This is a genomic window from Enterococcus mundtii, assembly GCF_003957375.1.
Lineage (GTDB): Bacteria > Bacillota > Bacilli > Lactobacillales > Enterococcaceae > Enterococcus_B > Enterococcus_B spodopteracolus.
The window spans coordinates 995,858-1,053,528 of record NZ_CP025473.1 but is presented as its reverse complement, the minus strand read 5'-3'; the positions used below and the strand labels follow the sequence as shown (position 1 = coordinate 1,053,528).

The 57,671-nt window shown below is 38.3% G+C and carries 46 protein-coding genes, 2 pseudogenes and 2 riboswitches (2 of these 50 running past the window's edge); of the genes and pseudogenes, 13 read left to right on the top strand and 35 right to left on the bottom strand.

Annotated elements, in window-relative coordinates; translation table 11 throughout:
• The 5 genes from rpsA to CYK55_RS05320 form a co-directional block, all read right to left on the bottom strand.
• On the bottom strand, positions 1-193 hold the beginning of the coding sequence (gene rpsA / locus CYK55_RS05340) for a 30S ribosomal protein S1 (protein WP_034688014.1). The gene continues 1,040 nt to the left of window position 1, outside the view; the window shows 193 of its 1,233 coding nt (coding positions 1-193); its start codon is at positions 191-193; the stop codon falls past the left edge of the window.
• 133 nt (positions 194-326) lie between these two features.
• Positions 327-1,007, bottom strand: a complete 681-nt coding sequence (gene cmk, locus CYK55_RS05335) for a (d)CMP kinase (protein WP_034688016.1) — start codon at positions 1,005-1,007, stop codon at positions 327-329.
• A gap of 126 nt (positions 1,008-1,133) precedes the next feature.
• Positions 1,134-1,769 (bottom strand): SAG1386/EF1546 family surface-associated protein, encoded by a 636-nt coding sequence (locus CYK55_RS05330; RefSeq protein WP_034688017.1) that lies wholly within the window; start codon positions 1,767-1,769, stop codon positions 1,134-1,136.
• A gap of 84 nt (positions 1,770-1,853) precedes the next feature.
• Positions 1,854-3,245, bottom strand: coding sequence for a RecQ family ATP-dependent DNA helicase (locus CYK55_RS05325; RefSeq protein WP_034688018.1), 1,392 nt, complete (start codon positions 3,243-3,245; stop codon positions 1,854-1,856).
• Positions 3,232-4,251, bottom strand: a complete 1,020-nt coding sequence (locus tag CYK55_RS05320) for a helix-turn-helix domain-containing protein (protein WP_034688020.1) — start codon at positions 4,249-4,251, stop codon at positions 3,232-3,234. The genes CYK55_RS05325 and CYK55_RS05320 overlap by 14 nt, the downstream gene beginning before the upstream one ends.
• 29 nt (positions 4,252-4,280) lie before the next feature.
• Between CYK55_RS05320 and CYK55_RS05315 the strand changes: the two genes are divergently transcribed.
• On the top strand, positions 4,281-4,502 hold the full coding sequence (locus tag CYK55_RS05315) for a ferredoxin (protein ID WP_010735774.1): 222 nt from the start codon (positions 4,281-4,283) through the stop codon (positions 4,500-4,502).
• Between the two features lie 260 nt (positions 4,503-4,762).
• Here the strand turns inward: CYK55_RS05315 and CYK55_RS05310 are convergent, their stop codons facing one another.
• The 3 genes from CYK55_RS05310 to CYK55_RS05300 form a co-directional block, all read right to left on the bottom strand.
• Positions 4,763-5,494: an alpha/beta hydrolase gene (locus CYK55_RS05310; RefSeq protein WP_200868954.1), complete on the bottom strand. Its 732-nt coding sequence runs from the start codon at positions 5,492-5,494 to the stop codon at positions 4,763-4,765.
• A 212-nt stretch (positions 5,495-5,706) separates the two neighbouring features.
• On the bottom strand, positions 5,707-7,047 hold the full coding sequence (locus tag CYK55_RS05305; RefSeq protein ID WP_034688024.1) for a M20 family metallopeptidase: 1,341 nt from the start codon (positions 7,045-7,047) through the stop codon (positions 5,707-5,709).
• Positions 7,048-7,421: 374 nt separating this feature from the next.
• On the bottom strand, positions 7,422-8,945 hold the full coding sequence (locus CYK55_RS05300; RefSeq protein ID WP_034688026.1) for a YfcC family protein: 1,524 nt from the start codon (positions 8,943-8,945) through the stop codon (positions 7,422-7,424).
• A 471-nt stretch (positions 8,946-9,416) separates the two neighbouring features.
• Between CYK55_RS05300 and CYK55_RS14065 the strand changes: the two are divergent.
• Positions 9,417-9,645 (top strand): annotated as a pseudogene (locus tag CYK55_RS14065) (transposase); the annotation flags it as partial.
• Between the two features lie 141 nt (positions 9,646-9,786).
• Here the strand turns inward: CYK55_RS14065 and CYK55_RS05290 are convergent.
• From CYK55_RS05290 to CYK55_RS05225, 14 genes are all read right to left on the bottom strand, one after another.
• Positions 9,787-10,398, bottom strand: a complete 612-nt coding sequence (locus tag CYK55_RS05290) for an ECF transporter S component (protein ID WP_034688030.1) — start codon at positions 10,396-10,398, stop codon at positions 9,787-9,789.
• Between the two features lie 127 nt (positions 10,399-10,525).
• A riboswitch (FMN riboswitch) is annotated at positions 10,526-10,648 on the bottom strand.
• An 84-nt stretch (positions 10,649-10,732) separates the two neighbouring features.
• Positions 10,733-11,449 carry a pseudouridine synthase gene (locus tag CYK55_RS05285; protein WP_010735779.1) on the bottom strand — a complete coding sequence of 239 codons (717 nt, stop codon included), beginning with the start codon at positions 11,447-11,449 and terminating at the stop codon, positions 10,733-10,735.
• The gene (scpB, locus tag CYK55_RS05280; RefSeq protein ID WP_034688032.1) at positions 11,449-12,024 is read right to left on the bottom strand and encodes an SMC-Scp complex subunit ScpB; all 576 of its coding nucleotides are present in this window, start codon (positions 12,022-12,024) and stop codon (positions 11,449-11,451) included. Before scpB ends, CYK55_RS05285 begins: the two co-directional genes overlap by 1 nt.
• Positions 12,008-12,778, bottom strand: a complete 771-nt coding sequence (locus CYK55_RS05275) for a segregation/condensation protein A (RefSeq protein ID WP_271525564.1) — start codon at positions 12,776-12,778, stop codon at positions 12,008-12,010. The genes scpB and CYK55_RS05275 overlap by 17 nt, the downstream gene beginning before the upstream one ends.
• Positions 12,775-13,143 carry a GNAT family N-acetyltransferase gene (locus CYK55_RS05270; RefSeq protein WP_034688034.1) on the bottom strand — a complete coding sequence of 123 codons (369 nt, stop codon included), beginning with the start codon at positions 13,141-13,143 and terminating at the stop codon, positions 12,775-12,777. The genes CYK55_RS05275 and CYK55_RS05270 overlap by 4 nt, the downstream gene beginning before the upstream one ends.
• Before the next feature lie 19 nt (positions 13,144-13,162).
• Entirely contained in the window at positions 13,163-14,050 is an 888-nt protein-coding gene (gene xerD, locus CYK55_RS05265) for a site-specific tyrosine recombinase XerD (protein ID WP_034688035.1), read from the bottom strand.
• A 96-nt stretch (positions 14,051-14,146) separates the two neighbouring features.
• Positions 14,147-14,620 (bottom strand): Fur family transcriptional regulator, encoded by a 474-nt coding sequence (locus tag CYK55_RS05260; protein WP_023519469.1) that lies wholly within the window; start codon positions 14,618-14,620, stop codon positions 14,147-14,149.
• A gap of 104 nt (positions 14,621-14,724) precedes the next feature.
• A complete protein-coding gene (locus CYK55_RS05255; RefSeq protein WP_034688119.1) occupies positions 14,725-15,588 on the bottom strand; it encodes a CvfB family protein in 864 nt (287 codons plus the stop codon).
• Between the two features lie 280 nt (positions 15,589-15,868).
• Positions 15,869-17,953: a cell division site-positioning protein MapZ family protein gene (locus tag CYK55_RS05250; protein ID WP_126134023.1), complete on the bottom strand. Its 2,085-nt coding sequence runs from the start codon at positions 17,951-17,953 to the stop codon at positions 15,869-15,871.
• 290 nt (positions 17,954-18,243) lie between these two features.
• Positions 18,244-19,353, bottom strand: coding sequence for an RNA polymerase sigma factor RpoD (rpoD, locus tag CYK55_RS05245; protein WP_010735787.1), 1,110 nt, complete (start codon positions 19,351-19,353; stop codon positions 18,244-18,246).
• A gap of 22 nt (positions 19,354-19,375) precedes the next feature.
• Complete coding sequence (gene dnaG / locus CYK55_RS05240) at positions 19,376-21,217, bottom strand: DNA primase (protein ID WP_034688039.1); 1,842 nt, start codon at positions 21,215-21,217, stop codon at positions 19,376-19,378.
• 168 nt (positions 21,218-21,385) lie between these two features.
• Positions 21,386-23,755 (bottom strand): cation-translocating P-type ATPase, encoded by a 2,370-nt coding sequence (locus CYK55_RS05235; RefSeq protein WP_200868956.1) that lies wholly within the window; start codon positions 23,753-23,755, stop codon positions 21,386-21,388.
• A 243-nt stretch (positions 23,756-23,998) separates the two neighbouring features.
• Entirely contained in the window at positions 23,999-24,835 is an 837-nt protein-coding gene (locus CYK55_RS05230; RefSeq protein WP_404830926.1) for a DUF368 domain-containing protein, read from the bottom strand.
• A gap of 114 nt (positions 24,836-24,949) precedes the next feature.
• Positions 24,950-25,579 carry a lysozyme family protein gene (locus tag CYK55_RS05225; protein ID WP_034688042.1) on the bottom strand — a complete coding sequence of 210 codons (630 nt, stop codon included), beginning with the start codon at positions 25,577-25,579 and terminating at the stop codon, positions 24,950-24,952.
• 209 nt (positions 25,580-25,788) lie between these two features.
• On the opposite strand from CYK55_RS05225, the gene CYK55_RS05220 reads away from it, so the two are divergent.
• Positions 25,789-26,505 carry an alpha/beta fold hydrolase gene (locus CYK55_RS05220; RefSeq protein ID WP_034688044.1) on the top strand — a complete coding sequence of 239 codons (717 nt, stop codon included), beginning with the start codon at positions 25,789-25,791 and terminating at the stop codon, positions 26,503-26,505.
• 23 nt (positions 26,506-26,528) lie between these two features.
• Entirely contained in the window at positions 26,529-29,114 is a 2,586-nt protein-coding gene (gene mprF, locus CYK55_RS05215) for a bifunctional lysylphosphatidylglycerol flippase/synthetase MprF (protein ID WP_034688046.1), read from the top strand.
• Between the two features lie 73 nt (positions 29,115-29,187).
• On the opposite strand, the pseudogene fic reads toward mprF, so the two are convergent.
• The 3 genes and pseudogenes from fic to CYK55_RS05200 all read right to left on the bottom strand — a co-directional run bounded on the left by fic (position 29,188) and on the right by CYK55_RS05200 (position 33,446).
• Positions 29,188-29,730: pseudogene (gene fic, locus CYK55_RS05210) on the bottom strand (protein adenylyltransferase Fic).
• A 327-nt stretch (positions 29,731-30,057) separates the two neighbouring features.
• Positions 30,058-31,245 (bottom strand): elongation factor Tu, encoded by a 1,188-nt coding sequence (gene tuf, locus CYK55_RS05205; RefSeq protein ID WP_034688048.1) that lies wholly within the window; start codon positions 31,243-31,245, stop codon positions 30,058-30,060.
• 317 nt (positions 31,246-31,562) lie between these two features.
• On the bottom strand, positions 31,563-33,446 hold the full coding sequence (locus CYK55_RS05200) for a glycosyltransferase family 2 protein (RefSeq protein WP_126134425.1): 1,884 nt from the start codon (positions 33,444-33,446) through the stop codon (positions 31,563-31,565).
• A 248-nt stretch (positions 33,447-33,694) separates the two neighbouring features.
• Here CYK55_RS05200 and CYK55_RS05195 point away from each other — a divergent pair, with 248 nt between their 5' ends.
• Entirely contained in the window at positions 33,695-34,051 is a 357-nt protein-coding gene (locus CYK55_RS05195; protein WP_200868957.1) for a YxeA family protein, read from the top strand.
• A gap of 151 nt (positions 34,052-34,202) precedes the next feature.
• Here CYK55_RS05195 and CYK55_RS05190 read toward each other — a convergent pair whose 3' ends face one another.
• Positions 34,203-35,207 carry a nucleoid-associated protein gene (locus CYK55_RS05190; protein ID WP_034688053.1) on the bottom strand — a complete coding sequence of 335 codons (1,005 nt, stop codon included), beginning with the start codon at positions 35,205-35,207 and terminating at the stop codon, positions 34,203-34,205.
• A gap of 159 nt (positions 35,208-35,366) precedes the next feature.
• On the opposite strand from CYK55_RS05190, the gene CYK55_RS05185 reads away from it, so the two are divergent.
• From CYK55_RS05185 to CYK55_RS05175, 3 genes are all read left to right on the top strand, one after another.
• Positions 35,367-36,218 carry an aldo/keto reductase gene (locus tag CYK55_RS05185; protein ID WP_034688055.1) on the top strand — a complete coding sequence of 284 codons (852 nt, stop codon included), beginning with the start codon at positions 35,367-35,369 and terminating at the stop codon, positions 36,216-36,218.
• A gap of 22 nt (positions 36,219-36,240) precedes the next feature.
• Positions 36,241-36,486 (top strand): hypothetical protein, encoded by a 246-nt coding sequence (locus tag CYK55_RS05180; protein WP_034688057.1) that lies wholly within the window; start codon positions 36,241-36,243, stop codon positions 36,484-36,486.
• 310 nt (positions 36,487-36,796) lie between these two features.
• Complete coding sequence (locus tag CYK55_RS05175; protein WP_034688058.1) at positions 36,797-37,537, top strand: hypothetical protein; 741 nt, start codon at positions 36,797-36,799, stop codon at positions 37,535-37,537.
• Between the two features lie 121 nt (positions 37,538-37,658).
• On the opposite strand, the gene CYK55_RS05170 is transcribed toward CYK55_RS05175, so the two are convergent.
• The 4 genes from CYK55_RS05170 to CYK55_RS05155 form a co-directional block, all read right to left on the bottom strand.
• Positions 37,659-39,260 (bottom strand): phosphatase PAP2/LCP family protein, encoded by a 1,602-nt coding sequence (locus tag CYK55_RS05170; protein ID WP_034688060.1) that lies wholly within the window; start codon positions 39,258-39,260, stop codon positions 37,659-37,661.
• Between the two features lie 20 nt (positions 39,261-39,280).
• A complete protein-coding gene (locus tag CYK55_RS05165) occupies positions 39,281-40,420 on the bottom strand; it encodes an FtsW/RodA/SpoVE family cell cycle protein (RefSeq protein ID WP_034688062.1) in 1,140 nt (379 codons plus the stop codon).
• A complete protein-coding gene (locus CYK55_RS05160; RefSeq protein ID WP_034688064.1) occupies positions 40,410-41,555 on the bottom strand; it encodes an FtsW/RodA/SpoVE family cell cycle protein in 1,146 nt (381 codons plus the stop codon). The genes CYK55_RS05165 and CYK55_RS05160 overlap by 11 nt, the downstream gene beginning before the upstream one ends.
• A gap of 84 nt (positions 41,556-41,639) precedes the next feature.
• Positions 41,640-41,807: riboswitch (M-box (ykoK) riboswitch) on the bottom strand.
• A 393-nt stretch (positions 41,808-42,200) separates the two neighbouring features.
• Positions 42,201-44,639 carry a hydroxymethylglutaryl-CoA reductase, degradative gene (locus CYK55_RS05155; protein ID WP_126134021.1) on the bottom strand — a complete coding sequence of 813 codons (2,439 nt, stop codon included), beginning with the start codon at positions 44,637-44,639 and terminating at the stop codon, positions 42,201-42,203.
• Between the two features lie 455 nt (positions 44,640-45,094).
• On the opposite strand from CYK55_RS05155, the gene CYK55_RS05150 reads away from it, so the two are divergent.
• Complete coding sequence (locus tag CYK55_RS05150; protein ID WP_034690124.1) at positions 45,095-46,252, top strand: hydroxymethylglutaryl-CoA synthase; 1,158 nt, start codon at positions 45,095-45,097, stop codon at positions 46,250-46,252.
• A gap of 30 nt (positions 46,253-46,282) precedes the next feature.
• On the opposite strand, the gene CYK55_RS05145 is transcribed toward CYK55_RS05150, so the two are convergent.
• Together CYK55_RS05145 and CYK55_RS05140 are read right to left on the bottom strand one after the other, a co-directional pair.
• Entirely contained in the window at positions 46,283-47,005 is a 723-nt protein-coding gene (locus CYK55_RS05145) for a class I SAM-dependent methyltransferase (protein ID WP_034690126.1), read from the bottom strand.
• A 202-nt stretch (positions 47,006-47,207) separates the two neighbouring features.
• Positions 47,208-49,874, bottom strand: a complete 2,667-nt coding sequence (locus tag CYK55_RS05140) for a cation-translocating P-type ATPase (protein ID WP_034690128.1) — start codon at positions 49,872-49,874, stop codon at positions 47,208-47,210.
• 336 nt (positions 49,875-50,210) lie between these two features.
• Here CYK55_RS05140 and cls point away from each other — a divergent pair, with 336 nt between their 5' ends.
• Positions 50,211-51,662 carry a cardiolipin synthase gene (gene cls, locus CYK55_RS05135; protein ID WP_034690130.1) on the top strand — a complete coding sequence of 484 codons (1,452 nt, stop codon included), beginning with the start codon at positions 50,211-50,213 and terminating at the stop codon, positions 51,660-51,662.
• Positions 51,663-51,775: 113 nt separating this feature from the next.
• Here cls and thiD read toward each other — a convergent pair whose 3' ends face one another.
• The 3 genes from thiD to CYK55_RS05120 form a co-directional block, all read right to left on the bottom strand.
• On the bottom strand, positions 51,776-52,591 hold the full coding sequence (gene thiD, locus CYK55_RS05130; protein ID WP_034690132.1) for a bifunctional hydroxymethylpyrimidine kinase/phosphomethylpyrimidine kinase: 816 nt from the start codon (positions 52,589-52,591) through the stop codon (positions 51,776-51,778).
• Positions 52,592-52,740: 149 nt separating this feature from the next.
• The gene (locus tag CYK55_RS05125) at positions 52,741-53,181 is read right to left on the bottom strand and encodes a universal stress protein (protein WP_034690134.1); all 441 of its coding nucleotides are present in this window, start codon (positions 53,179-53,181) and stop codon (positions 52,741-52,743) included.
• 195 nt (positions 53,182-53,376) lie between these two features.
• Positions 53,377-54,774, bottom strand: coding sequence for a glycoside hydrolase family 1 protein (locus tag CYK55_RS05120; RefSeq protein WP_034690136.1), 1,398 nt, complete (start codon positions 54,772-54,774; stop codon positions 53,377-53,379).
• 153 nt (positions 54,775-54,927) lie between these two features.
• Here CYK55_RS05120 and celB point away from each other — a divergent pair, with 153 nt between their 5' ends.
• From celB to CYK55_RS05105, 3 genes are all read left to right on the top strand, one after another.
• The gene (gene celB / locus CYK55_RS05115; protein ID WP_034690138.1) at positions 54,928-56,199 is read left to right on the top strand and encodes a PTS cellobiose transporter subunit IIC; all 1,272 of its coding nucleotides are present in this window, start codon (positions 54,928-54,930) and stop codon (positions 56,197-56,199) included.
• Positions 56,200-56,506: 307 nt separating this feature from the next.
• A complete protein-coding gene (locus CYK55_RS05110) occupies positions 56,507-57,229 on the top strand; it encodes a GntR family transcriptional regulator (protein ID WP_206437471.1) in 723 nt (240 codons plus the stop codon).
• A 251-nt stretch (positions 57,230-57,480) separates the two neighbouring features.
• A protein-coding gene (locus tag CYK55_RS05105) for a ring-cleaving dioxygenase (protein ID WP_034690139.1) crosses the window boundary here: on the top strand, positions 57,481-57,671 show its beginning. The gene runs 787 nt beyond the window's last position; only the first 191 of its 978 coding nucleotides appear in the window; its start codon is at positions 57,481-57,483; the stop codon falls past the right edge of the window.

Sequence of the window (57,671 nt, the reverse complement as noted above, 5' to 3'; positions counted from 1 at the left end):
GTAAAGTAGATAATTCTTTTGCAGGAACTACGCCTTCAACACCCGTTCCTTCGATTCCAACGATGGCTTGTTTGTCTTCAATGACTAAAACTTCTCCTTTGACGACATCGCCAACGCTCACTTCTTGAACGCTATTCATTGCATCTTCCATAGATTGGTTGTTATCTGTCTGATTTTGTTCAAATTCTGTCATAACACTTGTCCTCCTAACCAACATTCTGCCGTTAACTACGGTACTGCCTATAGTTTAATTGATTATTTAAAAAAAATAAAGCGATTTCGTTTGTTTTCCATTAAAATGGTCGGATTCTTCGCTTTTTTTCTATTTAGTCAAGAAAATATCCTTTTTGTTGAACCACATCTTTGATCGCTTGGACAACTTCTTGAATCGTTTTACCAGTTGTATCGATTCGTATCGCATCTTCTGCTTGCTTCAGGGGTGAAACTTTTCTAGTAGAGTCATATTCATCACGTGCTTGTATTTCTTTTGTCAATTCTTCTAAATCTGTCGGAATATTTTTCTCAAGGTTTTCTTTGTGTCGTCTTTGTGCCCGTTCAGACACGCTGGCTACCAAGAAAATCTTCACTTCGGCTTTTGGTAAAACAGCGGTACCGATATCTCGACCATCCATGACGACACCACCATCTTCACCGATTTTTTTCTGGATCGCAACAAGAGCTTCGCGTACTTTTGAATGCGCAGCTACTTCAGAAACCGCTCGTGTAACGTCTGGTTGTCGAATATCTGAAGTAACGTCTTGCCCAGCTACAAAGACATGTTGTCCATCCGCCATTTGCTCAAACGAAATAGGGTTTTTGTTGATCAAATTGACTAATTCTGTTTCATCTGAAAAAGCAATGTGATGTTTGATTGCTAAGTAAGTGACTGCACGATACATCGCGCCCGTATCTGTATAAATATAGTTCAATTCATTTGCGATGATTTTAGCTACCGTACTTTTGCCTGAAGAGGCAGGACCGTCAATTGCGATACTAATTCGTGTCATTTTTCATAAACTCCCTTTTCTCAAAAAAAAGGGGCTGTGGCTCAAGCCACTGCTCCTTATTTAATTACATTTTATGAAGATACTCTGAGGAAAAACAACTCTTCAGTATTATCTTTTTAACTCCATTTATTGGACTCTAAGTTCTTGTCCTGGATATAACATGTAGTTGTTTGGATCGATTCCGTTCAATTGGAACAATTGGTCGACTGTAATGCCTGCGCGTTCTGCTACTTGTCTAGGACCTTCACCCGCTTGAACGACTGTGGTTGAGCCTGAAACACCTGCGCCTGCCTCTGGTGTTGAAGTAGGTGTTGTTTCTTGTGGAGCCACACTACTTGGTGTTGTTTGTTCTGGCTCTGTTACTGTTGAAGATGGTGTTGTTTCTGGTGTCACAGCACTTGTGGGTGTTGTTTCTCCAGCAACTGATTGTGTATCAGAAGTTGGTTCACTAGAAACTGTCGTCGATTCTACAGTTGATTCTACAGTCGAACTTTCTACGATCGATGAAGTCGTAGAGGAAGAAGATGCAGCGGTAGCACTATTACTTGACCCGTTTCTGATCCAGAAGTAAGCTCCTGCCGGGATGGCAATACATAAAACTAATAAAATCAAAAATAGCGATAAGAACAGGGTGTTCCCTTTCTTTTGCTGTCTTTGCGTACTTCTTGAAGATGCTTCATCCTCTGTATCGTAAATCGGTTGTTCCCATGGTTCTTGTGTTTCGTTATTTTCTGATGATTGATGTCTATCTTTTCTACTCACCTTATTGACCTCCTAAATTCTTTCCTAGTTATTATACCATAGGATAATCTTGATTGTACGAAAAAAATACCTCGCACCATTTTTTTAAAATAAATTTAGTAAAATGGTTTGCCAGTCTGTTGCTTCTACGGTTGGACTAGTATGCCCTGTTTCAGAAAGAAATAAAGACGCACCATCTCGATCACAACATTTTTTGGGTTTTTCTTTGAGGGTTTCACCGAAATAATCCATCAGACGTTCTCGTCTACATGATGTTATATGAATATAAGCAAGCATCTGCTGTAGTTGCTTGATTTTCACATGTTCTTGTTTTTTTAATTGCAGAAGCCATGTATCAGGACTTTGCATTTCATTTACCAGCATCAGCCATTTTTGCTGGATCTCATCAAACTGGGACGCCTCTGTTTGCCCATCTAGCAGATGTTCTTCGAAAATATGGCGTTGTTCTTTAGATAATTGTTGGAAAAAGTAATGGATACCTTCATCTCCTGGCCGGTAAAGTAATACAGCGCTACTAGGTCGCTGATCTCGGCCTGCTCGACCAATTTCTTGCATATAATTTTCCAGGCTATCTGGTAGATCATAATGGATGACATACCGAATGTCTGCTTTGTCGATCCCCATACCAAACGCATTCGTCGCAATCAAAAATTGCAGTTGATTTTTACTGAATTGTTGTTGAAGTTGGCGTCGTTGTGAGGCATCTAGCCCCCCATGATAATACCCCACAGCATAGTCTTTGTGAAGCAGTTGATAAAGACGTTCGACTTCTTTTTTAGTCGCACAATAAATGATCATTGCTCCGTCTGCTCGTGCCATCAACTGACGTAATTGCTGGTCTTTTTCATCTGTATGAAAGACAAATAATGAGATGTTTTCTCGATTAACTGAATGTTTGACGAGGGCAGGTTTTGCGCGAAAGAGAATGTGTTCGATCTCTTCTTGTACCGGTCGCGTGGCTGTTGCCGTCAAAGCTAAGGTAGTTGGTGATCCTAATTCTTTTGCGACTCTTCCGAGAGATTGATACTCAGGTCGAAAATCAATGCCCCACTGTGACACGCAATGAGCTTCATCGACTACGTACAACGAAATTTTTTGTTGTTTCAGCGCATGAAGTACTTCCGGTTGCTGCAACATCTCGGGACTGACAAAGACAAATTTATATTCGGATAAATGAGCTAACACATACTGTTTCTCACTTCTAGTGAGTAAGCTATTATAGGCTACTACCCTTTTCTCTCCTCGTTTTTGCAATTGTCCTACTTGATCTTCCATCAAAGAGAGTAAAGGAGAAACAATCAATACCATCCCCTCTTGCAAATAGCCAGTCAACTGATAACATAAACTTTTACCATTACCAGTTGGCAGGATCGCTAAAACATCTTTCTGATTCAATAAGGTGGAAATAATCTCTTCCTGTCCTTGGCGAAAAGAGGAAAAACCAAAGTACTGTTTCAATGGATCAAGCAAATCCATTTTTATCCCCTCCTTTAAATGCCTCGATTTGTGCCAAGCGAAATTCTCCGTAATCGATCGTTTGTCCTTCAAGGTCTTTATATCTTAGCGTAAGAAGCGGTCGCTCCAACGAAGCTAAAGATCTTCTTGTCTCGGAGTGGATCAGTCGTTCAAAAGGAAAATCATCAAAAAAGATGGCCCACTCAATCAAATGGTCATTGATCGTACCTTTCTTCAATCCTCGTTTCACCATCACTTGCTCCACCGAATCACCAGATAAAATCAATGCTCTCGTCGTCAACATGCTTTGATTATAATTTTGTCTAAGCAATGGTGCAAGCAAATCGTATAATAAGAAATCTGAATGCTGTTCGATAATCGCTAATAAACGATGGATACACTGATCTTGGAATAACTGCTGAGCTGTGCCATCTTTCAGGGTAGTCAGTTGGTACGCGAGTAAGCCTATTTGCTTTTTACCAGAAAATTGGTTCGCTAAGAAGTTCGCTTGTTCGTCTGGCATCAGAGTAAAAATAGTAGAAAGTTCCTTTGATACTTGAGCAACTAGCTCCGTTTTGGTACACGTTGTTTCTTTCAACCATCTTTTAACTTGGTACCCATAAAAAGGACCCGTCTCTACTGGTAAATAAGCTGTTTCATTGGCGGATAAGTGAGAGACAACTTGTACAGAGAATTTCAGTAAACGCCAACTAGTAGTAGCTGTACGTCCATACTTATCATAGTGTAGTCCGATGAAGGATTCTTTTTTCCTTCGCATTCCCCCTTTTTTCGTCAGTTGCAACTCTCGGTCTTCCCACTTTAATAATCCCTCATCTATCATCTGTTGAATTTGCGTATCAAACGTTGCTTGTTCAAGTGAAGGAAAACAACCATGAACCACTAATAATCCCTGAAAAAAGCCAAAAAGTAGTACCGAGGATGTACGCTTGCCACTTAATAATTGATAGAGTGAGCTTGCTCGTAACTTGTCACTTGAAGAAAATAAAGATAAAATAAACTCAGTCATAGTAATCCCCTTACGTTAGGATGGTGAATATGTCATTATTATGTAAATTAGTTCCTGAACGCTGTATCGCATGTGGTCTATGTCAAATCGAGGCGCCTGATATCTTTGATTATGATGAAGAAGGAATCGTCTTATTTGCACAAGAACCAGAAGCACATCAACAATTCGTTCAGCCTTTAGAAGAAGCCAACGTAACCAAAGCTTATCAAAAATGTCCGGTTCGAGCAATCTTATTGGAAAAAGAAAATTGACCGCTCTCTTACAACTAACTTTTAGCAGCGCTGTCAGATGATCTACTTGTTTTTTTCTATCTCACAAAAAATAGATGAGGTAATCGTATTCCCCTCAAGTGATAAGGTGTCATCCACGAAAATGCTGCTTAAAAATTTTTGTGGATGACGCCTTATTTTTCTATGAGTTTCCTTTGAGACGTCTGTATCCGCCGATCAGCTTGTGAAATTTTCAATTATATACGGATCATTCCTTTTCGATGGTCCGAAAAGTGACGCTCTTACTTGATTTGATTCAGCCAATTCATCATGGTCGTGACGATTGCTGTTTGTTGGTCTTCATTACTGATCTTTGCTTCACCATCACCTTTTTGATGACCATAACTACCAAATCCGCCATGGTTCCCTCCAGAGATGGAAACAAATTCTGTTTGTTCTGGTAAATAAGCTTTTGCTTCATTAGCTGCTTCTTGATTCATGACTTTATCTTCACTTCCGGTGATACTGATGACCGGTAAATCAGTTTTTGCCAATGTCCCCTTTTCATCCGGATAACTTGCCATGAAATAAATACCTTTTAATCGTTCATCATCCAGATTTGCATTAGCATAACGACTTGCCATCACCCCACCTAAAGAATGTCCTCCAATCACAAAATCTTGATCTTTGAAATCCTCTCTGATTTTGTCTGCTTTGTTGCCACTCAGGATCGCCAGTTCAAAAGGCATTTTAGCAATGGCTACCGTATAGCCATTTGCTGCTAGTTGCTCCGCCCATATACTATAACTTTCTGGTTCGACGAGCGCACCAGGATAAAAAATCACCATTGGATGTTCCGCCGATTTTTCCGATTCGAATAATAAATAATCCTCTTTATCGATTCCTTGCTTAAATGATTGCTCTGCTTGAGTCGATGGTTCATACACACTTTGTTGCCAATAAAAATAACCCCCAATAGCTCCTAAGCCCAGTACGATCACTAATCCTATCAGGACTCTTTTGAATATTTTCAAAAACATCACCTTCCGTCTTTTTTCATTTGATACTCTTATACACTAAATAAAATACGGTAAAATTGCAAATGATTTTATGTAAGATGTTATTGTTGGATATCTTTGTAATGAGGAACAAGTGACAATAAAAATCCACCCCTATTTGACAAAGTTCCTCAAAATAGGGGTGGTTACTTTTATGACTCTTATTCGTTTCTTAACTAACTATTGGTTTACTTCCCACACAAGCGATAAACCGCTTCTGCGTAGATTTGCATCGCTTTGTACATGCTGCTTAATTCCCATCGTTCATTGGCTTGGTGCATGAAGTCTGGTGTATCAGGGAACATTGCACCGAAAGCGACACATTGGTTCATCGTACGGGCAAAGGTTGCTCCCCCAGAAACAAATGGCTCAGTCATATCCCCTGTGATATCACGGTACGTTCCTAATAAGTTTTGGATCAATTCGCTCTCCAAAGGAACGTATAATGAATCCAAGAAATCAAATTCTTCATATGATAAATCGTATGCTTTGATTTTTTCTGTCATTTTTTTGACAAGTTCATCTTTTTTGAAGGTGACAGGGATACGCATGTCCACCCCGATTTTTGTTTGCTCAGGTGTGATTTCTAGACTAGCGAAGTTCATCGTCAACTCCCCAGATTGTTCGTCAACAGTCTTTCCGACTACTTTTTCACCAGTCGCGTTTTCTTGGACTAATTCTCCTAAAAACTTGATTGGCGCAAAATCAAAAACTTCAGATAAAGCGATCGCTAAACGAGAAATCGCATTGACACCTTCTGCGGCATCCTTTGCGTGGATACTTTTTCCTAGCACTGTGATCGAGTCACCTTGATCGTTAAAATCGAAGTTGTGTTTCGTTAACGCTGTTTTTACTTCTGCCAATTTTTCGCCTGAATATGGTGCAGAATCCGGCACTACGTTTAGTGCCCCACCAGCATTTACAGAGAATTCATTTGTGCCAGGACCTGTCAAGTAAGCTTGTAACAAACCTTTTTCTGCATAGATCAAAGGAAATTCTGCATCTGGCGCAAAGCCTTGTGTGATTCCTTCTTCTTTTTCATTGTATTTATCTAAACAACGCCAAAGGTTTTCTTCGTCCGTTCCGAAGATGAAACGAATGCGAGTATTAAATTCTACCCCTGCATCCATCAATGCTTTCACTGCATACATCGCAGCAATCGAAGGTCCTTTATCGTCTTGAGAGCCACGGCCAACTAACCAGCCATCTTTGATTGTTGGCTCAAAAGGTTTAGATTCCCAGTTTTTTTCATCGCCTCCAGGGACAACGTCCATATGGCATAAGATACCAAATAACTCATCTCCTGAGCCTACTTCTGCATAACCATAGTAGCCTTCGGGATCTTTAAATGTTTTAAAACCTAATCCTTCACTAATTTCTAACACTTTATCTAAAGCTTCTACAACTTTTTTCCCAAAAGGATGTCCCTCTCCAGAATCAGATTCATCCAATACAGAAGGAATTCGGATCAACTCACTTAATGATTCTAATGCTTGTTCATGATGTTGTTCTGTTACAAATTGTTTCATCAACTTTGCCTCCTCATTATTTTAAAAAAAGATGGCGGCAGAAAATACTACTTTGATCCACATGTACATCTGCTCGAGTTAAATAGGCCACTCTTTACGAAATTTTCTGTGAAAAAGCCGACGCCTTTGGAAATAAGCGACAAAACCCAAAATCCAAGTTTCGGGTTTTGTCGCTTATTTCTTGGAGCTGGATTTTTCAGTCACCATTCCATCAACAGAGTAACTTGTTTTTCAAAGGTCTTGTTTCTACCGACGATCTCTTACATACAAGCGATACATCGTACATGGTGAATAAAGGATTCATGTCTCTTTATTCAGTCAATAGATATTGTTTCTTCATTTATCATAGAACTTTGGCTGTCATTTGTCTAGAATTAGAACATTGCTGCTACACCTAAGATCACACAGATAGCAACAAATAAGATGGCAATCAACTTCCCAATGAATTTCCACCAAACGGAAATATCAAAGCGAGCAATGGCGATTGCACCCATCACGATAGCAGAAGTTGGTGTGATCAAGTTCACTAATCCAGATGCTGATTGGTAAGCAGTGATTACTAGATCTTTACCGACACCAGCAAATTCTCCCATTGGTCCCATGATGCCCATTGTAGCAGCTGCTAAGCCAGAAGTTGATGGAATCAAGAATGACATAGGGATATAGAAGATAAATGTAAGGATCAAGAAGACACTTGATGATAATGAGCTTAATCCTTGTTCTCCCCAATGTAAGATCGTATCTGTGATCAAACCGTTGTTCATCACTACCTGGATCCCACGAGCAACAGCAACAACGATTGCTACACCAATCAAGTCTGAAGCACCTGCTAAGAATTCTTTGACAAAATCAGATTCTTTCATACCAAAAGTGATTGCCACAACGATTGACATAACTAAGAATAACATTGTGATTTCAGGGAAATACCAATCACCTAGAGGCAACATGTTTTTACCTAAAACAGTTCCAATTACTGGTAGGCCAGTTAACCAATTTGTCAATGACTCAAAAATAGTGAAGTTTTCATTTAATGTTGTCCATGGAATCAAGCTAATGATCATGATACCAAAAGTAAGGAAGAACAATACATTAACATGTTTTTGTTTTTTCGTGATCATTTCTTGACGATTGATTGCTTCGATATCAAAGTGTTTCATGTCTTCTTCGCGCTGATTATATACTAAAGATTTGGTTGGATCTTTTTCGATCTTCGACGCATAACGATACACATAAATAATAGAGATTGCTAGTAAGACAACGAACATAAAGAAACGTAACCCAATTCCTTCGCCCATTGAAATACCAACAGCTTGTGATGCAACTCCTGTCGCAAATGGGTTAACTGTTGATGCCAAACAACCCACTTGAGATCCGACCAACACGATGGCTACTGCTGTGACAGTATCAAAACCGACGGCCATCATGACAGGAATCAATAATGCGTAAAATGGAATCGTTTCTTCCGCCATTCCATAAGTTGAACCACCTAAAGCGAATAAAAGCATCAATACAGGGATCAACATTTTTTCTTTCCCTTTAAAGCGTTTCACAACAGTTGCGATTCCAGCATCTAATGCGCCAGTTTTATTGATGATTCCTAAGAAACCACCAACAATTAAGATAAAGAAGGAAATTGGAATTGCCGCAGGTGTTTCTTTCGTTAACTCACCCGCTGGTACACCCAACATCCCGTTGACTGGAGCCATAAAGATATCCCAAAGTCCTTGTGGATTTTGTTGGACTCTTTCGTAAGACCCTGCAATGATATTACCGGCTTCATCCACACTGTAGTGTCCTGCTGGGATGAACCATGTAAGTACAGCGATAATGGCAATAATAATGAATAAGACCGAGTACGCTGAAGGCATTTGAAATTTCTTCTTCGTTGTTTGTTCCATTTTCTTCTTCCTTTCTTGTTTCAAAAATCTTTGACACATCGGTATTTTATCAAAAAGATGATAAGAACAAAAATAATAACTAGTAAATTCGATAAATTTTATTCAAAACCCTCGTTTATTGCCCCTCCTTTGATTATTTAATTGAAATACTTTATTCATAATAATTGTAGCGTTTCCGTCGTCTATCATATCAGGTCCATCTAACAAACAAAAGGAGAAGAATTTCACATCAAAACGTATAAAATACATTTTTATACAAAAAGGCAAAAAATACTCAGACACAATTTATAAAACGCTTACACAGTGTTGGTTATTGAATTTTTTTTCATGACAAAATATTAAGTAAAACTTAAAAAAATAAACGTTAGCTATGTGAATCCCTATGATTGGTCATTTGTTATCCTCCTGAAAAACCTATCTAGGCTCTCTATTAATAACTGAAAATGCCCTTTTTAATTAAAAAAATACCAACGCCATACGGCGTTGAATAGAGAAATTTATACAAAGAGCAAACAAACCATTGAACGAATATTTGCAGATGCAAAAGAAAAGCATGGTAGGCGTTGGACAAAATATCGAGGTCTTTAAAAAAGTCGCCACGCACACGATGCTTATGTTTGCTGCCATGAATTTAAAAAAACTAGCCACATGGCTATGTAAAGCAAAAAAGCCTATGGCTTTTTATTTCAAATTTCTATAAAAAATAACAAAAAGGAGTTGCAATTAAGCCACTCCTTTTTGTCTACAGTCTGACTTGAAAGTAGAAACTACTACTTTCAAGTTTACTTGTATTTTTTGTATTATATGATATCGTTATCTTTTTTAACAGAATCGTTTACTTTTATTTTACAACGCTATGCCGTTTTTCTAACTGGTGTTGTTTTCTGCTCAACCAAGGTAGTAGTTTGGCGTGTAAGACAAGGAATGCCACACTAACGATAAATCCTTTGATCAAGTTAAAAGGTACAATACCAATCAGAATGTAATTTGCCAGTGGCATACCTAACATTTGGGTTGCGTTTAGGCCTAAAAATGTTAAATAAAGAGGTGTGACCACAAAATAGTTCGCAATGCTCATGAAAATGGTTAGTGCAAGTGTTCCACTAATCACGCCTAAAATTTGATTTTTTCCTTTTTGGTATTTGTTTCTTTTGAAGATGTAGAAAATCGGTAAAGTAAAGACCGCTGTTGAAAAGAAACTAGCGACGTCGCCAACTAGATTCTCTGGACTAAAACCGGTCATAATCAAATGTAAGATTGAACGTAAAAACGCGGTAACGATCCCCGCTAACGGGCCAAATAAAAACATGCTGATCAAAACTGGGATATCACTAAAATCGATTCTCAAAAAGCTAAATGTTGGCATGATTGGAAATGAGAAAAATTGCAAAACCAATCCGATTGCAGCAAATAATGCGACCGCAACCATTTTTTGTACTCGGGTGTTCTTCATGTTGAAATCCTCCTGTTGGGATTCCTCTTCAGCGAACTATTCAACCACGTAAACACAAACAAAAAAACTCTATTTTCGCAGGGGAAAATAGAGTTAGAGTCATTTGTACATACGTATGCCAAATAAGCTCTATCTTCTTTATCCAGACTTTACTGTCGGTATCGGAATTTCACCGATTCAGCTACTCGCAAAAGTAGGTCGTGGACTATAACCACCGGTCGGGAATTTCACCCTGCCCCTGAAGACGAACCATATCTAATTTTTGTTTACCATTTTATTATACTTATTTCATAACAAAAAAGCAAGGTATTTAACCTTACAAAAAGTAAGTTATTTATTTTGATTGATTCAATAACTGACTGATTTCTTTTTTATTCAGCTCACGATACTCACCAGGACGTAAACCTTGCAAGGTCAATTCGCCATATTTTTCTCGTTTTAATTTTTGCACAGGTAACCCGACGGCTTGTAGCATGTTTTTTACTTGGTGGTTACGGCCTTCATGAATCGTTAATTCTACGATACTATGATTCGTATGAGGATCAACAGATAAAATTGCATACTTTGCAGGTGACGTTTTCTTACCTTCAATTTTGATGCCTTTTGTCAATGGATTCAGCGCTGACTTAGTGGCGATCCCTTTGACTTTGGCAACATATACTTTATCAACTTCATGCTTTGGATGCGTCAATCGTTGCGCAAAATCACCATCATTCGTCAATAAAAGTATGCCAGAAGTATCATAATCTAGTCGTCCAACTGGATAGATACGCTCTTTGACCATTGGTAATAGGTCTGTCACTACTTTCCGGCCCTTGTCATCTGCTACAGCAGAAATGACCCCTTTTGGCTTATAAAGTAAATAGTAGCCATATTCTTCTTGATAGATCGGCACTTGGTCGACTTCCACTGTGTCGTGTTTGCCAACTTTTACGCCAAGTTCTTTGACGACTTGACCATTTACTTTTACTCGACCAGCCAAAATATATTCTTCGGCTTTACGTCGAGAGGTAATTCCTGCGTGAGCAATTACTTTTTGTAATCTTTCCATTATATGTTTTCTCCTTCATGCACGCCATCAAAAAATAAATCAAGGGGTGCGTCTTCTTCCAGTGAACGTTCGATATCTTGAATATCGGGTAACTCATTTAGCGATCTCAGACCAAAATAATCTAAAAAATGACTTGTGGTCCCGTAAAGGATCGGGCGACCTGGTCCCTCAACTCGCCCTTTTTCTTCGATCAGTTGATGTGCAGTCAAGCGTTGGATCGCGCCAGAAACTTGAACACCACGAATCAACTCGATCTCACTTCTAGTGATCGGTTGTTTATATGCAATGATTGCTAGTGTTTCGATTGCCGCTTGTGACAAGGTATTCGACGTCCCTTGCGCGTATCTTTTGACGATCGGCGCTAACTCTTTTTTGGTAGTCAGCACGATTTGTTTTTCTGTTTCAAAAAGATGTAACGCTGTGTTGGCATTTGCTTCATAACTAGCTGCCAACTCTGCTACTAAAGCAGTCGTTTCCTCTCGTGTATAGGTCAGTAAGGTACTCAATTCTTCGATTGTCGTTCCTTCTTCTCCTACTATAAATAAGATTGCTTCAAGTTCACTTAATTTCGTCATGTTGTGTATCTCCTACTGCTGGATAAAGCATGATTGATTCATAATTTTTTTCTTGCTGAGCCACGATCTGTCCATTTTTCATCAATTCGAGAATCGCCAAAAATGTTGTGACGACTTCATTCCTGGACGGCGTTTCAAAAAAAGATTCGAACAAACAGCCATTTTTTTGAGAGACGATGCGCTGTTGGATAAATGTCATTCGTTCTTCGATTGTCGCATCATCAGGTGCGATCGTTTTTTCTTCCTTTTGGGCAAATTTCTTTCGTTCTAAAATTTTCTGCATGGCTTGAAATAAATCGATTTTTTTCACTTGTCCACGCTTCAATGGTTTTTCTTGCCCCAATAACTCATCGATTGCAGAAGGTTCTTTTGTGAAATACAAACTACGTTCTTCTGCCTTTTCAGTAAGTTTCTCTGCTGCATACTTGAATTTGCGGTATTCTAACAGCTGATTGACTAATTCGTCACGAGGATCTTCTTCCCAAAATTCTTCTTCGTCATTGCTCACTTCTTGGATAGGCAATAATGTCTTGCTTTTGATTGCCATCAGTGTTGCCGCCATGACGAGGTATTCTCCTGCCACAGCTAACTCAAGCGTCTTCATCGTATGGATATAGTTCATGTATTGTTCCGTGATAGTGGCAATCGGGATATCGTAAATATCGATCGCCATATCTTGGATCAGATGAAGGAGTAAATCTAATGGACCTTCAAAGACATCTAATTTGATATTGATTTCTGTCACATCATTCACTCTTCCTTATTTTCATTGATCCATCTACTTAAATAAGCTTCTGTGATATCCGTTGGATGGATCAACACATCGGGGTATTTTGCTTGCAATTCATTCAACATTTGAAACCCAATATTCTCCCCCCGGTAGGAAGGATTCAACGAAATATCGTGAATCGTCATCTGATCTTTAGCACTCCAATGCACACCAATGATTCCTTGGATATTTGTAGAATCTTCTGGTGTATAGAAAAAAAGTTCATAATCTTCAGCAGATTCATACGTATCGATCTCTTTTAGTAAACTTGATTCTGCATTTAACTTTTTATGAAAGCTCAATAGTCCCATCGCGATTTTTCGGTTTTCTTTTCGATAATGTGTTAACATTTTCTCACCATCCTATAAACTAAGCCCTTGGGAAATGCTGCTTGTAGACATCTGTCATTCTTTTTTTCGTGATATGTGTATAGATCTGTGTCGTTGAAATATCTGCATGACCTAATAGTTCTTGAACGGTACGTAAATCCGCCCCATTCTCTAGTAAATGTGTCGCAAAACTATGCCTCAATGTATGAGGGGTCACGTCTTTGTAGATCCCTGCTTCTCGAACAAGTTGTTTTAAATTTTTCCATATTCCTTGTCGAGAAAGACCTGAACCATGATGATTCAAAAAAACGTGAGTTTCAGATGGATTTTTGACTAGTAAAGGACGAACCTCATCCAAATAACGTTCTAACCATTGGATTGCATAATCGCCTAAAGGAATGATTCGTTCCTTATCTCCTTTACCTAAGGTTTGAACCAGTCCTAAAGACAGGTGCAAATCGCCTAACTTCAGTCCGACTAACTCACTCACACGCATCCCTGTTGCATACATGACTTCTAAAATAGCGCGATCTCTGATCCCTAAACTTTTCGATGTATCAGGTGCTTCGATCAGCCGTTCTACTTCCTTTAAAGACAACGTACTTGGCAACTTTTGGGCTTTCTTCGGGGTCTCGATGTGTTGCATTGGATCTTGTTCTGTATACCGTTCTTGTCGCAAAAATTGATGGAATTTTCTTAAACTTGTAATCATACGTGTAATCGTTGCAGAAGCCTTATTTTCCGCATGCAACGTTTCTAAGTATTGGATGACGACAAATCGATCAATTGTTTGCCAAGAGGTTATCTCGTGTTCTTTTAGATAGTGCAAGTATTGATTCAAGTCCCGTTCATAACTTTTTCGAGTATTAAACGATAATCCACGCTCGATACTTAAATAGCGAAGATATTCATTGATTTCTTCTTCCATCATTCTCACCTCATGCTTCTTTATCATATCAGATAGCCTTTGGTTTCGGTAGTCTATTTTTCAATAGACACTTCAAAGAAAAAGCCGTCTATCAATTCAGACGGTCTTTCTTTCTTTTTTCTTATTATAGCATTCTTGGCAAATACCATGAAAGGTCAAACGATGATCTTTGACAAAAAAGTGGTAACGCTGTTCGATCACTTGTTCAACTTCACTTAGCAGATCTTCTTCGACTTCCTCGATCGTTCCACAATCTAAGCACAGGAGATGATGATGAAAATGTTTGGCTCCTTCTTTTCGCAGATCATACCGAGCCACACCATCATTGAAGCTGACTTTGTCGATAACTTTTAGATCCGTTAGAATCTCCAACGTCCGATAAACGGTGGCCAAACCGATCTCTGAGTTTTTCTTTTTGACTAGAAAGAAAACTTCTTCTGCTGACAAGTGTTCTTTTTCGTTCTCTAAGAGGACGAGCAAGGTTGCTTCTCGTTGTGGGGTCAGTTTAAACCCAGATTCATGTAGCTGTTGTTTTGTTTTTTTCATTACTGACATTGTATTCATGCCCATTTTCTCAACCCCAACAATTTATAATGATTATAATTAAGATATCTAATCAACCGTTCTAGATTAAAATTATTATAAGCTAGACGAGAAAAACATGCAAGTCATTCTCAATTAGATTTTTTTGCCAATTTCGTCACGCCATCCTCTTGTTGGATCAATCCTTGTTTCAATAAATTACCAATTGCTCGCTTAAATGCCCCTTTACTGATCCCAAAGGCACGCATGATCTCATCTGGATCTGATTTGTCAGTGAATGCGATTTGTTGATCTGCCGAACGTTCTAAAATCGTTAAGATCATTTGTGCATCATCAGAAATCGCTTCGTGTGCACGTGGTTTCAAAGAGACATTCAACACACCATCAGGTCTAGTCCCAACTACGCGTCCTTCTAATTTTTCACCTAAACGTGGTTCGCGGTAACGTTCTGAAGGATGGATGAACCCAATATAAAAATCATCCGTCAGCAGATACGTGCCAGTCAGCTTCAAACGATAAGCAATTCCTGAGATGTTTTTATTTTTCAATTCTTCTGAACCATGCTTACTTAGTGATTTGAAGATTCTTTCTTCTGCTAGACTTCCCCAAATGCGATCTTTCGCGTCGACACGCAAAGCGATCATCAACTGATCCCCTTTTTTGGGCCACAACTCAGTCATTGTAGGTAGCTCATCCAGTGAAACAACAAAATCTTTATCCGGTAAACCAATATCAACAAAAACACCTAGATCTTTTCTTGAAGAAGTAACTGTTCCAAAAGCATAATGACCAATGCGACTCTTCGGGATCACCGTTGTAAAACGATTTTCTTGTTTTTGATTCTGATAACCAAACCCTTCGACTGCTTCACCGATCGTATGCTCTCCTTCCTCTTTGCTCAAACGGAAAGTTTGTCCATTTTTCTGGACAAAATAATTTTTTTCATTTTCGTCAATCACCATTGCGGTAAAGACATTTGCTAATAATTCGTTCATCTTTTTCTCCTTTTCTAAAAGGCCTTTGTATTCCAACATTTCTTTGCTATCATAACATAACGCCATGTTTATAGATAGAGATTCTCCATAAAAGCTTGAGCCGGCAGTGTTCGACTGAAATAGGCCATAAAACCCGAAAATATCCTCATATTTTTGGATTTTATGGCCTATTTTTGATGCTATGATGGAAAGAAAAATTGCTTCTGGACCATTGTTGTTTTGCTTTGTAGGAATAGCAAATCAGGCTGATAGAACTATACTCTAGCTAACTACCACTGATCTAGTTACTACCGTTTCCACCAAACCAACCAGTTTTACAATTGATTGTGACAATATAAAATGGTAGAGCACTTTCATCGATACCATTCATCAAAGATGATTTAGTGGAAGTCGCATAAAGGTTGTAGTATCCTTCACCATTTTCGATGCGAGCTTTCTCTAATCGATAGCCGCCCTCTACGATGTATCCTCGTGCAATACTTGTTGCGATCACACTTTCTTTAACTCCTGGTGCCCAATTCCAAGCAGGATTAGAAGCATCTGCGACATCACTAGCTCTTGTTTCCATGATTGGACGGTTTGCGGAGTTAGTCGCTGGCGTTGTTTGTGTCGACTCAGTTTGTTGAGCAGCTGCTTGTGCTTGTGCTTCAGCCTGCGCTTGCGCTTGTTTCGCTTCTTCGGCTTTCTTCGCTTCTTCAGCTTTCTTTGCTTCTTCGGCTTTCTTCGCTTCTTCAGCTTTCTTTGCTTCTTCGGCTTTCTTCGCTTCTTCTTTTTTCGTCAAAGCTTCATCGACTTTGTCCAATTCGGTCACAAGTACTTTGACTAATTCTGTATTTTTTACTTTCGCCACTTCTGCTTTTGCTGTGTCGTACTGCTCTTTCGTCGCTGAATCTTTTACTTGACCATCTGCATAGATCACAGCAGTTTTTTCTTTTGCTGTTTGAAGTTGTTGATACTGTTTGGTTGCTTCATTTGTCGCTTTGTCGATCAATTGACCAAATGCTGTATCATCTGTTTCAAAACTTTGGATTGCTTGGTCCGCTTTCAATTTGGGTTCTGCGATCAGTTGATCATCTGCAATAACTGGTGTAACAAACCATTCATTGACCCTTTGGATCTGTTTGATCTTTGATTGGATATCTTCAAAGGTTTTTTCCAGATCTGCATAACCTTTTTCAGCTTTGACCTCATTCAATGATGCCCTTAATTTTGACAAGTCTTGATTGATCATACTTGTACGAATGAACTGTTCATCATCATCTAAATAAAACGCAGCTAAATCTGATTGTAAATCAGTCATTTTCTCTTGTTTACGTTGGGTTTCAGCAGCGATTTCTGCTTGAACTTTTTGCTGATGATCATAATACATCCAACCACCTGCACCAAGTAAAAGCACTGCCGCACTCGTCAGGTATAATCCTTTTTTGGATTTCTTTGCTCCTCGATCATTTGGCAATTCTTCTTTTTTGATGGATGCATTGCTTGCTTCTTGTTCCTCAACCTTTGTCTGTTCCGGCTGTATTTCCACCAGTTCAGTTGTTTCAGGAGCTTCTTTTGTTTGCGGTGCATCTGTTGAATCAGCTTTCGTACTCTCAACCTCAGAACTTTCCTCTTCGATCGGTTCAGTCGGCTCTATAGGTTCTTCCGTAGAAACTGGGGCGGTTTCTTCTATATTTTTAGTTACGTCTACTTGTTCTTCTGTACTTGTTGAAGAATCTTCCACCACAGTATCTTCCATGATTGTTTCTTCTGTTGTTTCTTCCACTGGTGGCTCTTTTGTTGCATCCTCTTGAGATTTGTCCGGAGAAACTTGCTCAGTTGTATTTTCCGACAAGCGAATGGCGACTGAATCCTCACCCGTTGCTGCCGCCGTTTCGATCATTCGAAGCAGCTCTTTTGCGTGTTCTTCAGTCGTATCTTCACGATGTGCCTTGATGTAAGCAGCTAGAATGGAATTTTCTTCTTCATTGTTTACTGCTTCTTTTAATTCAGCTACTCGTTTTTTCTGCTGAGCTTTTTCTCTTTGCTCAGATGTAGCAGAGTGATCTTTATCTGTTTTTTCTTTGTCAAGATCGGTATTTTCTTTTTTATCTACTTGATCATCCTTTGACTCAGTGCTCGTTTCACTTGAGTCAAACAACTCCATGACAGACTCCAACGGTAGATCTTTTAGTTCTGACCACTCGATTGGATCATTCACGATACTGTCTGGATAAACTTCCTCAGCTGTTTCGTCTAACGATTGATTTTCATCTGTTTGGGGTAATTGTGTCAGTTCAACTTGTTGTGGTTCAAAGTCACATTCTGGACATTTTGATTGATCTTTGATTTTTTCTGATCCACATTTTGGACATTTTTTTATCACTTAGCGATCGGCTCCTTTACTAGGTTTTCGCTACCATTAAATCTACCATAATCTAATCCACACGCCAATAGGATATCCTAAGGATTTTATAAAAAAACAAATAAGTCCTTCAGTAAAAAATAAATAACGACCGTAACGAACTACTTTGTTTAAACAGCCCTTTGTTGAAAGCTAGTTGAATTGTTTGATAAAAAACAAACCCTCAATAGCTGGAGAGATCTCCTACTTTGAGGGTTTTCTATCATTCAAGAAAAATGATCTGTTTTATTGTTTAAAAAATTATTTCTTGATTATTCCAAGAAATCTTTCAATTGTTTTGAGCGTGATGGGTGGCGAAGTTTTCTTAATGCTTTTGCTTCGATTTGCCGAATACGTTCACGAGTCACGCCGAAGACTTTACCTACTTCTTCCAACGTACGTGTACGGCCATCATCTAAGCCAAAACGCAAACGTAAAACATTTTCTTCACGATCTGTCAAAGTATCTAAGACATCTTCTAATTGTTCTTTCAATAATTCATACGCTGCATGTTCCGCAGGACTAGTTGCTTCTTGGTCCTCTATAAAATCACCTAAATGTGAATCATCTTCTTCACCGATTGGTGTTTCTAATGAGACAGGTTCTTGAGCGATTTTTAAAATTTCGCGTACTTTTTCTGTAGGAAGATCCATTTCAGCACCGATTTCTTCAGGCGTTGGTTCTCTTCCTAAGTCTTGTAGTAATTGACGTTGGATACGGATCAATTTATTGATGGTTTCCACCATATGCACTGGAATACGAATCGTGCGGGCTTGGTCAGCAATCGCACGTGTGATCGCTTGACGGATCCACCAAGTTGCGTAGGTAGAAAATTTGAACCCTTTACGGTAGTCAAATTTTTCAACAGCTTTCATCAATCCCATATTTCCTTCTTGGATCAAATCTAAAAATTGCATCCCACGCCCCACATATCTTTTGGCAATACTTACAACTAAACGAAGGTTAGCTTCAGCTAAGCGTTGTTTCGCTTCTTGGTCACCTTCTTCGATCTTCAATGCTAATGCTACTTCTTCTTCTGCAGTTAAAAGGGAGACGCGGCCAATTTCTTTGAGGTACATCCGAACAGGATCATTGATTTTGACACCTGTCGGTGCAGAAAGATCTTCTGTTTTAGCTTGTTCTGCTTTTTTCTCAGCACTTTTCAGACTATGGATCGATGGTTCACCATTTTCGTCAACGACGCTGATACCTGCGTCCTCTACTTTTTGGATCAACTTATCCATTTCATCTGCATTTAAAGTGAATGGTGTCGCAAGTTTATTTGATAGATCATCATAAATCACTTGCCCTTTTGGTTTATTTTCTTTAATGAACGCTGCCACTGCTGCTTCATATTTTTTAACATCTGTTCCATTTGCCATAAAAGAAGGCCCCTTTAAGTAGCTATTCGGCTTGTTTTAACTGTTTCGTTAAATTGATGATCTCAATCGTCAATTCCAATTCTAACTGTTTGTTCCCGGTACGTCGTGCTTCTTGCTGCATCTGTTTTTTTATTATGATTTCTTCAGCTAAGCCCGATTTACTGATCACTCTCAGTAAGTCTTGGATCTCACGTGGCGTACTTTCTTCAGCCATTCGCATGTATTCGATCTCGACCACTATCCGCCTTAAATTTTCATCTTGCAAAAAGTCTAAAAACTCCGCAAGTTTGAATTCTCCATTTTGAGATACAAACGCATCAAATAAAAAATAGATTTCTGCATAAGTATCGTGAATAAATTGAACGCCTTGTTCCTTGAGTAGATTACGCACGGCAAGCTCTTTGAACGCTCGATACAATAGCATTTGTTCTGCTTTTTCAACCTGAGATAGTGGGCGTTTTTGTCTGATCGTTCCGGATTTTACGGACACCTGCTCTGTCGTTGGTTGAACGAGTTCTTGCTTGGTTGGTTGATTCTTTCGGCGCAGATCACGTATTTGTTTTTGCATCGTTTCTCGACTCAGCTGAAATTCTGCTGATAACTGTGTTAGATACATGTCTTGTTCGATTGGCGAAACAACTTTACTCAATTCACTTAGTACCGCTTCAAGATATTCAATTTTATCTTTTTCATTTTCCAGATTTTTTTCTTGCTTCAAATAACGCGATTTAAAAGCAAAAATGGTTTCTCGTCCGTGTAAAACTAATTCTTGAAAAGCCTCTTCCCCATACTTTCTCAAGTACTCATCTGGATCGAGTTTTTCTGGGATCGCTACGACAGATAATTGCATTCGACTATTTTGACGCAGTAGTTCGATGCCTCGGTTCGTAGCTTCTACACCCGCACGGTCGCCATCATAACAAAATACTAATTCTTTTGTCAGTTTTTCCATCTGTTGGATCTGTTGAGTCGTCAGACTTGTTCCCATGGAGGCTAAACCAGTCTTGACACCCGCTTGCCATGCAGCGATAACATCCATAAATCCTTCGAATAGTAAGATTTCCCCCGACTTGCGGATCTCACTACGTGCTTTGTCTAAGTTGAATAAAACTTGTCTTTTGTTGAACAAATCTGTTTCAGGACTGTTCAAATATTTTGGTTGATCTTTTGTATCGTGTTCACCAGCCAAGTAACGACCAGAAAACCCGATCGTCCGACCTTGACCATTACGAAGAGGAAACATGATCCGTTGATAAAAACGATCCGACATCCGTCCATCATCATGTGTAACAAATAAGCCGGACTGCTTGAATACTTCCTCAGAATAGTCTTCGTTTTGGAACACTTGTTGTAAAAATGATCGCTCATTTGGCGAAAAACCGATCTTGAACTCTTCAATCAACTCGGTGGTCAGACCACGTTCGAGTAAATAATTTAACGCTGGCTCACCTACTTTTGTGTGCAACAACATGTGATGATAAACTTCTACTGCTTTTTCATGAGCCGCAATCAATTTACCAGTAGCTGAATCTCCGGTTTGAGTAGTCAGCGTTTGTTGTCGCCACTGATCTTCGAGTTGGATCTGTTCTAAATCAGCGACCTTGACCACTGCTTCTGGAAAAGACAGACCTTCCAATTCTTGAAGAAACGTAAAGACATTCCCACCTTTTCCACAACCAAAGCAATGGAAAATCTGCTTATCTTCCGCAACCGAGAATGAAGGAGTACGTTCTTCATGGAAAGGGCAGAGACCTAAATAATTCTTCCCAGATTTTTTCAACTGGACGTATTGCCCAATCACCTCAACGATATTCGTTTGATTACGAATCGTCTCAATGGTCTCTTGAGGGATCCTTTGAGCCATATTCTCACCCCCTGCATTAGTTGATATCTCATACTCATCGACAAGACATTTCAGGAGAATAACCGGTAAAAAATCGCACTAACGAAAATCAGTGCGATTTTAAAGGACACAATTATACATGTTTCATTGTACCATAATCCTATACTTTTTCAAGTGATAGATACTGGATTATATGACATTTTCTTCCACTTGAGTATGGGGAGTTTTATTTGCATTTACTTTATTCAATAATTTGTTTTGTATGCCTAATTTCCAATATCCTAAACGTAATAATACATTCAAAACCATAAAGCCAACAAAATATGGCCAAGTATTTCCTAACCCAAGATTGACTTCTAATATATGATGGAAAAGCATCGCAGCAACATAAATACCGACCACTGTGGTGACTACTAAGAAAATCCGTAATGGATTGAATGGCAAGCAGGCTTTGATCACTGCCAGACAGCTGATCCCAATCAATAAATAATACATCAATGTCGTTGTTTCACCAGATGTCCAACCTTGGCTATGACCGATCAGGTAGATCGCCACAGTATTGAAAGCAACAAGCAATGCATTAGGTAATGCACTAACTAGCGCAGTAGGCAGATAGCGATAATCGACTTTTCGTTTATCATTCTCAAATGATAAGAAGAAAGATGGATACCCTTCGATAGCAAGGTCGATCAACGTGATCTGGATCGGGATAAATGGGAATCCGATAGCCGTCACTGCACATAAAATCGATAAGATAAATGAATAGATTGTTTTAATAAAGAAAATACCTGAAACTTTCGTTACGTTATTCACGACTCGGCGTCCCTCAAACAATACTTCGGGCAATGTCGTAAAATCAGAATCTAACAAGACAAGATTAGCAATTTGTCGTGTTGCTCCGTCTCCTTCTGCCATCGCAATACTACAATCGGCTTCACGTAAAGCCAATACATCGTTTACCCCATCTCCAGTCATTGCAACTGTTCGTCCACTTGCTTTCAGTTCGTTGACTAAGAGTTTCTTTTGTTGCGGACTCACTCGCCCAAAAACTGTATATTGATGCGCAGCTTTTCTGACTTCTGCTTCTTCTGTCAAATCAGATAGATCAACATACGATTGATAGTTGGGCAAACCAGCACGTCGCGCAATATTTGACACCGTAAAAGGATTGTCTCCAGAAATCACTTTCAAGTCTACCCCTTCTTCGTGCAGATAAGCTAAGGTTTCTTGCGCGTTTTTACGGATAGGATCATCAATTTCAAACAAAGCAATCGGTTCAACCCCTTGAGGATTGCCTGAAGACAACGTTTGATTGGGAGCAAGTCCTAACATCAATACACGAAAACCATTGGCCTGGGCTTCCACTAAACTTTCCGGCAACTGATCGTCTGCCACTAAGCGTTCCGGAGCCCCAACATAGACTACACCTAGTTCAGGAAATTCCATTGCGCCCCATTTGCGGTCAGATGAAAAGGCTAATTTTTCTCCGACATCGTAGCGATTAGAAATCTCGAAATACTCTCTCAAAGCACGCATTGTGACATTATTATCGCTACTTTCAGCTAAATATGTTCCCATAATGGTTGGAATCATTTTTTCATAGGTTTTATTTAAGGGTTCGACTCGTTGGATGCTCATTTTTCCTTCGGTGATCGTCCCTGTTTTATCAAGACATAATGTATCTACATGTGCCAGTGTTTCGATAGAATACATATCTTGGACTAAGATTCGTTTCTTCGCTAGTTTAGTTACACCAGTCGTCAAAGCAATACTGATCAATAACACTAATCCTTTTGGTAACATTCCCAGTAAGGCCGCCGCAGAAGCAACGACTGATAATTGGATCGACGCATTTCGAATGAACAAAGCTTCTAAGAATAAAATGATCCCTAAAGGAATGATCACAAAACTGGTAAACTTAGACACTTTGCGGATCGATTCCACAAGTTCCGAATGAATGTCCTTGTGTGTTTTTGCTTCGTTGGTCAAGCGGACAGCATAATTATCTGCCCCAACACGGATAACTGTAGCAAAGACAGAGCCACTCGTAAGGTAACTACCTGAAAGTAATTCTGCTCCTGACTCTTTGACGATCAAATCAGATTCACCGGTCAGTAAAGCTTCATTTGCCTCTACCCGACCACTGATCACTTGCAAGTCTGAGGGAATCTGTTCACCCGCACCGATTTTTACAAGATCGCCTAAAACTAGTTCTTTCGTTGCGATCATCTGTTCTTTCCCATCACGAATGACGGTTACCTCAGCCTGTGAGACGATTGATAATCGGCGCACAAGATTACGCGCATGGATTTCCTGATAGATCCCCATAGTGATATTTACAAAAATAATGGCTAAGTAAGCCATGTTTGAATAAGCTCCAACTAGTAATAAACAGAGTCCTATTCCTAAGTTCAAAAAATTGAATAATGTTAAAATATTATCGCTGAAAATTTGTTTCGTACTTTTTGTAGCATCCTCTTGGTAATCATTCTGTTGACCAGAGGCACGTCTTTGACTCACTTCATTTTCTGTAAGTCCCTTTAATTCTTTCATTTCCATATCACGCCAACTTTCAAAAATAATCACTTCAATTAGTCTAGCTGTTTCTACGATTAAAAACAACTCGTTTTTTTTATTTTAAAAAAGATAGAAAAATCAAAAAACAGCGGATCTGTTTTCTATTTTTCTATCTCGCCATATACTTCACCTAGAAAAATCACAGAAGAGAATCGTTTCTTCCATCTATCAAGAACTTGGGTATTTGAATACAACGATCACGTTACTTTTCTTCTTGTGCTTCTTTTACTTATACTGCTCTTCTAAACGGCTCATCCACCAGCCTAGTGCAGCACCAGCAATGAATAACACTGGACATGCCAAGATACCTAAAATGCCAAGTCCACTATAATTTGTAGGAATGATCATGATCGTAGATGCAAAAACAATGCCTAGAATAAAATGGAATAATTTGCTATAAGCTTTGGAGAAAATAAAGTCCATTACCTTGGAAAGACCTAGTACACACACGATTCCGCCGATTGCAATAGGAACGATCACTTCTAAACTCACTTCTTTAAATCCATCAGCCATCGCTTTATACAGTCCCATGTAAACTAAAAAATTCGATGGACTTAGTCCGGGAACGATCATTCCGAGACCAATCAAACCTCCTGCCATCATCCAGGTATAGACATTTTGTTCTACTTGTCCATCAAATAAACGGGCACCATATAACAAGAAAAGATATCCTAAAATAAATGTCACAACCATAATAATGAGATCTGTATTGTTTCGGCCTTTTTTCCCTGACTCTTTCCATAAAGCGGGCACCGTTCCAGCAATACATCCCACAAAGAACCACAAAATCGTTGTTTCGTAGGCTCCCAGTAAAAAACTGACTAAAAAAGACAGCAAGAATACGCCAGTGACACCGCCTAAGCCGACTGGTAAAAAGAATAAGACGTTTTCTTTAAAGTTTCTAGTGATATGTGCTAAGAAAGAAATCAGCCGCTCATACATTCCAAATACTGCTGCTAAAGCTCCTCCGCTCACTCCCGGCAAGATAAATCCTGAGCCAATAAACATTCCTTTGAAAAATCTTAATCCCCAATCTTTCGTTGTATTCTCTCTTTTCTCCATTACTTTTTGATTTTCTTCCACTCGTCCAAGCACTCCTTCTTTCCATTCATTGTATTCATTATTGTATTCATTATTCGTCTTGCTTTGATTTGCAGTTGGTTCGATCCAACAGGCTTAAAAAATATTTTCATACCATTCAAGAAACTGTTGGTTCATCTTCACTACATCTGCATAAAACATATTACCACCATTATGGTATAAATACCCACCATTATACAATAATGACTGGATTCGCCAATAGCGATAGGTTTTTTTGTTGTCATTGCCTAAAAGCGGACTCAACACATCCCTAGAATACTCTTCGGCTAAACCGACCGTGTTCTTCCCGCCTCTTTCGTTGACGTAAGCAATATAGTCTTTACCAAAATTGTACGCTTGGATCGCTGTCGCCAGATCGCAACCTAATGCTTCCGCCTCAGCTATCATCTCTGAGAGGTATTTGACTCCTTGGTCAATACTTCCTTCTTGTGTCGTGATCGCCCCCATCTGTCCATAGGCACTTTCCGAACTTTGCATCAAATCGACACCATTTCCTCTTGATTCAGTAAGTATGATTGCCTTCACTAGATTCTCATGTTCTTGCATTTGATACTTTTTTAATGCTGACGAAATCTCTGGCTGATAATTTTCTACACGCTTGATCGATTGATATGTTCTACCGAATAGAAAAAGAATCGTTGCCAGAATCGTGAAGACAAATAGACTTACGATCATACGGAAGATTGATTTTCTTTTTTCCTTCATCCAAACCCACCTAGCTATTTGACATCTTTTTTTATCTTACTATTTCTTTTCATTCTTGGCTATTTTTTCTCTGTTTTTTCTTATTTAATTTAATAAAAAATGAATGTTTCATTTTCGCTTTCACCTTACGAAAATGATCGTTCGTTTTATAGAGTTTCGATTTATAAAATAGATAAAGAGCGTTATAATCCAAATAGTAGGTGATAAAGGTGAAAAGAGAAAAGAAATTTGCAAAAATGGCAGATGGTACTGACATCTATTATGAAAAAAGTGGACATGGATTTCCCCTCTTGCTACTTCATGGAAATGACGGGAGCGGTGATTTCTTTTCAGAACAAGTGCCCGTTTTAGAACAATACTTTACGATCTATCTCATCGATAGTCGTGGGCATGGACAATCGACAAATCAAGCAGGAACATTGAATTTTCGTTTGATGGCAGATGATTTATTGACAATCATGCTACTGGAACAAATCTCACAAGCGAATATCTTGGGATTTAGTGATGGAGCCAATCTTGCCTTAGTTTTTTCAAGTAATTATCCAGATAGGGTCAATCGCTTGATTTTAAATTCGGGTAATACACGGTTGAATGGTGTTCTCTGGTCCTCACGACTACTCAGTGCTTTTCACTATTTCTTTGTTTGGTTGCGCGCACTGTTCCAGCCACATTTACGTCAGCATTTATTGGTCATCGATTTATTGCTTCATGATATTGGTCTCACGACAGAACATTTAGAAAAAATCAATTGCCCAACACTGATCATCGTCGGTAAAAAAGATGTCATCAAACTGAAACATTCGCTTTATTTAGCGAAAACGATTCCTAATGCTTCATTTGTTCTTGTCACAGGACAAGGACACCAATTAGCCCGCCAAAACCCAGAACGCTTCAATCAAGAAGTTTTAGACTTCTTGACAAAATAAATTTGAAAATAGTAGGTGATTTTTTGTTCAAGCCAATCATTCAGTGGTTCAAAAGCCACTTGAGACTTATCAAAACGATTTTTTTGATTTCCGTATTAGTGATTATTATTCGTGAATTGATGACAATCAGTACTTTGTTATCTGCGGACCAATTAGCTCAAACATTTTCGACGATCCCACTTTGGAAAATTGGTGTCATGTTTTTGATTGGGTTGATTTCCATTCTACCCATGATCGGATATGATTTGATTTTCAACAAGTTACTAAATCAAAAACAAAAGCCATTGTATTTATTTGAAACAAGTTGGATGATCAATACCATTAATAACATTGCTGGATTTGGTGGCTTTGTCAGTATCGGTTTACGATCCGAACTCTACGGTCAAAAAAAAGATGGCAAACAAGTCATGCAAGCTTTATCTAAAGTATTTTTATTTTTGATGGCGGGTTTATCTCTGTATAGTTTATTATCGTTTTTTATGGTCTTCTTTACCCCCGTCGCTCCGTTTCTTAAACAGTATTGGATTTGGTTGATTGCCGGTGGTTTGTATTTCCCCATCGTTTTTATTTTTACCACGATCAAAAAAGAAGGCTATGTTGGTGGTCTTTCAATTAAATCCCAAGGTCAATTGTTACTCGTTTCCTTATTGGAATGGACGGGTGTCTTAGGAACCTTTCTTGCAGTCGGTTATTTGATGGAGATCCCCATCGATCTATGGCAGACAATCCCTCTATTTATCGCTGCTTCAGTTATCGGGATCATCTCGATGATCCCAGGAGAAATCGGTAGTTTTGATGTGATGATGATCTTTGGTTTATCAGCTCTAGGTATCCCCAAAGAAACCGTTGTGATCTGGATCTTGCTTTATCGGATCTTCTATTACTTTATTCCATTTTTCATTGGATTAGTTTTCTTCTTTAAAAATGTCGGTGTATCGATCGACCAACGATACTCTGGTATTCCAAAGCAATTAGCGACCCAGATTGCCCGGAAGATCCTGGTGATCTTAATGTATTTTTCTGGCATCATGTTGGTTCTTTCAGCAACGATCCCGCAAGCATTTACTGAGTTTCGTTGGTTGCATCATATCAATCCTATAAAGATGCATTTTATTATGCAATTTCCAAGCATATTGTTAGGCTTCTTGTTTGTTATTATGGGACGAGGCATCGCAGCCAGAGTCAAGCGTGTCTACTGGCCAACCATTTTTTTGATCCTTATTTCATTAATTTATGTTGGGCTGAATGATCTAAGCACTACTGGCATTATTTTCTTACTGTTGCTATTAGGTATCGTGATCGCTTCACGTAATGAATTGTTCAGAGATCAATTTATCTACTCTTGGGAATGGTTGACGATCGATGGGTTGATCATAGGTGCATTGACCGTTTTATATATCGTGATCGGTGTTTATAATATGCCCACTTTTCCACATCGTAATCATCGGTTTATTTCATTTTTTCTATTTCCATCAGAAAAAATTTGGTTGTCTGGTTTTCTAGCAATTTTAGCAGTAGCCTTTATCATGATTTTATTTGTCCACTATCTCCAAGGTAAAAAAACACAAGTTGGACAAGAGTTAGATGAAGCGGTCGCTACTACGATTTTAGAAACTTACGGCGGTAATTCAGATAGTCAACTGATATTTTTGAAAGATAAACGGATGTTTACCTATGAAAAAGACGGGGAAGCAACCGTCTTGTTACAATTTGCTAGTTATAACAATAAATGTGTAGTGATGGGCGATCCCTCAGGCAAAAAAGAAGATTTTCCAGAAGCGATCGAAGCGTTTATCGCAGAAACAGATCGCTTATGCTACTTGCCAGTCTTTTATGAAACGAGCGAAGAACTGGTTATGATCCTTCATGAATTTGGCTATGACTTTATCAAAATGGGAGAAGAAGGCCATGTTTCATTAGTCGACTTCACGACTTCTGGGAAAAAAATGAAAGGTACACGTGCAATATTAAACCGCATTGAACGAGAAGGATTCACGTTTGAGGTACTTCAGCCCCCATTTTCATCCCAACAAATGGCTGAGCTTAAAAAAATTTCTGATCGTTGGTTAGGTAGTCGCAAAGAAAAAGGCTTCTCATTAGGTTTCTTCTCAGAAGATTATTTGCAGCGAGCACCGATTGCAGTCGTCAAAAACGAACAGGATGAACTGGTCGCTTTTGCTTCGATCATGCCGACTTATACGAATGATAAGATCGGAACGATTGATTTGATGCGCTATGATCCAGAGACTGCCCCTTCTGGCAGCATGGACTATTTGTTCATCCACCTCTTTGAATATATGAAGGAGGAAAAGATCCAATGGTTCAATTTAGGTATGGCTCCCCTGTCTAATGTCGGGACTTCAAGGAAAAGTTTCATTCAAGAACGAATTGCTTATTTAGTCTATGAGTTTGGCTCTCATTTCTATTCTTTTCAAGGATTGAGAGAATATAAAGATAAATACGCCACCAACTGGAAATCTCGCTATACACTCTATTCAAGAGATAGCTGGATTGCTTACGTAATGATCACGTTATTGATCATCGATAATGCGCCCGTTGATCAACATTCTAAACCTTTGAATGGCTTAAAAAAATGGTTCCGTAAATAAAAAAAACGCCTGATTTTGCTGTTTCAGTCAAAATCAGGCGTACTTTGTTTATTCATAAACATTTTTTCTTCTGTTATAGGTCATCAATGATATATTCAGAATAACCTTCATAAAAATAACTCACATCGATTCCCTTCATATAAAGTTCACAATCGGAAATCTTATCAGTCAACGTGTTAGATATCAAATAGCTGATTTCTAAGTCATTGATCGGCCTTCGTTCCATTGCAGATAAATAATCAGACTTATCAATCAAATTCCAGTCAATCACTTTCTATATCTCTGATTTCAAAACAAAATCTAACCAAATTCTAGTACTTCTCCCGTTACCTTCACGAAAAGGATGCGCGATATTCATCTCTACATATTTTTTGATGATTTCATCAAAAGTAGACTGTGGTATTTGGTCAATATGTTTTAGAGAAAAGGCCAAACATATCACCAGCACAAAACGAAAATTTCCCTTTGCAATATTTACCGAGCGGATTTCGCCAGCAAAATCATAGATTTCAGAAAATAAATAGTCATGGATTTCGCATAACCCCTTAAATGTTCCAAATTCTAGTTCAACTATTCTTCCAGAATCATATAAATTCTTTGCTTTTTGCTTGCTTATTTTCTAAAATCATTAGATGCTCCCTTTTAACTTTTTATCATGATTTTTACAAACACAGATAAGTTTATGATAACAAATTTATGGTCATGCTAAAAATAAGAAAAATCTATGCAAATAAGCAGCTATGATACTAGTCGTCTTATGCCCACTAGAATTGCACAAACATTATTCGAAGATGTCCCCTTCAAAAAAATAAGCGAGAAACCCAAAAATTTTTCGAGTTTTCCCGCTTATTTATTGATGCTTGATACTTTTCGTTACAATCGTTGGACAAGATATTCGAGTAAACACCTTATCTTCAGTATTTTTATTTTTTTATAAAAATACTTACGCTTCGATCTCTGTTACCATTCCTGAGCCAACAGTTCGACCACCTTCACGAATGGAGAAAGTCGTTCCTTGTTCGATCGCCACTGGATGGATCAACTCTACTTCGATCGTTACGTTGTCTCCAGGCATAACCATTTCTGTTCCTTCCGGCAACACAATCGTCCCTGTTACATCTGTTGTGCGGAAATAAAATTGTGGACGATAATTATTGAAAAACGGTGTATGACGTCCACCTTCTTCTTTTGTCAATACATAGACTTCCGCTTTGAATTTTGTATGTGGTGTGATTGAACCAGGTTTCGCAATTACTTGTCCACGTTCTATATCTTCTCTTTGGATACCCCGTAATAAGATTCCTACGTTATCTCCTGCTTCACCATAATCTAACGTTTTACGGAACATCTCTACCCCTGTCACAACCGCTTTTTTCGTTTCAGGTTTGATTCCGATGATCTCGATTTCATCACCGACACGAACAGCTCCACGGTCGATCCGACCAGATGCTACGGTTCCGCGACCAGTGATTGAGAAAACATCTTCAACTGGTAAAAGCAATGGTTTGTCGGTATCACGTTCTGGTGTTGGGATATAGTCATCCACTGTTTCCATCAATTCATTGATCGCAGCTTCTGCTTCAGGGTCACCTTGCAATGCTTTCAATGCAGAGCCTTTAATGACAGGTGTGTCATCTCCTGGGAAACCATATTCACTCAATAATTCACGAACTTCCATTTCTACAAGATCGATTAATTCTTCATCATCGACCAAATCAACTTTATTCAAAAATACAATCAAATATTTTACGCCAACTTGACGTGACAAAAGGATATGCTCGCGAGTTTGAGGCATTGGTCCGTCTGTCGCAGAAACAACTAAGATCGCACCATCCATTTGAGCAGCACCTGTGATCATGTTCTTCACATAATCCGCATGTCCTGGTGCATCGATATGCGCATAGTGACGTTTATCCGTTTCATATTCTACGTGTGCTGTGTTGATAGTGATCCCACGTTCACGTTCTTCTGGAGCTGCATCAATGCTTGCATAATCTTGAGGATTTGCTAAGCCTTTTTTCCCTAATACTGTCGTGATTGCAGCAGTCAATGTGGTCTTCCCATGATCGACGTGGCCAATGGTACCGATGTTTACATGTGGTTTACTTCTATCAAAATGTGCTTTTGCCATAATTAACAAACCTCCTAAATAGTCTTATGCACTGAATGATTTCAGCTCATAGTTCATAGCTGGTTGTTTCAAAGCGAACGCAAAAAAACCAACCAAACTTACTTTTTGTAAGTTATGAACAAAATCTATTATACGTCAAAGATGGTCAAAGTCAATCAAAGTGTTTCGATAAACTATTTCACTAAAAAAAGCGAGTGGACCATTAGACCTCGGGCATATTCCAAAACCAAATATATAGCGGGAACAGAAGTAACATCTGTTATCTCGCTAATTTTATTATTATCAGCGTTTGTTTTCCTTTAGTAACGGTCATACTCTCAAAATTGTAAAGTATCAATTTCCATATCGAACTCTAATTGTTTTGCTGCATTCAACTGATCACTGTAGTAACTTGCAAATTCTTCTGCAGAAGATTGTGTTAAATTATTAAATGAAAAAGTCACATATCTCTCATGATTTTCCTTACATATCGAATTGATTCTAAGTCCAGTTTTCTCATCCATAAACAAATAAGCTTTCCCAGGTATAAAAGTATGATTAACTAATTTTTGGGAACGAAGTCTAAATCCGTTATAACTCATTTGATACATCTCAAATGATTGGGATAGATAACTTAGTTTTCTCTTTGTTACAATGCTCAATGCTTCACTATCGCTTTCAATTTTTCGATTTTTACCAACTAAAATCGCATAGAATAACCCATAAAGGTTATAAAATGACCATAGAAGTGTCACAATATAGCCTGTTTCATACCCTTCACCTAGATAAAGCCGGTACAATGCAACAATAGAGGCGAAAGCGATCCAACCAAATAATAACATGTGGGGAAAAACTGTTCGCCAATCAAAAGACTGACTGTCAACAAGTTCCTTTTTTGTCACTTTGAATTTTTTTTCTGAATGAAAGAACTCTTTAATCAATGCTCTAGTATGAATCGGCGCGACGAAACAATCATAGATATGAGAAGTAGTAAGATTCCTAATTTTAGGAACGTACAACCGAAACGAAAGAGAAATCATGACAAACGGTGGTAAAAAGAATAATAATAACTGATTGTTGTTGCTTCGAACAATAAATATATCAAAGACCATAAAAAGAGTAGGTGCTAATAAAAAAATGATTTTTTGAAATGAAGTAAACCAGTACAAATAAGAATTATAGTAACACAATTTTTGCATACGAGATAACCCTTTAAATTTACGTGGTTTAAAATGGTCAAATATTTGTTTTGTTCCTTGCGCCCAGCGTGTCCTTTGAGAGGACAACTCTCGAGCTGTATATGGCGTAATTCCCATAGCATAAGCTTTATTTATGAAAATCGTTTCATAACCAGCATTTTGCAATAACATCCCTGTTGCCATATCTTCAGTGATGCTTTTTGTTGGAACGCCACCTATCTCCTCTAAAGCACTGCGTCGAATGATAGCGTTGGTCCCGATATGGATCAATGCATTTTCACGTGAAAGGGCTGGTTCTAAAAAGCGCATAAATAATTCCTGCTCATTGTAAAATGATTTTCTCAATAATTGAAAAGGATCTTTATTATAAAAAGTTTGAGGATATTGAATTAACGCAACTTTTGGATTTCTAAAATAATCGATAGCCTCATAAATGATATTTTTTTTAACGATGAAATCAGCATCTAAAAGCAAAATCAAGTCGCTACTTGTTTTTGAAAGTGCATAGTTGATATTTCCTGCCTTTGCATTCTCATTCCCTTCTCTTGTCAGATAACCAATATGGTATTTTTCTGCAAGTTCTTTCAATTCCTCACGATGACCATCATCACAAATATATATTTTCTTATTTGGATAACGTAACGCTTTAACAGCTAAAGCAGTCGCAATCACTAATTTATTATCTTCGTTATACGTACAAATAAACGCTGCTATACTTGGTTGAAATGGCTCTTGATCGTAATGAACTATCATAGACTCTTTCGATAACTTATTAGAAAATAAGTAAATAAAAAAACCATACACAAATAAACCAATAAATTCCGCCACATATAAAATAAGACCGAAACTTAATGATATCACTTCATCATTTGGTATCGTGTAGAAAAGTCGCCAGATCAAGTATACAATTAAGAATGCTAACGTTAATTTTGAAAATAATGATTTTATCTTATTGTTTCTTTTTGCTAAAGCATAAAACCCAAAAATTATGCCAAACAAACCAACTAAATAATACAGTTCCATTTTTATACCACCTTTCATAATATTATGATCTATTATATAATGTGCTTTTTTTTAATCAAAGCAACTAGCTTTCCTAAAATTCGATTATCGTAAAATGAACTTTTAAAAAAACTCTCTCAGAAAAATTAAGTATTTTATACAAAAAACACTAAATATGCCATAATTATATATAAATACGATAAATTTTGGACTTTCGATAGACGAATAACAGATTTTGTTGAATAATAGTATCCGAGGTGATAAAAATGATAAAAAAATTGATAGCATTATTGATTGTATTGGGAATTTTCCTAGGGGGAAGCTTTATCGCTTATGGTTATTTTTATGGCGGTGAAACTTATTATACGAAAATCACCACTAATGGAGAAAAAAAAGTCGAATCAGCTGATGATGGCATGAACATTTCAATTTATGTATATGATCAAAATGCATATAACACACAGGGCGAAGAAAAAGCCATCACCTTACGAGAAGCACGAGACCGTCCTTTGAAGATGGATGCCTATTTGAAACTACTAGTGAATCCACGTAAAGGCGTGATCAGTTGGGAAGAAGTGAAAGCACCTGACGTTCCTAAAAAAGCTTTAGAACAATTAGATCAATGATCGACAACTCTATACTCAAAACAAATAAATGGTGGTCTAGAAATAGCTCACTTACATTAAAGACATCCTCTACGAAGTTCTGAAGATTTTCGTGGAGGATGTCTTATTTCTAGGAGCTAGACACTTCTGTCCTAACTTCTACTAGCTAAGTTTATAAACGATTCAATACTTCATCAACATTTTTGATCATAACAGAGATCGTACCATCAGGATTATTAACAAATTCAATCAGATCCGGGTTACGATAAACGTCTACTGGTACAATCAATTCAATACCATTTGATAAACGGAATTTTTGTTTTCCAAATTTTTTCTCTGAGATTTCTTGTACTTCTCTCACTGGTGGTGCTTCTGGAATAAAGCCTTGTTCTTTGACTTCTTCTTGGAATGCTAACTTGGCAGTGATATTTTCTTTGAATACTTTCTCCGCGATCATTTCATGATCTAGCCGACCTTTTTCTTCGATCGTATCATACACAGCTTCTTTTAAGTCCGCCATGATATCGAACTCTTCTGTTTCAAACTTTTTGCCTAGCTGTTTCGCCACTTTTTTTATCACTTTGACATTGTCTTCTAAAGAGGGTGCCGGGACACTCTCGATCACCTTACCCGAAAAGTACCATTCTTTTTTACCAGAGAACTCATAGCGTTTTTCAATCAACTCATACGTCAGATCTGTCAGATTGACTGCTAATGCTTCATCTGCTTTTTGAGATTTTGAGCCAAGGATTGCTCGGTTCAAAATCAAACGGTTGTCAATACCAGCTTCATCTGCTTCCACATAGTGAGTATAAGCATCACGATAATTCACTTTCAATAAAGCTAAATACATCACAGTGTCTACTTCATACAAGACAACGAAAACATCTGCACTAGGTGCTTCCTCACTTTCTGCATAGATGTCAAACCACCGTTGGACTAAACGCTCACTTTCTTCGACAAAATTTTCTTGACACTGTTTCAAGTTTTGAGAAAATAGGCTTTCTTCAGTGAGTTGCCCTGTTTTGGTTTGCGCAGAAGAGATTTTTTGGATTTTCTTTTGTAGAAATTCCCTGACAAAATCTTTCGTAAGATCCAGTTCCTGTTGTGAAAATACAGGAGATCCTGTTTCTCGATCAATAATATGCAAAATTGCTTTTTTTAAATAGATATCCATCGTTTCATTCCTTTCTGCTCTAGTTTACGGAAAACCAAACAAAAATACCAGCGACAAAATGGAACGAACAAAAAAATATTTTATAACAAACAAAATACATTTCTTTTTTTAGAAAATAAGCTACACTTAAAGTGTACTAAAATCAAAGGAGCTGAAAGTATGAATTCACTAACATCTACTTACCGTTTATCAAATGGCTATGAAATCCCTGTTGTCGGTTTCGGTACTTGGCAAACCCCTGACGGAAACGTTGCTGTTTCCTCAGTTAAAGAAGCATTAGCTGCTGGTTATCGTCATATTGATACCGCTCAAGGGTACAAAAACGAAGAAAGTGTCGGACAAGCAATCAAAGAAAGTGGTGTTCCAAGAGAAGAGATTTTTTTAACGACTAAACTTTGGAACGAAAACCATAGCTATGACCTAGCAATGTCCTCTTTCGAAGAGTCCTTAAAAAAATTACAAACAGACTATGTGGATCTTTTCTTGATCCATTGGCCAAATCCAGTTTCTTTCCGTGAAAATTGGCAAGAAGCGAATGCCGAAACATGGCGTGCTTTTGAAGAGTTATACGAAGCTGGAAAGATCAAAGCAATCGGTGTCAGCAACTTCTTACCGCATCACTTAGATGAACTTGCAAAAACAGCAAAAATCATGCCAATGGTCAATCAAGTATTTCTTGCTCCTGGCGAATTGCAACCACCTGTAGTTGAGTACGCGAAAAAACATGAGATGGTCCTTGAAGCATATAGCCCTCTTGGCACTGGTAAAATCTTCGACGTCACAGAAATGCAAGAGATTGCCGAAACACATAACAAGAGCGTTGCCCAAGTAGCCCTACGTTGGTCATTACAACATGGTTTCTTACCATTACCAAAATCTGTCACACCAAGCAGAATCAAGGAGAACACTGAATTATTTGATTTTGAGCTATCAGAAGAAGAAATGAAGACGATCGACCAATTAGATGGTGTCGTTGGCAAAGCAAAAGATCCAGATACTACACAATTTTAAAGGTAAGGGATAGTGATATGCTATGAACCCCGTGGACCGCTTAAATCATTTATCTGAAAAAGTGACGCAGACATTTGATTCAGATTTCATCTTTTTGATCCGCCCAGAAAAAATCCAGCATTTTCCTGCTCGAAATTGGACAAGGGATGAAAAAATTGCGGAAATAAAAAAACGCTTGGATCATTCATTGATGACAATGCAATGGCAAGGACATGAGGTCATCTATTCACCAGAACTAGTTACCTTTGCCTTATTGCCAAAAAAATAACTAGATTAGGGAGCATTAGCCAATGGCCTTTTGCTCCCCTTTTTGAGCGATTGGAACAGAAGTATTTAGCCTCGAGAAATAAGGCGATATCTACGAAAATTGTTCGTCAAATTTTTGTGGATGTTGCCTTATTTCCCGGAAATTTACTGCTGTTCCCACCGTTTATTCAGTTTTGACATATGTGAGAGATCAATTATCTTACTCAATTTTTGTTTTTCCATCGAAGTAATAAAAGTTTTTTCTTGATAAACCTTTTCATTTGCTCGTTTTTTTCTTATAATCGAAAGGGTATGAATGAAGGAGAGTATTTATGAAGAAAAAACAAAAACAAAAATTATTAAAACAATTCCGTCCTTCTTTAGATGGAATTCGCACGCAATTATTCCGTTCATTGGAAGAAGAAAGTTTACGCCGTTATGGTCTACCATTGCAAGTCATGCTTGATCCTAAAAACCGTCAAGTCTTAATCATTGGCTTAGCAGGACAAGCAAATGAAGATACACGCATCAATGTACCAATCGACGATAACTTTACTGCTGTCTTGAAACGTATTCGTTCTGGTGAAGCAACGATTTTTGAACGTTTCCGTGACAACCTATTGATTGAGATCGTTTCTTACTGGAATGATCAACGCATGAAAAAAGATCAACCAACGGCTCAACCTGTGGCGACACCAGTCACTAATGACGCGTCCGTAAAAGAAACACCAACAAAAGAAGTTGAAAAAGTTGAGACAACTTCTCAATCAGTCAGTGAAGAAGCAACAACTGCCAAGAAAACAAGTGATGAAAAAGCATCAACCGATTCTTTGACTTTCGATGATTTTGCAAAACAAGTAGCAGAATATCCGAAATTCACTGCTGAAAAAACAGCAGATGCTGTAGTGATCAATGAAACAGTCAAAGATGACACACGAAAATTAGCAGAGATCTCTTTGTCTGCTGTCAATGAATTTACGATCGAAAAAGCTTTAGAACGTAAATACAAAGTGAAATTGACATTAGTGCCATTGATCGAACAATTTGCCGCTACACCGATTAACGAAAGATAAACGCAAGCAAATAGATTGCATGATGATTTTTACCTAAAAAAGCAGCTGAAATGACGATCATCGTTCATTTCAACTGCTTTTTTATCATTTATAAATGTAAAATAGAGAATATCGATTGTTCCTATTGTTGCGCTGCGTTCTTCCCTGTTGTTTCTAATTGCTCTTGCACTAACTGCATCACTCTCATCCGTTCCTCATCTGGTATCTTCTCATAGTAGATCCCTGCTTCTCCCAAGATGCCATCACCAATATATTGTTCACCTTTCAACTGATGGTTTGTGATATTGGATAATGCCGAATGGTATTCATTCATCATTCCGAGCATTTCATCTAAGGACATATCCGTTGTCCCATTTTCACCGACTACCTCTAAAAGCTGGCGATAATTGAATAAACTTTTCACAGATAAGAACTCGTTGACTAAAATATTGACGACTTCCCTTTGCCTTTTCTGTCGCCCATAGTCATCTTCAGGATCTTCTGCTCGCATGCGGGCATACTGTAATCCTTCCCAACCATTTAATTCTAGCGTTCCTTCTGGATAATGGATGTCTTCTGCTGTAAACTCAAACGCATTATTTACAGTGATTCCTCCCACAGCATCGATCAACGCTTCTAATCCATCCATATTCAATGACACATAGTGATGAATCGGTATATCAAGATATTGTTCAACCGTATCCACCATCATGTCGATACCACCGTAAGAATGGGCATGATTGATTTTATCAACCAGTCCATCCATATTGGCAATTTCTACGAAAGAATCTCGAGGGATACTCGTGATCGTCGTTGTTTTCTTTTGATTATTCAATGTAACCAACATGATCGTATTTGCACGATAGTCCGTTTTTCTAATTGAATTATTGGCGATACCTAAAACTAAAATACTGACTGGCGTATCTTTTTCCCGCTGAACGGTTTCTCTTTGTAACGGTTGTTGCATCGAAGTCACGGTCTGCCTGGCATCGTAGTAAAAGCGAACCCCATACGCAACTGCAGAACCTACTAACAGGAAAAGAAATGCCATAATAGACAATAAAACTTTTTGTTTTCTAGTGAATATTCGTTTTTGTTGGTGCTTTTTTCTTACTGCTTTTTCAGTGATAAAAGAGAAAAACAGACTATAGCATAAGAAAACAACTGAAAAACTCAGTAAAAAACCTGCTAGGATATCGCTAGGATAATGTACTCTCAAATAAATTCTAGAACTAGCAATCAATAATGGATAAAGTGCCCCCACCCATACTAGTTTATTTACCCTTTTCTCATGATAAATAATGTACATGGTGATCAAAAATACTAGGAATAGTGTCATAGACAAAATTGAATGACCACTTGGAAAAGAGTAAGAAGATCTAGGGATCAATTGCTCCACATCAGGTCGTGTCCGCTGGATAGCTTGTTTCATCACATAGCCAATCAAACTAACTGTCAAAACCATTAAGACTTGCCAAATGGCTAATTTATGGTACTGTTTCCGCCAACTAAAAATTGCAAGCAATCCTGTGAAAAATAAAGTAGGAATAATCGTTGCTAGCTTTGCAAAATAACTAAAAAATGTTGTTAATACTGGGAATTCGATTAATCGCTCCTGTTGATAAATGGCTAAATCGAGTTGGTTGAATAAGGTGTTTTCTGTCATAACTAGTGTGGTTAAAGTCGTCAATAAGACAAATGATACGAATGCTACCACCAATGTTCCTTTTGGCATCTGTTTCATAATAACTTCCCTTCTACTTCTCATTCATACTTTTTAAATCCTAAAATAATGCCTAAACCACAGCCAATAACCAAGAGGGAAGTTCCTCCTTGACTTAAAAATGGTAAAGGAATCCCTGTTAATGGGAGTAGACCGATCGCAGCTCCAATATTTTCAAACACTTGGAATAACAAACCAAATACGAAGACAATCGCAAAATACACATTTCCTTTATTATTTGTTTCGATTGCACTATAAATGATTTGGTAAAAAAGATAAAAATATAAAAAGAGCACAGAAACACTTCCTAAAAAGCCAAATGTTTCAGCAATCACTGTAAAGACCATATCTGATTCACGAACGGGCACATAGATAGGATTGATTGATTCAGCCCTGCCACTAAACCCACCTGCCCCGATAGAAAGTAAACTTTGTGATTGTTGATAACCAATCGATTGGCTATATGCAAATGGATCAACCCATGCGCGTACTCGATCTAACTGATAAGTCTTAAAATTCAGACGATATAAAATCTGGTGTCCGTATTCAGTAAAAACTAAAGCAATCAAAATGGCCCCGAGAATAACTAAAATCGAGGTTATTGCCGTCATGATCTTCCAATGTACCCCAGCGATCATGAATAATGCCCCCAAGCATATGACAAAAACCAAACTTGTTCCAAAATCTTTTTGCATGTACATCAATAAAAAGGTCGGTAAACTAACCAGTAATATCTTTCCTACATAAAATAAATCAGTTTTAACGGTTCGTTGCTTCACCTTTTGCTCATAAATCAAGGTCAAATAAACCACCACTAAGATAAAGGTGAGTTTCACTAATTCAGAAGGTTGAAATGAAAAGCTGCCAATTCTAAGCCAACGTTTGGTGCCTGTGAGTTGAAACATCACCGGATCATAAAACTGATACAACAGACCCATCACAAAAAGTGAAAAACCATAAAGATAAGGAGAATATCTCAACAATACGACTGTTTTAACTCGTTGTGTTAGAAACAACAGTCCGACCGACATCAAGCAAAACACGATTTGTCGAAGCACGACTCCTCGGACTGGAACTTGGTCATAAACCGCTGCCCCATATTGCACACCGACACTTAATAAATATAAAAGAAAGATTGGTAAAAATAATGCATAGTTGAATTCATTTATTTTAAATTTCATTTTGCTTACCTCGTGAGGACAATTTCAGGCAAACGCCCAAAAGCATGGATAAAATCAAATAACTTGATCCTCCATAACTAATAAAAGGAAGCGGAATACCTGTCATTGGGATCATGCCACTGATACTTGCAATATTGATACTTGTCTGTAGCAATAACAGCATCCCTGTTCCCAAATAAATCAACCCGATTTGCTGATTTGGCTCATTCGCACTCAAGACAAATAAGCGCAAAATAATCGAAAATACCATTGCTAGAATTAGTAAGCCCACGATCAGCCCTAACTCTTCTAAAATAATCGAAAAAATAAAATCAGTCTCGGCTACTGGTAAATAGCCCTTTTTGGTAATACTATTTCCCAGCCCTAATCCAAAAAGCCCACCGTTGTACATTGCATAATAAGATTGGCTCATCTGAAATCCTTTTCCATAAGGATCTAAAAAAGGATTAAAAGCAATGCTCAAGCGATCATAAGTATGAGCAAAAATACTTGGTAATAGGTCATTTTGCCCTAGTAAATAAATGATGCCGCCAAGGAACAAAAAGAGACTGAACAGTCCTGCAAAAAACAATAAAATATAGCGAACTGGTAATTGAACAGTCGTGATCATGATTGCAGCTAAGATGATCAATAAGATCGCACCAGCTACTTTTGGTTGGAATAAAATCAGTAGAGAACATAAAGCGATGATAAAAAAGGGTTTTTTTAATTCATTCAATGATTGCTTGGGTTTTCTAAAATAATAAGCTAAATAAAAAATCATACCGACATTGACAATTTCAGCAGGTTGAAATTGAAAACCTGCAATTGAGATCCATCTTTGCGCGCCACTGATATTGACACCAATCCCAGGTACCTTTGTCAAGATCAGCCCCACGATACCGATTCCCATCATTATTTTTACGATTCGATGATTGAGTATAAATGCAGGTTTCACTCGGTAAATGAAAAAAATCATTGCCCAACTAAGTGCTACAAATACCATTTGTCGAACTAAAAGTTGATTTGTACTTTGATTGAATGACATCAAACGGAACGTACTCGCACTATAGATCATCAATAATCCTATTACACTGATCAACAGATATGGTACGAGCAAATACAAATCTATTTTTCTTATGTCTTTTACACCCATCCTATATTTCTCCTTTGTGTTACAGCGGAGATACGTCACTTACCCATCTTGAATAAAAAAAGCCAAACGAAAAAAACGATTGGCTTTTCAGTCTCATCGTGTGAGTTTTGACACTAAACAACGTAAAGATTTCTCTTAGCTATCTTATGAAGAGCCTTAATCCGACAATTCCTGTTTTACACATTGGCGTCTTTCGACGTTTCTGCGCAATAGCCTATGTTTGTTTAGGAGTCTCGCCTAACAAGTTATTCTATTTGAGGAAAAGTATACCTGTTAGATTATTTATTCACAAGAGAACCTCAAATAAGCTTAAAAAACTTTAGCTTTTTTTAATGTTATATAAATTATTTTTAAAATTTAATAATATACGTTCTATATTTTTTAGATCAGAGTATGTAAAAAAACGTAACAGAAAACCTTTAATCGACAAGGTCTGTTACGTTTTTTTACATATTATACAACCTCACAAAAAATGAAAATAGCATAAAAAGACGTGATGGCCTCTTATGAAAAAAATAAATTTTAGATTATAGATCCTTCATACTTAGCATAGGCATTTTTTTATGTGTTTCGAGAGAAATGTTATAATAGTGAAAATTATTTGTCATTTTCACTCAGCTACTATGACCATTTCGCAAATTATTCCTAGTTTTTGCTTGCCTGGATAGCTTCTAAGGCAGCTAGTGCGCTTTGTTGGTTGATCGTTCCTGATTCCCTAAGCTTTGCGGCAACTCCCTCGATTTCGTCCCCTTTGGCACCAACTGTGATTGCCAATGCTCTCGCTTGTAAGGACATATGTCCTTTTTGGATACCGTCACTAACAAGTGCACGCAGTGCCGCCAAGTTTTGTGCTAAACCAACAGCTGCAATCACTTGTGCCAATTCTTGTGCAGAATCAATTGCCAACATATCTAAAGAAGCTTTCGCTTTCGGTAAGACTCGGGAAGCGCCCCCTACTATCGCAACAGCTAAAGGAACCGTCAATTTCCCTACCAAATGATCTTCCTTGATTTGCCAGTCAGTCAACCCTTGGTAACTACCATTTCGAGCAGCATAAGCATGGATAGCCGCTGCGGCTGCACGTGTATCATTTCCTGTGGCTAAGATGATCGCTTCGATACCATTCATGATTCCTTTATTGTGGGTCGTTGCCCGATAAGGATCCAACTTTGCATATTCACTCGCTTGACGAATCTTTTCAGCAACCTGCTGACCTGTTTCTTTGTCCTTTGCCAATCGCTCAAAAGGAATCATACAAGTCGCGATCGCTAAAGATTCCGTCGCCAGATTACTCAAGATACTGAACAAGATTTCCTCTTCAGGGAACCATTCTTTGATACGAACCGCAACTCCCTCCAAAATCGAGTTGATGATATTCGCACCCATCGCATCTTTGACATCCACTAAAAAATCAAGTGAAAGATAGGCGTGCTCGCTCCCCATAAATTCTCGAGTAGAAATTTCTCGGACACCTCCACCACGCTTGACGATCGAAGGATAGCTTTCGTTTGCACAAGTGACCAATTCTGGTTTTCTTTCTTCAATGACTTCTTTGACTTTTCGATAATCACAACGACCAGTCAAGACGATTTGCCCACGCATCAATCGTTGCGGTATCTGAACGCTGATATCGCCACATATTTTTGCGCCATTGCTAGCTGCAGCAATTACAGAAGGTTCTTCCGTTGCCATAGGAATCCATTTTTTTTGACCGTTCACTTGAAAATTCAATGCGACACCTAATGGGATCTCTACTTGGCTGATTTGATTTTCAATCAAATGGTTGGCGATATCTTCTGTTAAAACAGATTCTTTAAAACCTGTTGCTTCTGCTTGAGAAATCACTTTTTCTTGAACTAATCGCTGTCTACGTTGTTCTGGCGTTAGTTCATAAAACTTTTTTTTTTCGTTATCACCAGTTTCTTGCAAATTAGCTTCCAAAAGAACAGCTAATCCAAGACCGCCACCAATACATAATGAAGCTACTCCGTATCGTTGATGCTGCCTTCTTAACGCATAGCCTAAAGTAGTCAAGATACGAGCGCCACTAGCACCAATTGGATGGCCTAACGCAATCGCACCACCATAAATATTGACTTTCTCTGACGAGAGGTTCAATTCACGATTCACAACGATCGATGACGCAGCAAACGCTTCGTTGATTTCAAATAGATCGATGTCGTCCAAGGAAAGCTCTGTTTTCTCCATCAAGGTATTGATTGCTTTGATTGGAGCTACCCCCATGATACTTGGATCGATACCAACTTCAGAGACTCCTTTGATCGTAGCTAAATACGGTAAGTCGTGAGCAATGGCATAGTCTTTAGACGCTAAGATCAGTACAGAGCCGCCATCGTTCAAAGGTGAAGCATTTCCAGCAGTAACTGTGCCGTCCTCCGCAAAAACCGTCCGTAAGGTGCTTAATTTTTCTAATGTACTATTTCCTCGCACCGCTTCATCCGTTGCAAATACTTCTTCATTACGTGAAATTGGAATGATTTCTTCCTTGAAGATCCCTGACTCGCTGGCTTTAGCTGCTTTTAATTGTGAAGCCAGTGCATATTGATCTTGCTCTGCTCTCGTCACAGAAAATTGTTTTGCCACATTTTCTGCTGTCAGTCCCATATGAGTATTGGAAAATGCATCGGTTAATCCATCATTGACCATACTTGAGATTTCTTCGATTTTCTCGTTTTCTGGATCGCTCACTTGGATCATCGGCGCTCTAGTCATGCTTTCCACACCACCGGCTATGATCAGATCCGCTTCACCTAGTTGGATCTGTTGACGCGCAAGGATCACTGATTTCATCCCAGATCCACAAACTTCATTGATTGTCATTGCCGGAACACTTACGGGGATTCCGCTATTGATCGCAATCTGTCGTGCAACATTTTGCCCATTCCCTGCTTGAAGCACATTTCCAAAAATGACTTGATTGATTGCTTCTTTATTTATCCCTGTTCGTTCAAGGATTTCTGTTGTAATGAATGTTCCCAACTCAACAGCAGAATAACTGCTTAAGCTACCACGATACTTTCCAATCGGTGTTCGTGCAGCATCTATAATAACGACTTCCTTCAAGTTAAGCCACCCGTTGCCAAAGTCTATAAATTTACTCATCCACGTATGATAAAAAACGCGACGGATTTATAGGTGTTACAATCTTTTGCGCAAACGGATTCCCTCCTTATTTCTCTTATATTTGCGAAAAATGTCACGCTGTAACCGACGAGACATTCTCCAAAACGTTTGTCTATATCAAATGGATAGAACAATGTGAATGGTTTCGTAAAAATTAAAATACACTTCTTATTAAATTGTATAAAAGACGGACAGTTGATCATCTTCTAACTGTCAAGTATCTCCTACAAAAATATACCATTCTTTACCGGAAATACAAATATAACATACACCTTTTAAAAAAAGCGTTATATTTTTTTACAAATCCTTAAAAATTAGCTTTTTTGTATTTCTTTTAGCGATTTTGTGATACTTTAATAAAGTAAGTTTTTTATCATGAGTAAAGAGGTGTTGAAATGAAAATAGGGATTGATCGTCTTTCCTTTTTTATTCCTAATTTATTTTTAGATATGACTGAATTAGCAAACAGACGTGGAGATGATCCTGCCAAATACCATATTGGGATCGGTCAAGATCAGATGGCTGTCAATCAAGTTTATGAAGACATCGTCACGCTAGGAGCAAATGCAGCGAGTAAAATCATCACAGAAGAAGATCGTGAGAAAATCGATATGGTCATTGTGGGTACCGAATCAGGCATCGACCAATCAAAGGCAAGTGCTGTGATCATCCATCATTTGTTAAAAGTTCAACCTTTTGCTCGTTCATTCGAAGTAAAAGAAGCTTGTTATGGGGGAACAGCAGCTTTGCACATGGCAAAAGAATATGTCAAAAATCATCCAGATCGTAAAGTCTTAGTGATTGCGAGCGATATCGCCCGCTACGGTCTAGCAAGCGGTGGTGAAGTGACTCAAGGTGTAGGTGCGGTCGCTATGATGATCACACAAAACCCTCGGATTCTTTCTCTTGAAGACCACAGTGTCTTTTTAACAGAAGATATTTATGACTTTTGGCGTCCAAATTATAGCCAATATCCTGTAGTAGATGGTCCTTTGTCCAACTCTACTTATATTGAGTCTTTCCAAAAAGTCTGGAATAGATATAAAGAAACAACAGGTCGAACACTTGCAGATTATGACGCACTTACCTTCCATATTCCTTATACAAAAATGGGGAAAAAAGCGTTACAAAGTGTGATTGAAGAAACAGATGAGGCAACGCAAAATCGTTTGATGGCTCGTTATGAAGAAGGCATCACCTATAGTCGACGAATAGGAAATCTATACACTGGTTCACTTTATTTGGGATTGATTTCTTTATTAGAAAATTCTCAAGTATTGAAATCGGGTGCCCGTATCGGATTATTCAGCTATGGTTCTGGTGCTGTGAGTGAATTTTTCACTGGATATTTAGAAGAAGGCTATCAAAACTTCTTATTCAAAGAAGACAATCAAGCGATGTTAGATAACCGTGAAGCATTGACGGTTGATCAATATGAAAAGATCTTCAATGAAACATTACCGGGAAATGGTGAAACAGCTGAATATCATTCAGATCTACCTTACTCGATCTATAAAGTTGAAAATGATATTCGTTTTTACAAAGAAAAATAATGAATGCAAAAAACTGACCTCGATCGTTGACTAATAGATAGTCAATAATCGATAGGTCAGTTTATTTGTACTCTGAATTGTCTCACTTTTTTTAAATAATTCTTGGAGAGCTGACTGGAAACGTGGATCATCTTGCATTTCTTCATAATAAGCCTGCAAAAATGAAGCCGTGACTTCTTCCCATGAATCATAAGTGAATTCAGTTATCTTATAAGAAAGGTGTTTCTTTGATAAATACGTCTCAAACCGATCCATAATAGTTGGCGAGGTGTGAGGGTCAGATTCCTCGATCCCTAAATGCCTTTCAAGGGGGACAAAGACATTATCTTCTGAGGAGACTACTCTTAGGATCAAACAAGCTCTCGTCGCTTTCCCACGCAGTTTTTCCAATTGTTCACAAGAAACCAAGGCGGGATTTGCTGCCGAAAAAACAACTTCATAGGTCTTCTCTTCTTGTAAAAAATTAGTAAAATCTTGTAAAATGAATTGGCAGTTATTTAGCCCCAGTACTTGTGCTTCATGTTCAGCATACACAAGCATTTCTTCTGAAAAATCAATCAACTCATATTGTTCTGTTTCTTTTGCTAACGGCAGATAACGTCCTGCACCACCGGCAACATCTGCGAATGAGACAGCTGGTAATAGATCCTCGCTTTTAAGATAAGCAACGACATCCTCTATGATCGTCGTACTTGATTCTTTTTGTGATTCGTAATAGTCTTTCGCAAAGGTATTCCATTCTTCTTTGTCCATTTGGATATTTCTCCTTTCATTTTCACTTTTCGGAATAAATATTTTTATTAGAGAAACGATGAGCTTTTTTCTTAGTATAAATCAAAATCCACGAAAATCGAAGAAACGATTCTCGTGGATTTTTTTTTGATTCGAAAGGCTTAAAACTATCTCATTTCATCGTTATTCGTAAGTGATAGATGAACTATTGTGTCTTTGATGATTATTTGTTGCCTTGTACACGTACCAAAATCATTTTAGTGATTTCCATCAACACAACCGTTACAAGCGCGATTCCGATACATGTGAAGACTTCAGTCAACCCAAATGCTGCTGGGATCGAGAAGACTTCTTTTAGTCCTGGGATCATCGCAATACAGTAAAGCGCACTACATACAGCAACTGCTAATAGGACACTGCGGTTTGAGAAGAAACCAGCTTGGATCGCTGTTTGTGTATTTGAACGGGCTGGGAATGTTTGCAATGTACGACACCAGATCAACGTTGTGAAGGACATCGCTACACCAAATTCAGGTGAATGTTGCATTCCTAACCATTGAGCAAAAATAACTGCAATACCGATCAATACGCCACGATACGTCACAGAGATCAATGTTTTGTCCGTAAAGATACCTGAATTAGGATCTCTTGGTGGACGTTTCATTGTCGCTGGCTCTGCTTTTTCAGTTCCTAACGCGATTGCTGGTAATGAGTCGTTGACTAAGTTGATGAACAATAATTGTAAGGCTGTAAATGGATTTGACCAATCTGCAACTAAAGCAAAGATGATTGCGATGATCGCACCTAAATTTCCTGAGAACAAGTAAGAGATAGCCTTTTTGATATTATCAAAGACATTACGTCCTACTTCCACTGCACTAACGATCGATGCAAAATTATCATCTGTCAGAACCATTGCTGCAGCATCTTTGGCTACGTCAGTACCTGTACCCATTGCAATACCAATATCTGCTTGTTTCAAGGCAGGAGCATCATTTACCCCGTCACCAGTCATCGCAGAGATATGACCTTTTGTTTGCCAAGCACGCACGATACGGATTTTATTTTCTGGAGATACACGCGCATAAACCGTTACTTTTTCCAATACTTCATTCAATTGATCTTCTGATAGCTCATCTAATTCTGTACCAGTCAAGGCTTGATCACCTTCAGCAAAAATACCGATTTCTTTTGCAATAGCAACCGCAGTTGTTTTGTGGTCACCAGTGATCATGATTGTTTTGATCCCAGCACTTTTTGCTTCTTTGACCGCTTGAGTTACTTCATCTCTAGGCGGATCGATCATTGCCATGATCCCAACTAAGATTAAATCATCTTCATCATCAAATGATAATTCTAGGCTATTGATTGGTCGATAAGCAAAGGCTAATACACGCAATGCGCGTTTTGAGAATGCTTCGTTTTGTTCTTGGAATTTTTTTCTTAACTCATCTGTCATTGGCACGACTTCACCATTTACCAATGCTTTTGTACTGCGGCCAAACACGATATCTGGTCCACCTTTGACAAATAAGAATTGTTGATTGTCGATTTCATGTGCTGTTGACATCAATTTTCGATCCGAGTCAAATGGTAATTCTGCTTGTCTTGGATACATTTGGCGGATCTCGCGATAAGGTTGGTTCATTTTTTCACTGAAGTCAACAAAAGCGACTTCTGTTGGATCACCTAGTTTTGAACCATCTTCACTAATCGACGCATCATTTGCCAAGACACTGATCTCAATTAAACGACGCTCGTCCACAGACCAGTTTTTTGGATCATTTGAAAAATCACCAGTTGCCCCATTAGCTAAATAATAGTCAACAACCGTCATTTTATTTTGTGTCAATGTACCAGTTTTATCCGTACAAATGATACTCGTTGAGCCTAATGTTTCGACAGCTGGTAGTTTACGGATGATGGCATGTCGTTTGGCCATTTTATTGGTTCCAAGTGACAAGACGATCGTTACGATCGACTGCAATGCTTCAGGGATCGCTGCTACGGCAACCGCAACTGCAAACATGATGGCACTAACGATATCTGCCGTCATATCTCCTGTTCCGCCACCCATATAGATACGGAATAACTGGATACCTAAAATCACCAATGATAAGCCTAAAATGGCTAAACTTAACTTCTTACTGAATTTATCTAATCCACGTTGTAATGGTGTCACTTGTTCCGTTGTTGATTCTAATAAACCAGCAACTTCACCGATTTCTGTATTGTTTCCTGTAGCAGTTACTAAGAATTTCCCACGACCGTAAGTAATGATCGTACCACTAAAGACCATGTTCAAGCGATCACCGATCGGCACAGTCTGAGTAATTTCTACTACTTCTTTTTCTGCTGATGTCGACTCACCTGTCAACATTCCTTCGTCTACTTTTAATGAACCAGCTTCTAACAAACGTCCATCTGCCGGTACATAGTCACCTGCATCAAGTAAAACAATATCCCCAACCACTAATTTATTCGCCGGAATCGTCATTTCTTTTCCGTCACGAATCACTTTTGCATCTGGAGCAGAAAGGTTTTTCAATGCTTCAAGTGAACCTTCTGCTTTTTTCGTTTGGATCACACTGATCACTGAGTTCAACATCAACACGGCAAAGATAACGAAAAATTCGATATAGTCACCCATCACCATTTGAATCAATGCAACAACTAATAACACAATTACCATAGCGTCTTTAAAAGTTTCGAGGAACAGTTTCCAAGTTGGCTTCTTCGGTGCTTCCTTCAGTTGGTTCAAGCCGTCTCTTTCTAATTTTTCCTTTGCTTGCGTACTACTCAACCCATCAGGTGAGCTTTGCGTTTGTTGCATCAACGTGTCGATTGATTCTTTGTAGACCGTTGATTGTGCGTGTTCCTTGTTTTCCAAATTTCATCCCCCATTTTAGTTATTGTTTCCGCTATCGCCTGAAAAAAAAGAGACCTAAGACAAATACGGATTTGTCTTAGGTCTCACCATTTCATACAATACCAGAAAACCATTTGGTTAACTTACTGTTGATATTATCACAACAAATGTTGTCGGTTACTCCCCTAAGGAGATATTCAACTGTACATTTATCCTACATGATTTATTTTTAAATTGCAACAACTTTCGCTTATCCTCTTGATATTTTCAAAAAATTTCCACCTTTGTTTTCTTGTGAATATGCTTCTCTCCTTTCTCATGCTATACTAGTGTTATTATATAAAGGAGGATTCACTCGTGGTAGGAAGCATTATTACTTTTTTATACGTATTGAACGCACTTATTGCTCTTGTAACTATCTTGATCAAACCTCGTGACGTCGCAGCAATCTGGGCATGGTTACTTGTTTTATTTGCTTTACCTGGTTTTGGTTTTATTCTCTACCTTTTCTTTGGCCGCGGCTTGACCGACAAGAAAAAATTCTATCTGCGTCAGAGTGATTTAACAGAACTGGAAAATTTCCAAGATTTCAAGGGGGATACCTTGGAACATTATGATCCCATCATCCAAAATGAAGATCATCAGCATTTCGTTGATTTCTTTTCATCCTTGAATCAAATGCCACTCACACGAAAAAATGCCGTCACTTTACTGACAGACGGTCAAGAAAAATTAACAGCCGTCCTGAAAGATATCGAAGCAGCTGAGCATTCGATCCATATCGAATATTATGCCTTCGTTACTGACAACATCGGCCAACAAATCTTGAAAGTTTTGGAAAAAAAAGCAGCGGAAGGTGTCGAAGTCCGTTTACTCTATGATGCCTTTGGCTCCCATGGCACCAAAACAAAAGATTTTAAAAAATTAGTCGAAAATGGTGGTCATGTCCACACGTTTATCACTTCACAGCGGGCACTTCTACGCTTTCGTCTGAATTATCATGACCATCGGAAAATCATTGTTGTTGATGGCAAGATCGGATACACAGGTGGTTTCAACATCGCCAATCAATATGTCAACCACACCAAAAAATTTGGCTATTGGCGAGATACGCATATTCGTATTTGTGGAGCCGCTGCCTCTTTATTACAGCTTCGCTTTTTGATGGATTGGAATGTCTCTGTTCCAGATCAAAAAAAAGTCGGCTATCATTTAGATTATTTCTTTAAAGCAGAGAAAGAAGATCAGGATCAACTATACCAAACATCGATTCAACTTGTGTCTAGCGGACCGAACAATGAACGGGAACAGATAAAGTTATCCTTTATCAAGCTGATCAGTTCGGCAAAAAAACGTGTATGGATCCAAACACCTTATTTAGTGCCTGATGAAAGTGTGATTGCTGCGTTAAAAATCGCTGCCGCTTCTGGCGTAGAGGTGAAAATCATGATCCCTAACAAACCAGATCATCCTTTCATCTACCGAGCAACTCAGTACTACGCTCGCCAATTGATCAAAGAAAATGTACAGATCTTAGTTTATGAAAATGGTTTTTTACATGCGAAAACATTGATCATGGACGACGAAATCTGCATAGTCGGATCAGCGAACCAAGATATTCGTAGTTATCGTTTGAATTTTGAAAGTAGTGCAATCATTTATGATCCAGCCTTCTTGCAACAACTAGCCGACCAATTTATACTTGATGAACAAGCAAGCAATCCGATGACTACTGAAACAGTCAAAGAAATGTCAAATTGGTTGTTGTTCAAACAACAAATCTCCAGACTATTCTCACCGATTTTGTAACCCTAGATCGTTAGAAGAACAATAAATGATAAGCTGGCTTGCTCAAACTATTTTGAGCAAGCCAGCTTATTTTTTAGTCCATAGTTTGAATCGTTCAAACAGGTATGGCATTCTTAGTCGATCGTATTTGCTGCCCAATGATTGATTGGACCATATTTATGTCCAATAAAAAGTTCTTCTTTGATTGCTTGATTGACATATTGTTTCGCGATACGGATTGCTGCTTCCACCGTTTCTCCTTTTGCTAATTCAGCAGCAATACACGCAGACAAAGAATCACCTGTTCCATTGATGCGATCTGTTGCATAAAATGGTGCTTCTAACCAAAATGTTTTTCCTGACGCTAAACGAACATAATCCCTCACGGTTTGTTGATTGGAATCACTAGTATGATGTCCTTTGATCAGAACATTTTTGGGTCCCAGTTCTTGGAGGTTCTTAGCCGCTTTTTCATAGTCTTCTTCTGCTCTCAATTTGAGACCAGTTAGTTTTTCGGCTTCATAAAAATTAGGAGTCACTACTTCTGCCAATGGCAGTAATGCTGTTTTTAATGTAGTCAATGCTTCTTCTTCCAATAATTGATTGCCATGTTTCGTCATGATGACTGGATCAACGACCAAGGGACCAAAATCATACCTTTGGATATTTTTGACCACGGTATTGATCAATGTCGCATCTGCTAACATCCCAGTCTTTGCTGCTTTGACTTGGTAATCATCTGCAAGCAGTTCAAATTCTTTATCGATAAAATTCGTAGGTAAAGGAACACTTGCACCGATTCCATAAGAATTTCCAGCGACACAAGCAGTCAAAACAGATACCCCATAGACCTTTCTTGTAAAAAACGTATGCAAGTCTGCTTGCATCCCTGCACTTCCATCGCTATCTGATCCAGCGATTGTCATTACTTGGACATATTGTTGTTCCATTTCATCCATCTCCTATTTGAAATACGTTTGTCTTGTTTATCCTACCGCATTTTCTGCTGAAAAACAAAAAAGGATGCGCAATGAATCATGCAGCATCCTTAAAAACGGATAAATCATATGTTAAAAGTAAATAGTTCGAACATAATCTTCTATTTTACTACTAACACATTGCATTTCGCGTGATTTACCACATAAGAAGTCGTTGAACCAACCAATGCACGTTCAACGGCGTTTAACCCAGTCGCCCCCATGACGATCAAGTCAATTGGCTCTTCTGACTCGTTGAAGTTTGCGATCAATGTTTTAGGATAACCGTATAACACATATGTTTTAATATCCGTCAAACCTTTTTCGATCGCTAGATTTTGATGTTCCTTCATTTGTTTGTCTGCCACTTCATCTAACTCTTCTTGTAAGCTTGTTGTGACAAAAGCAAAGTCCCCAAAATAATTTCCTGACACCTCATTTACATATAAGATGTGTAATTTTGCTTGATTTCGTTTTGCTGTTGCGATTGCTTCAATAAATGCTTTTTCTGATTTTTCTGAACCGTCGAGTGCTACTAAAATATTTTTATACGTGTCTAACATTGAAACCGCCTCCTTCTTTTCTTTTAGTGTAGCACGATTAGAAACGAAGAACAATTCTTATGGATATGGTTCAAAAGCCTATGACTCCAACAGAAAAAATAAGGCAGAAAATCTACTTTTTAGATTCACCGCCTTATTTCAAAATAATTTATCCCATTCATTTAGTAATAAAATACTTGTTTTTTAAGCCACTAATTAAGCGTCAAAACCATTATTTGTTGCTACTTCTTTAAACCAGTGTCCTGATTTTTTGATCGTCCGTTTCCCATCTTGGTCTAGATCGACCGCGATAAAACCATAACGGTTTTTATACGCATTTGTCCATGACCAGTTATCCATACATGTCCACATATGATACCCTAAACAATTTGTTCCTTCTTGAATGGCTTGATGCACATATTTCAAATGATCTGTCACAAATTCGATACGATAATCATCTTCGATCATACCTTGTTCATTCACGTAGCGCTCTTCCCCTTCGACACCCATGCCATTTTCAGAGATAAAGCATTTGATATTGCCATAATTTTCTCTCGTATTCGTCAAGATATCATAGATACCTTTCTCATAAATTTCCCAACCACGATAAGGATTCATTTTTTTATTCGGCATATCGTAGTTATCAAAATAATCATCTGGTAACGGCGCACGATTTTTGTTGATCGGTGTTTCTTTTGCTTTGATCCGTCGTGGTTGATAGTAATTGATTCCTAATAGATCCACTTTATTTTCTTGGATGATTGTCAAATCGCCTTCTTCCATTACAGGCATGATATCCAATTCTTTGACGATATCGATCAACTCTTGTGGAAATTGACCTTTTACTGCTGGATCAAGGAATGAGCGATTGAAAAAGGCGTCCGCAATCGCCGCAGCTTTCACATCGTCCGTATTATTTTCGTCACGTGGATAACTTGGAGTCAAATTCAGGATAATACCGATCTCCCCATCTTGTCCTGTTTCATGGTAGATCTGAATTGCCTTCGCACTTGCCAAGTTTTCGTGGAAACCCACTTGAACTGCTTCTTTGAAGTTCACATGATTTGGATAATGAAACTGATAAAGATAGCCACCTTCTACAGGGACGATCGGCTCATTGTGCGTAAACCATTTCTTCACAAGATCTCCGAATAGCTCAAAACATGTTTTGGCATACTCAGCATAAGCATCAACAGTCTCTCTTACTAACCAGCCACCTTTTTCTTGTAAAGGCATCGGCATATCAAAATGGAAGAGATTGACGAAGGGTTCAATACCATTTTCAATCAGTTCTTCAAAATACGTACGATAGAAAGTGACTGCTTGCTCATTTATTTTCCCTGTACCACCAGGAAGCAAGCGACTCCACTGGATCGATGTTCGGAACGTATTATGACCAGTAGCTTTCATCAATGCGACATCCTCTTTATACTTCGTATAGACTTGAGAAGTCTTGCTTGGTCCTACTTGATTGAAAAACTTCTCAGGCTCCAAGTCGTACCAATGATCCCAAATATTTTCTCCTTTTCCATCTCCTGCTACACGTCCTTCTGTTTGTGGTCCACTAGCAGCTGAACCCCACCAAAAATTTTCTGGAAATACATAGTTTGTCATGTTTAGTCCCTCACTTAATTTTCTTTTGATAACGTAATCATACCAAACCTTAAAAATAAATCAATACTTTTTAAATAAATGACTAGACATTTAACAAAAATGAAGTTATACTCATTTTGTAATCGATTGCAAATTTAAATAGAGGTGAATAGAATGAACGGTTTTATGGATAAACTTGCTCAGAAAATCATGCCTTTAGCGAACCTACTAGGGCAAAATCGTTACTTGACAGTGTTACGGGATGCATTTATGTTGTCGTTTCCTTTAACAATGTTCGGATCGATTGTTGTCGTTTTCAATAACTTGCCTTTCTTTAGTGATGCGACTAAAGGAACGTTGTCTAGCTTATTTGGAAACGGACAAAATGCAACAATGAGTATCATGTCTGTCTTTGTTACTTTTGGTATTGGCTATTATTTATCTAAATCATATGATGTAGAAGGTATTTTTGGAGGTGCTGTCTCATTTGCCAGCTTCTTGATCTTAACACCTTTCGTCATGACAACTGTCGGTGGCGAAGAAGTATCAGGTGTGTTGACTCTTGATCGCTTAGGTGCAAAAGGAATGTTCATCGGTATGATCGCAGCTTTCATCGCAGGTGAAATCTATTGCCGAATCACTAAACGTGGTTGGCAGATCAAAATGCCTGCAAGCGTACCACCAGCTGTGACGAAATCATTTGCTGCGTTGATTCCAGCAGTGGTTACTTTAACTGTCTTCTTGATCATCAATGCAGTGATGACTGGTGTCTTCCACGCAAACTTGCATGATGTGGTTTACGAAGTTATCCAAAAACCATTGACTGGTTTAGGAAGTAGTTTACCTGCAACTTTAATTGCTCTATTCTTTGTACAATTCTTATGGTTCTTTGGTCTTCATGGTCAAATCATTGTCAACTCTGTGATGGACCCGATTTGGAACACACTAATGCTTGATAACTTAGAGGCATATCAAAATGGTCAAGAATTGCCACACATCATCACGAAACCATTTATGGAAACATTCACTGTCGGAATCGGTGGCTCAGGTATGACTTTAGCAGTTGTACTATTGATGGCCTTTGTTTTGAAGAAAAAACAATATCGTGATGTCGGTCGTTTAGCTCTTGCACCAGGAATCTTCAACGTGAATGAACCAGCAATTTTTGGTTTACCGATCGTATTGAACGCAACTATTTTGATTCCTTGGGTTGTCGCACCATTAGTCGTAACAACGTTCAACTACCTTGTAATGGCAGCAGGTATCGTACCAGCGCCTACTGGTGTCTCCGTTCCATGGACAGTGCCAATCATCGCGAGTGGTGTCTTAGCCACAAACTCATGGTTAGGTGGCTTACTCCAAGTGATCGATTTTGTGATCGTTGCAGTTATCTGGTATCCATTCTTGATGATCTTAGATAAACAACCTGATTTGGATGTTATTTGATCCGATACTAAAGGAATGTAGTATTTGAAGTTGAAATAAACATATTCACGAACAATAATCAAAGAAGCATCCACGAAAATTTGCTCGTTGCATTTTCATGGGTGCTTCTTTAAGTTTTGAAACATACATAAATTGGTATTTCATTGATTGCAATGAGCAACTGTTCTCTATAAATAAAACATTAGTCAGCTATTTCCTTTACCAAAATTAAATAGTAAATTCTCTGATAAAGCTATCCGCACTTCTCATGCTTTTATTGGTTGTCGGCGCTATGATCTTTCGTTATACTCAAAGTGAGGTGAAAAACGTGCCAAAATATGAAGAAATTGCAAATGTTCTAAGAGATCGAATTCGTTCAAAAAAATATCCACCAAATAGTTTTTTACCAAATCAGGTGGATCTAGTCGAAGAATTCAATGCTAGTCGAATGACGATCAAAAAAGCCATCAACATCTTAGCCATGGAAGGACTCGTTTATTCCCAAAGAGGGTCTGGAACTAAGATTTTAAGTCATCCTTATTTAAACAAAGATACTTCTCCAGCCAATGAATACGAAGGATTAAGTTTACAAATGAAACGCCGACAACGCTCGCTGACTAGTCAGATCATTCAATTCGATGTTGAGTTTCCTAATGCTTTTATTCAAGAACGCTTGATGATCGATGCGGAACAGCCTGTGTACAATATTCATCGCCTACGTATCTTAGATGATGAACCGTATATTCTAGAACATACTTTTATGCCAGTTCAACTTGTTCCAGGATTAAAGAAAGAGCATCTCCTATCATCGATCTATGATTATTTGCATAAAGAACTCAATGTCCATTTTGCCGGAGCCTATCGCGCGATCTCAGCAGATAAAAGCTCTGCGTTTGATCAACAATATTTGAATTGTGCAGAGACCGATCCAGTTCTTGAAGTCCAGCAAGTAGTCTATCTAAAAAATGGTCAACCCATCGAGTATTCCTCAAGCCGCAATCGCTTTGATGTCCGTAACTATTCACTGTTGGATGTCCGTGGAAATCAATAAGCATTCTGACTTTTCCTATAGTCATTTCATCTAAGCAACGTCTACGATCTTACTATCGTGAGCGTTGCTTTTTTATATCGTCTTAGCTGACTACACCTCTCCCACTCATTAAATCGAGCGAACAATATTCCAGAAGCAACTTCTCTTTCAACTAGCAAGACATATTTATTGCAAAATTTTTGGTGACGCCCTATACTAACTTTAATAACATTTACTTACTTTTTGTAAGTTAGAAGAAAAGAGGATAAATTATGGATACAACAATCAGAGGCGTCCACCATGTGACAGCAATGACATCTAGTGCAGCAAAAATCTATCGCTTCTTTACAGACATTTTAGGCATGCGTTTGATCAAAAAGACAGTGAATCAAGATGATATTGAAACTTACCACTTATATTTCACCGACGAACATGGCTCTGCCGGTACAGATATGACTTTTTT

Coding starts and splice junctions, on each gene's coding strand:
- CYK55_RS05175 (WP_034688058.1), top strand. CDS start 36,797: ATGAAGAAAAAACAAAAACAAAAATTATTAAAACAATTCCGTCCTTCT.
- dnaG (WP_034688039.1), bottom strand. CDS start 21,217: ATGGCTCAAAGGATCCCTCAAGAGACCATTGAGACGATTCGTAATCAA.
- xerD (WP_034688035.1), bottom strand. CDS start 14,050: ATGGAAGAAGAAATCAATGAATATCTTCGCTATTTAAGTATCGAGCGT.
- CYK55_RS05185 (WP_034688055.1), top strand. CDS start 35,367: ATGAATTCACTAACATCTACTTACCGTTTATCAAATGGCTATGAAATC.
- CYK55_RS05320 (WP_034688020.1), bottom strand. CDS start 4,251: ATGACTGAGTTTATTTTATCTTTATTTTCTTCAAGTGACAAGTTACGA.
- CYK55_RS05165 (WP_034688062.1), bottom strand. CDS start 40,420: ATGAAATTTAAAATAAATGAATTCAACTATGCATTATTTTTACCAATC.
- CYK55_RS05325 (WP_034688018.1), bottom strand. CDS start 3,245: ATGGATTTGCTTGATCCATTGAAACAGTACTTTGGTTTTTCCTCTTTT.
- CYK55_RS05190 (WP_034688053.1), bottom strand. CDS start 35,207: ATGGATATCTATTTAAAAAAAGCAATTTTGCATATTATTGATCGAGAA.
- CYK55_RS05300 (WP_034688026.1), bottom strand. CDS start 8,945: ATGGAACAAACAACGAAGAAGAAATTTCAAATGCCTTCAGCGTACTCG.
- CYK55_RS05145 (WP_034690126.1), bottom strand. CDS start 47,005: ATGGACAAAGAAGAATGGAATACCTTTGCGAAAGACTATTACGAATCA.
- CYK55_RS05305 (WP_034688024.1), bottom strand. CDS start 7,047: ATGAAACAATTTGTAACAGAACAACATCATGAACAAGCATTAGAATCA.
- cmk (WP_034688016.1), bottom strand. CDS start 1,007: ATGACACGAATTAGTATCGCAATTGACGGTCCTGCCTCTTCAGGCAAA.
- CYK55_RS05230 (WP_404830926.1), bottom strand. CDS start 24,835: ATGGAGAAAAGAGAGAATACAACGAAAGATTGGGGATTAAGATTTTTC.
- CYK55_RS05200 (WP_126134425.1), bottom strand. CDS start 33,446: ATGGAACTGTATTATTTAGTTGGTTTGTTTGGCATAATTTTTGGGTTT.
- CYK55_RS05290 (WP_034688030.1), bottom strand. CDS start 10,398: ATGAAGAACACCCGAGTACAAAAAATGGTTGCGGTCGCATTATTTGCT.
- CYK55_RS05160 (WP_034688064.1), bottom strand. CDS start 41,555: ATGGGTGTAAAAGACATAAGAAAAATAGATTTGTATTTGCTCGTACCA.
- CYK55_RS05125 (WP_034690134.1), bottom strand. CDS start 53,181: ATGTTAGACACGTATAAAAATATTTTAGTAGCACTCGACGGTTCAGAA.
- CYK55_RS05285 (WP_010735779.1), bottom strand. CDS start 11,449: ATGGAAAGATTACAAAAAGTAATTGCTCACGCAGGAATTACCTCTCGA.
- CYK55_RS05170 (WP_034688060.1), bottom strand. CDS start 39,260: ATGAAACAGATGCCAAAAGGAACATTGGTGGTAGCATTCGTATCATTT.
- CYK55_RS05235 (WP_200868956.1), bottom strand. CDS start 23,755: ATGGAAATGAAAGAATTAAAGGGACTTACAGAAAATGAAGTGAGTCAA.
- tuf (WP_034688048.1), bottom strand. CDS start 31,245: ATGGCAAAAGCACATTTTGATAGAAGTAAACCACATGTAAACATCGGT.
- CYK55_RS05260 (WP_023519469.1), bottom strand. CDS start 14,620: ATGGGCATGAATACAATGTCAGTAATGAAAAAAACAAAACAACAGCTA.
- scpB (WP_034688032.1), bottom strand. CDS start 12,024: ATGACGAAATTAAGTGAACTTGAAGCAATCTTATTTATAGTAGGAGAA.
- CYK55_RS05270 (WP_034688034.1), bottom strand. CDS start 13,143: ATGTTAACACATTATCGAAAAGAAAACCGAAAAATCGCGATGGGACTA.
- CYK55_RS05120 (WP_034690136.1), bottom strand. CDS start 54,774: ATGACAAACTATGTATTTCCAGAAAATTTTTGGTGGGGTTCAGCTGCT.
- CYK55_RS05315 (WP_010735774.1), top strand. CDS start 4,281: ATGTCATTATTATGTAAATTAGTTCCTGAACGCTGTATCGCATGTGGT.
- CYK55_RS05255 (WP_034688119.1), bottom strand. CDS start 15,588: ATGAACGAATTATTAGCAAATGTCTTTACCGCAATGGTGATTGACGAA.
- CYK55_RS05150 (WP_034690124.1), top strand. CDS start 45,095: ATGAAAATAGGGATTGATCGTCTTTCCTTTTTTATTCCTAATTTATTT.
- CYK55_RS05225 (WP_034688042.1), bottom strand. CDS start 25,579: ATGAAGGAAAAAAGAAAATCAATCTTCCGTATGATCGTAAGTCTATTT.
- CYK55_RS05180 (WP_034688057.1), top strand. CDS start 36,241: ATGAACCCCGTGGACCGCTTAAATCATTTATCTGAAAAAGTGACGCAG.
- thiD (WP_034690132.1), bottom strand. CDS start 52,591: ATGGAACAACAATATGTCCAAGTAATGACAATCGCTGGATCAGATAGC.
- rpoD (WP_010735787.1), bottom strand. CDS start 19,353: ATGGCAAATGGAACAGATGTTAAAAAATATGAAGCAGCAGTGGCAGCG.
- celB (WP_034690138.1), top strand. CDS start 54,928: ATGAACGGTTTTATGGATAAACTTGCTCAGAAAATCATGCCTTTAGCG.